This is a genomic window from Ruegeria sp. YKSF070 (assembly GCF_059612725.1).
The window spans coordinates 1-54318 of record NZ_JBXWRD010000032.1; the positions used below are offsets into that span (position 1 = coordinate 1).

The 54318-nt window shown below is 62.0% G+C and carries 56 protein-coding genes, 1 tRNA gene and 2 pseudogenes; 25 read left to right on the top strand and 34 right to left on the bottom strand.

All coding sequences use genetic code 11. The features are described from left to right. Window positions 1–125: 125 nt before the first annotated feature. Together AC2FL1_RS15470 and AC2FL1_RS15475 are read right to left on the bottom strand one after the other, a co-directional pair. Window positions 126–740 carry a hypothetical protein gene (locus AC2FL1_RS15470; RefSeq protein WP_496877589.1) on the bottom strand — a complete coding sequence of 205 codons (615 nt, stop codon included), beginning with the start codon at window positions 738–740 and terminating at the stop codon, window positions 126–128. 1931 nt (window positions 741–2671) lie between these two features. Next, window positions 2672–2814: pseudogene (locus AC2FL1_RS15475) on the bottom strand (permease); the annotation flags it as partial. A 171-nt stretch (window positions 2815–2985) separates the two neighbouring features. On the opposite strand from AC2FL1_RS15475, the gene AC2FL1_RS15480 reads away from it, so the two are divergent. After that, complete coding sequence (locus AC2FL1_RS15480) at window positions 2986–3858, top strand: recombinase family protein (RefSeq protein WP_496877553.1); 873 nt, start codon at window positions 2986–2988, stop codon at window positions 3856–3858. A gap of 742 nt (window positions 3859–4600) precedes the next feature. Here AC2FL1_RS15480 and AC2FL1_RS15485 read toward each other — a convergent pair. Genes AC2FL1_RS15485 through AC2FL1_RS15505 form a run of 5 tightly spaced genes read right to left on the bottom strand, consistent with a single transcriptional unit; the run spans window position 4601 to window position 9571 of the window. Beyond that, the gene (locus AC2FL1_RS15485) at window positions 4601–5887 is read right to left on the bottom strand and encodes a TRAP transporter large permease (protein WP_496877554.1); all 1287 of its coding nucleotides are present in this window, start codon (window positions 5885–5887) and stop codon (window positions 4601–4603) included. Beyond that, window positions 5884–6411: a TRAP transporter small permease gene (locus AC2FL1_RS15490; protein ID WP_496877555.1), complete on the bottom strand. Its 528-nt coding sequence runs from the start codon at window positions 6409–6411 to the stop codon at window positions 5884–5886. Before AC2FL1_RS15490 ends, AC2FL1_RS15485 begins: the two co-directional genes overlap by 4 nt. Window positions 6412–6423: 12 nt before the next feature. Further along, a complete protein-coding gene (gene dctP / locus AC2FL1_RS15495; RefSeq protein ID WP_496877556.1) occupies window positions 6424–7410 on the bottom strand; it encodes a TRAP transporter substrate-binding protein DctP in 987 nt (328 codons plus the stop codon). Between the two features lie 23 nt (window positions 7411–7433). Beyond that, entirely contained in the window at window positions 7434–8387 is a 954-nt protein-coding gene (locus AC2FL1_RS15500; protein ID WP_496877557.1) for a hydroxymethylglutaryl-CoA lyase, read from the bottom strand. Then, window positions 8384–9571, bottom strand: coding sequence for a CaiB/BaiF CoA transferase family protein (locus AC2FL1_RS15505; RefSeq protein WP_496877558.1), 1188 nt, complete (start codon window positions 9569–9571; stop codon window positions 8384–8386). Before AC2FL1_RS15505 ends, AC2FL1_RS15500 begins: the two co-directional genes overlap by 4 nt. 85 nt (window positions 9572–9656) lie before the next feature. Between AC2FL1_RS15505 and AC2FL1_RS15510 the strand changes: the two genes are divergently transcribed. The 6 genes and pseudogenes from AC2FL1_RS15510 to AC2FL1_RS15535 all read left to right on the top strand — a co-directional run bounded on the left by AC2FL1_RS15510 (window position 9657) and on the right by AC2FL1_RS15535 (window position 14456). Beyond that, window positions 9657–10592, top strand: a complete 936-nt coding sequence (locus tag AC2FL1_RS15510) for a LysR family transcriptional regulator (protein ID WP_496877559.1) — start codon at window positions 9657–9659, stop codon at window positions 10590–10592. A gap of 226 nt (window positions 10593–10818) precedes the next feature. Then, on the top strand, window positions 10819–11544 hold the full coding sequence (locus tag AC2FL1_RS15515) for a hypothetical protein (protein ID WP_496877560.1): 726 nt from the start codon (window positions 10819–10821) through the stop codon (window positions 11542–11544). A gap of 557 nt (window positions 11545–12101) precedes the next feature. Further along, the gene (locus AC2FL1_RS15520) at window positions 12102–12767 is read left to right on the top strand and encodes a hypothetical protein (protein WP_496877561.1); all 666 of its coding nucleotides are present in this window, start codon (window positions 12102–12104) and stop codon (window positions 12765–12767) included. A 21-nt stretch (window positions 12768–12788) separates the two neighbouring features. Beyond that, a complete protein-coding gene (locus tag AC2FL1_RS15525) occupies window positions 12789–13127 on the top strand; it encodes a type I restriction-modification system subunit M N-terminal domain-containing protein (RefSeq protein WP_496877562.1) in 339 nt (112 codons plus the stop codon). A gap of 136 nt (window positions 13128–13263) precedes the next feature. After that, window positions 13264–13422 (top strand): annotated as a pseudogene (locus AC2FL1_RS15530) (helix-turn-helix domain-containing protein); the annotation flags it as partial. A gap of 14 nt (window positions 13423–13436) precedes the next feature. Beyond that, window positions 13437–14456: a tyrosine-type recombinase/integrase gene (locus tag AC2FL1_RS15535; protein WP_496877563.1), complete on the top strand. Its 1020-nt coding sequence runs from the start codon at window positions 13437–13439 to the stop codon at window positions 14454–14456. Between the two features lie 131 nt (window positions 14457–14587). Here the strand turns inward: AC2FL1_RS15535 and AC2FL1_RS15540 are convergent. Next, window positions 14588–14664 (bottom strand) — tRNA-Pro (locus AC2FL1_RS15540). A 128-nt stretch (window positions 14665–14792) separates the two neighbouring features. Here AC2FL1_RS15540 and AC2FL1_RS15545 point away from each other — a divergent pair. After that, a complete protein-coding gene (locus tag AC2FL1_RS15545; RefSeq protein WP_496828418.1) occupies window positions 14793–16394 on the top strand; it encodes a Na/Pi cotransporter family protein in 1602 nt (533 codons plus the stop codon). On the opposite strand, the gene leuB is transcribed toward AC2FL1_RS15545, so the two are convergent. Both leuB and AC2FL1_RS15555 read right to left on the bottom strand, forming a co-directional pair. Further along, complete coding sequence (leuB, locus tag AC2FL1_RS15550) at window positions 16391–17494, bottom strand: 3-isopropylmalate dehydrogenase (protein WP_496828420.1); 1104 nt, start codon at window positions 17492–17494, stop codon at window positions 16391–16393. The genes AC2FL1_RS15545 and leuB overlap by 4 nt on opposite strands. Before the next feature lie 103 nt (window positions 17495–17597). Next, window positions 17598–18494, bottom strand: coding sequence for a LysR family transcriptional regulator (locus AC2FL1_RS15555; protein WP_496877564.1), 897 nt, complete (start codon window positions 18492–18494; stop codon window positions 17598–17600). 90 nt (window positions 18495–18584) lie between these two features. Here AC2FL1_RS15555 and AC2FL1_RS15560 point away from each other — a divergent pair, with 90 nt between their 5' ends. Beyond that, complete coding sequence (locus AC2FL1_RS15560; RefSeq protein WP_496877565.1) at window positions 18585–19493, top strand: Rossmann-fold NAD(P)-binding domain-containing protein; 909 nt, start codon at window positions 18585–18587, stop codon at window positions 19491–19493. Here AC2FL1_RS15560 and AC2FL1_RS15565 read toward each other — a convergent pair. The 6 genes from AC2FL1_RS15565 to AC2FL1_RS15590 all read right to left on the bottom strand — a co-directional run bounded on the left by AC2FL1_RS15565 (window position 19443) and on the right by AC2FL1_RS15590 (window position 24563). Continuing rightward, window positions 19443–20516 carry an endonuclease/exonuclease/phosphatase family protein gene (locus tag AC2FL1_RS15565; RefSeq protein WP_496877566.1) on the bottom strand — a complete coding sequence of 358 codons (1074 nt, stop codon included), beginning with the start codon at window positions 20514–20516 and terminating at the stop codon, window positions 19443–19445. The genes AC2FL1_RS15560 and AC2FL1_RS15565 overlap by 51 nt on opposite strands. After that, entirely contained in the window at window positions 20513–21346 is an 834-nt protein-coding gene (locus AC2FL1_RS15570; RefSeq protein ID WP_496828428.1) for a hypothetical protein, read from the bottom strand. Before AC2FL1_RS15570 ends, AC2FL1_RS15565 begins: the two co-directional genes overlap by 4 nt. 348 nt (window positions 21347–21694) lie before the next feature. After that, on the bottom strand, window positions 21695–22300 hold the full coding sequence (gene leuD, locus AC2FL1_RS15575) for a 3-isopropylmalate dehydratase small subunit (protein WP_496828430.1): 606 nt from the start codon (window positions 22298–22300) through the stop codon (window positions 21695–21697). Window positions 22301–22441: 141 nt separating this feature from the next. Beyond that, window positions 22442–22969, bottom strand: a complete 528-nt coding sequence (locus AC2FL1_RS15580) for an HdeD family acid-resistance protein (protein ID WP_496877567.1) — start codon at window positions 22967–22969, stop codon at window positions 22442–22444. A gap of 36 nt (window positions 22970–23005) precedes the next feature. Next, complete coding sequence (gene leuC / locus AC2FL1_RS15585; RefSeq protein WP_496877568.1) at window positions 23006–24412, bottom strand: 3-isopropylmalate dehydratase large subunit; 1407 nt, start codon at window positions 24410–24412, stop codon at window positions 23006–23008. A 52-nt stretch (window positions 24413–24464) separates the two neighbouring features. Next, window positions 24465–24563, bottom strand: coding sequence for an isopropylmalate isomerase (locus AC2FL1_RS15590; RefSeq protein WP_234140406.1), 99 nt, complete (start codon window positions 24561–24563; stop codon window positions 24465–24467). 86 nt (window positions 24564–24649) lie between these two features. On the opposite strand from AC2FL1_RS15590, the gene AC2FL1_RS15595 reads away from it, so the two are divergent. From AC2FL1_RS15595 to AC2FL1_RS15610, 4 genes are all read left to right on the top strand, one after another. Beyond that, complete coding sequence (locus AC2FL1_RS15595) at window positions 24650–26002, top strand: mechanosensitive ion channel family protein (RefSeq protein ID WP_496828436.1); 1353 nt, start codon at window positions 24650–24652, stop codon at window positions 26000–26002. Window positions 26003–26141: 139 nt separating this feature from the next. Then, on the top strand, window positions 26142–26528 hold the full coding sequence (rsfS, locus tag AC2FL1_RS15600) for a ribosome silencing factor (protein WP_496828438.1): 387 nt from the start codon (window positions 26142–26144) through the stop codon (window positions 26526–26528). Between the two features lie 46 nt (window positions 26529–26574). After that, on the top strand, window positions 26575–27045 hold the full coding sequence (gene rlmH / locus AC2FL1_RS15605; RefSeq protein ID WP_496877569.1) for a 23S rRNA (pseudouridine(1915)-N(3))-methyltransferase RlmH: 471 nt from the start codon (window positions 26575–26577) through the stop codon (window positions 27043–27045). Between the two features lie 3 nt (window positions 27046–27048). Then, window positions 27049–27534, top strand: coding sequence for a flavodoxin family protein (locus AC2FL1_RS15610; RefSeq protein WP_496828442.1), 486 nt, complete (start codon window positions 27049–27051; stop codon window positions 27532–27534). Window positions 27535–27611: 77 nt separating this feature from the next. Here AC2FL1_RS15610 and ald read toward each other — a convergent pair whose 3' ends face one another. After that, complete coding sequence (gene ald, locus AC2FL1_RS15615) at window positions 27612–28727, bottom strand: alanine dehydrogenase (protein ID WP_496828444.1); 1116 nt, start codon at window positions 28725–28727, stop codon at window positions 27612–27614. 139 nt (window positions 28728–28866) lie between these two features. Between ald and AC2FL1_RS15620 the strand changes: the two genes are divergently transcribed. From AC2FL1_RS15620 to AC2FL1_RS15635, 4 genes are all read left to right on the top strand, one after another. Beyond that, the gene (locus tag AC2FL1_RS15620) at window positions 28867–29325 is read left to right on the top strand and encodes an Lrp/AsnC family transcriptional regulator (RefSeq protein ID WP_234142369.1); all 459 of its coding nucleotides are present in this window, start codon (window positions 28867–28869) and stop codon (window positions 29323–29325) included. A 162-nt stretch (window positions 29326–29487) separates the two neighbouring features. Beyond that, entirely contained in the window at window positions 29488–30405 is a 918-nt protein-coding gene (gene ppk2, locus AC2FL1_RS15625; RefSeq protein ID WP_496828446.1) for a polyphosphate kinase 2, read from the top strand. Window positions 30406–30543: 138 nt separating this feature from the next. After that, entirely contained in the window at window positions 30544–31338 is a 795-nt protein-coding gene (locus tag AC2FL1_RS15630; protein WP_496877570.1) for a DUF302 domain-containing protein, read from the top strand. A gap of 131 nt (window positions 31339–31469) precedes the next feature. Then, window positions 31470–32648: a cytochrome P450 gene (locus AC2FL1_RS15635; RefSeq protein WP_496877571.1), complete on the top strand. Its 1179-nt coding sequence runs from the start codon at window positions 31470–31472 to the stop codon at window positions 32646–32648. Here AC2FL1_RS15635 and AC2FL1_RS15640 read toward each other — a convergent pair whose 3' ends face one another. Continuing rightward, window positions 32649–33809, bottom strand: a complete 1161-nt coding sequence (locus AC2FL1_RS15640; RefSeq protein ID WP_496877572.1) for a CAP domain-containing protein — start codon at window positions 33807–33809, stop codon at window positions 32649–32651. Between the two features lie 344 nt (window positions 33810–34153). Here AC2FL1_RS15640 and AC2FL1_RS15645 point away from each other — a divergent pair, with 344 nt between their 5' ends. Continuing rightward, window positions 34154–35155, top strand: coding sequence for a DMT family transporter (locus tag AC2FL1_RS15645; RefSeq protein ID WP_496877573.1), 1002 nt, complete (start codon window positions 34154–34156; stop codon window positions 35153–35155). Here the strand turns inward: AC2FL1_RS15645 and AC2FL1_RS15650 are convergent. Together AC2FL1_RS15650 and rpsU are read right to left on the bottom strand one after the other, a co-directional pair. Beyond that, window positions 35139–36497: an adenylate/guanylate cyclase domain-containing protein gene (locus AC2FL1_RS15650; RefSeq protein WP_496877574.1), complete on the bottom strand. Its 1359-nt coding sequence runs from the start codon at window positions 36495–36497 to the stop codon at window positions 35139–35141. The genes AC2FL1_RS15645 and AC2FL1_RS15650 overlap by 17 nt on opposite strands. Window positions 36498–36623: 126 nt before the next feature. After that, window positions 36624–36830 (bottom strand): 30S ribosomal protein S21, encoded by a 207-nt coding sequence (gene rpsU / locus AC2FL1_RS15655; RefSeq protein WP_008207378.1) that lies wholly within the window; start codon window positions 36828–36830, stop codon window positions 36624–36626. A gap of 109 nt (window positions 36831–36939) precedes the next feature. On the opposite strand from rpsU, the gene AC2FL1_RS15660 reads away from it, so the two are divergent. Next, the gene (locus AC2FL1_RS15660) at window positions 36940–37629 is read left to right on the top strand and encodes a COQ9 family protein (RefSeq protein WP_496877575.1); all 690 of its coding nucleotides are present in this window, start codon (window positions 36940–36942) and stop codon (window positions 37627–37629) included. A gap of 57 nt (window positions 37630–37686) precedes the next feature. On the opposite strand, the gene AC2FL1_RS15665 is transcribed toward AC2FL1_RS15660, so the two are convergent. The 4 genes from AC2FL1_RS15665 to AC2FL1_RS15680 are packed head-to-tail and all read right to left on the bottom strand — an operon-like array spanning window position 37687 to window position 40611. Further along, complete coding sequence (locus tag AC2FL1_RS15665) at window positions 37687–38601, bottom strand: OmpA family protein (RefSeq protein WP_496877576.1); 915 nt, start codon at window positions 38599–38601, stop codon at window positions 37687–37689. After that, on the bottom strand, window positions 38598–39170 hold the full coding sequence (locus AC2FL1_RS15670; protein WP_496828462.1) for a peroxidase-related enzyme: 573 nt from the start codon (window positions 39168–39170) through the stop codon (window positions 38598–38600). Before AC2FL1_RS15670 ends, AC2FL1_RS15665 begins: the two co-directional genes overlap by 4 nt. After that, the gene (locus AC2FL1_RS15675) at window positions 39167–39892 is read right to left on the bottom strand and encodes a GNAT family N-acetyltransferase (RefSeq protein WP_496877577.1); all 726 of its coding nucleotides are present in this window, start codon (window positions 39890–39892) and stop codon (window positions 39167–39169) included. The genes AC2FL1_RS15670 and AC2FL1_RS15675 overlap by 4 nt, the downstream gene beginning before the upstream one ends. Then, window positions 39889–40611: a competence/damage-inducible protein A gene (locus tag AC2FL1_RS15680; protein ID WP_496877578.1), complete on the bottom strand. Its 723-nt coding sequence runs from the start codon at window positions 40609–40611 to the stop codon at window positions 39889–39891. Before AC2FL1_RS15680 ends, AC2FL1_RS15675 begins: the two co-directional genes overlap by 4 nt. 49 nt (window positions 40612–40660) lie before the next feature. Here AC2FL1_RS15680 and sfsA point away from each other — a divergent pair, with 49 nt between their 5' ends. After that, on the top strand, window positions 40661–41353 hold the full coding sequence (sfsA, locus tag AC2FL1_RS15685; protein WP_496877579.1) for a DNA/RNA nuclease SfsA: 693 nt from the start codon (window positions 40661–40663) through the stop codon (window positions 41351–41353). An 85-nt stretch (window positions 41354–41438) separates the two neighbouring features. Further along, window positions 41439–42248, top strand: a complete 810-nt coding sequence (gene map, locus AC2FL1_RS15690; protein ID WP_496877580.1) for a type I methionyl aminopeptidase — start codon at window positions 41439–41441, stop codon at window positions 42246–42248. 103 nt (window positions 42249–42351) lie between these two features. Here the strand turns inward: map and AC2FL1_RS15695 are convergent, their stop codons facing one another. The 3 genes from AC2FL1_RS15695 to AC2FL1_RS15705 form a co-directional block, all read right to left on the bottom strand. Beyond that, a complete protein-coding gene (locus AC2FL1_RS15695; RefSeq protein ID WP_496828470.1) occupies window positions 42352–42999 on the bottom strand; it encodes an HAD family hydrolase in 648 nt (215 codons plus the stop codon). 87 nt (window positions 43000–43086) lie between these two features. Continuing rightward, window positions 43087–43647: a 16S rRNA (guanine(966)-N(2))-methyltransferase RsmD gene (gene rsmD / locus AC2FL1_RS15700; protein WP_496877581.1), complete on the bottom strand. Its 561-nt coding sequence runs from the start codon at window positions 43645–43647 to the stop codon at window positions 43087–43089. Beyond that, window positions 43644–44855 (bottom strand): NAD(P)/FAD-dependent oxidoreductase, encoded by a 1212-nt coding sequence (locus tag AC2FL1_RS15705; RefSeq protein ID WP_496877582.1) that lies wholly within the window; start codon window positions 44853–44855, stop codon window positions 43644–43646. The genes rsmD and AC2FL1_RS15705 overlap by 4 nt, the downstream gene beginning before the upstream one ends. A gap of 98 nt (window positions 44856–44953) precedes the next feature. Between AC2FL1_RS15705 and AC2FL1_RS15710 the strand changes: the two genes are divergently transcribed. Further along, window positions 44954–45439 carry a peroxiredoxin family protein gene (locus tag AC2FL1_RS15710; RefSeq protein WP_234184675.1) on the top strand — a complete coding sequence of 162 codons (486 nt, stop codon included), beginning with the start codon at window positions 44954–44956 and terminating at the stop codon, window positions 45437–45439. A 4-nt stretch (window positions 45440–45443) separates the two neighbouring features. On the opposite strand, the gene AC2FL1_RS15715 is transcribed toward AC2FL1_RS15710, so the two are convergent. Continuing rightward, window positions 45444–46664, bottom strand: coding sequence for an MFS transporter (locus tag AC2FL1_RS15715; RefSeq protein WP_496877583.1), 1221 nt, complete (start codon window positions 46662–46664; stop codon window positions 45444–45446). Between the two features lie 67 nt (window positions 46665–46731). On the opposite strand from AC2FL1_RS15715, the gene AC2FL1_RS15720 reads away from it, so the two are divergent. Next, window positions 46732–47154 (top strand): helix-turn-helix domain-containing protein, encoded by a 423-nt coding sequence (locus AC2FL1_RS15720; protein ID WP_496877584.1) that lies wholly within the window; start codon window positions 46732–46734, stop codon window positions 47152–47154. On the opposite strand, the gene AC2FL1_RS15725 is transcribed toward AC2FL1_RS15720, so the two are convergent. From AC2FL1_RS15725 to AC2FL1_RS15750, 6 genes are all read right to left on the bottom strand, one after another. Continuing rightward, window positions 47151–47444, bottom strand: coding sequence for a 4a-hydroxytetrahydrobiopterin dehydratase (locus AC2FL1_RS15725; RefSeq protein ID WP_011049411.1), 294 nt, complete (start codon window positions 47442–47444; stop codon window positions 47151–47153). The genes AC2FL1_RS15720 and AC2FL1_RS15725 overlap by 4 nt on opposite strands. Continuing rightward, on the bottom strand, window positions 47441–48628 hold the full coding sequence (locus AC2FL1_RS15730; protein ID WP_496877585.1) for a GNAT family N-acetyltransferase: 1188 nt from the start codon (window positions 48626–48628) through the stop codon (window positions 47441–47443). Before AC2FL1_RS15730 ends, AC2FL1_RS15725 begins: the two co-directional genes overlap by 4 nt. Before the next feature lie 43 nt (window positions 48629–48671). Beyond that, complete coding sequence (locus AC2FL1_RS15735; protein WP_496877586.1) at window positions 48672–49430, bottom strand: glycerophosphodiester phosphodiesterase family protein; 759 nt, start codon at window positions 49428–49430, stop codon at window positions 48672–48674. Beyond that, window positions 49427–49885, bottom strand: coding sequence for a RidA family protein (locus tag AC2FL1_RS15740; protein ID WP_496828484.1), 459 nt, complete (start codon window positions 49883–49885; stop codon window positions 49427–49429). Before AC2FL1_RS15740 ends, AC2FL1_RS15735 begins: the two co-directional genes overlap by 4 nt. 72 nt (window positions 49886–49957) lie before the next feature. Then, window positions 49958–51259, bottom strand: a complete 1302-nt coding sequence (locus AC2FL1_RS15745; protein ID WP_496877587.1) for an HlyD family type I secretion periplasmic adaptor subunit — start codon at window positions 51257–51259, stop codon at window positions 49958–49960. Continuing rightward, entirely contained in the window at window positions 51256–52989 is a 1734-nt protein-coding gene (locus tag AC2FL1_RS15750) for a type I secretion system permease/ATPase (protein WP_496828488.1), read from the bottom strand. Before AC2FL1_RS15750 ends, AC2FL1_RS15745 begins: the two co-directional genes overlap by 4 nt. Before the next feature lie 198 nt (window positions 52990–53187). Between AC2FL1_RS15750 and AC2FL1_RS15755 the strand changes: the two genes are divergently transcribed. Both AC2FL1_RS15755 and AC2FL1_RS15760 read left to right on the top strand, forming a co-directional pair. Beyond that, entirely contained in the window at window positions 53188–53994 is an 807-nt protein-coding gene (locus AC2FL1_RS15755) for an MlaA family lipoprotein (RefSeq protein WP_496828490.1), read from the top strand. Next, the coding region (locus AC2FL1_RS15760) for an ABC transporter substrate-binding protein (RefSeq protein ID WP_496877588.1) at window positions 53984–54318 on the top strand (335 nt) is incomplete at its 3' end. The genes AC2FL1_RS15755 and AC2FL1_RS15760, both read left to right, overlap by 11 nt.

Consider the following 54318-nt stretch of genomic DNA (forward strand, 5'->3'; position numbering starts at 1 on the left):
TCCGGCCCGCACCATGGGTGAATATGGGCCTGGGTCGTTCAAGGACGGCCGCCATCTGGAAACCTGTGCATTCGTGCCTGTCATCAGGCCAACGCCAAGACAGTCCCAGTGGCCAGAGGATCAGGCTAGAAGTTGACCACGAGATTGAGAAACCCACCCGTCCACGGATCTCCGCTCCGGCCAATTACACCGTCGATCCCGGCACCGGGAAAGGAGATTGAGACGCCTGCTGTCAGAAACGTGTTGCTATTGATGACGCGGCTGTATTCGAGGAACAGGTCATCGGCAAGATGGGCATCCGTGACCCCGGCGACCACGTTCCCGTTGATGTTGACGCGAGTCGCCTGACCGAACTGGATAGGGCTGTTCAGCTCGTTCGCCGGAATATACGCATATCGAAGCGTCCAGGTGTCCTGCCGGGTCGGCTGAATCCGAAGCGCCAGCGTCAGCGCATTCGCGTTCGCGTTCGCGTTCGCGTTCGAATTAATGAAGGTCGACGCGGATTTGGACCCAGTGGCCCAGGAGCTCGGGCTACCCTGGTAGTAAAGCGGATCGAAGCGCTCCAGTTTGGTCGTGTTCGGGTCGTCCCCCGAGAAGGTCTGGTAGCCCAATGTCAGCCTCGGGGTCCAAGGCAAGCTCGCTAAGGCATTGCTCGCCGTCACCCGACCGGCCCAGGCCTGAAGGTCGATCCTGTCGTTCCATTGGTAGGCAAACTCGCCCGTGAAGCTCCAGTTCTCCAGGGTGCCGGAAAACGGGTTTGTCTTTGCATATTAGGTTGAAAGTGCTGGTCCCCTCACGAGCGCCGGGGATCACGGTAGGCGGACCGACGCCGCCCGGCGCCGCCTGGGGATAGGGCGAGGTGGAGTTCAGCACATTCACGAATGTCGCCCCGACATAGCCGCCTTGTAGATTGTCAAGGCGAAGATCTATGCCGGCGAGTTCGTTGTCGCCGTCTGTTGAAGGTAACTCGTTGGGATTCAGGTAAAAGGCTGTCCCGGTCAATCCTCCGAAAGTCAGCCGTCCGATGGCAGCCATCTCCCATGCCTTGCGAGGCCCCAGCTTCAAAGCTCCACGTTCGAAACCGCTTGTTCCGCCATTCGCGATCAGCATGCCTGTCCCAAGGACCAATTCGCGCGCGCCTAGCGACAGGTCGTAGGACAGGCCGGCGCCGGAATCGCCGCGAATGGCGAGATAGGCTTCTTCGACTGTCGTGGCGCCGGTATTGCCAGTGTCGAAGGCATCTATGCCCCAGGTGTAGGACGCTACAGCCGAGAGCTTGCCGTAGAATACGGCACCGGTATCCAGTTCCTTCTCGAAGCTGATACCTGGCTTGAAGTAACCTTCCAGCCAGTTGGTATCCGGGTCGAACCCACTTCCCGGCGCGGTCACCGAGGCCAGATCCCAATACAGGTTACGCTCCACGACAGCGTTCAAACCGAACTGGAGGTGCCCCTTCACTGTCAGGCCGCCCTGATCGTGAAACCCCATCGGATCTCGGTCTTCCACCTGTGTCTGTGGCCGTGCCGAACCCGCCCAACATGCAAGAAGTGCTGCCCCCATAATCAAATTGCGCAACCGACCACTGCGAATGGATGGGATGCTTCGCAAGTTCTTTCCAGGAGATGGAGAGGTTGCACGTGATGGAAACATCTGCGCCATGGAAGTCTGCATTGGTCCCTTTTTCGGAGGGGCAAAGGTTCTGGATATAGAGAAACTGTCATCAAACGGTGTGAAAGCAAGGAAATGCGGTGAACATTGATTTCCCTTGTCGCATCACAGCGGTCCGATCTCGCAGTGTCAATTCACAAGCAACTGGCAGGCTTGTGTATACACCCTGCGCCGGGTGCAGCTCTTGCGGCGCCTCTGTGCGCCCAGGAGAGCCTGACCGGAGCAGGCCGCGGATGACCGGTGAGGAATGGCGCAACCGCGGAACCTCGCCGGATCCCGCACGGTCGCTGGCGGGTTGCATCCGGGTTGACAGAGGGTTGCATCCGGGTTGACAGGCACCCCGAGAGGGTCGCCTTGATTAGAAAAAACAGACATATAATGTGCAATAAGCGACACGACCGCGGGCCTAGGGTTGACAAAGGTTTACATGAAGTTGACAGAAATCGACCCGAAAACGGTTTTTTCCCCAGAGATGTAAACCCTGTGCAGCCCTGCGACCCAGGAAAACAAGGGCTTTGCTGACGCGACGGTTCACAACAGCCGGTCAGCACCGTGCACGGATGGCCGGATGTGGGCTCGACGACCATGCAGGCGTCGGCGAAACGGGGTCGTGTCAACTGCTGAGAACAGCCTCTCCCAGAGCATCCGACATGCACAAGGACAAGGTAGAGCGCGCTGAAACTGGCTTTCAAGAAGACGCCTTGCGGTATCCGGGCGGTGGGCCTGCGACGAGGTGATGTTGGTTGCAGTCAGATGACGAAGATCGCCATACGAGAAAATCGTCTTGCGGAGCGCAGGAAGGTGGCGCCGGGCAGACACCCTCTCTGGCCGGCGATTTCTATCCTCCTGGCGTCCGCCGAGGGGGCGGACTGGAAATAGCGAAGCCCCCCTACCCAACTCCATAGCCATCCAGCCATATACGGATGGAGCTACAGCAAGAGGATGATACAGACGGGCAGGATGAGAGGCGCCAGCACGGACGGGGAACAGAACTTCGGCGGCTGAGCGCCATCGCCGCCGGGATCGAGGTAACGCCCCCCCCACGAGAAAGGTCAGCCCGGCTCCTGGCGCCGTGCCCTGCTCGATCAACCCGCCGATTAGTAGCCGAGTGGCATAGCCGTTGAGATAGGCCGGAATCCCGGCCAGCATCCCGTTGGCGATCGGCAATACACGGGCCTTTACAAAAAAATAAGATTGAGCAAACAAGTGTGTTCATCACTAAGCTACTTACTTTAGTCATGAACATATGCTATGCTCAACAATCACAGGCACTTACGCCAATTCAGAAACACAAACATCATAGTTAAAGGTGTCACAGTGAAGGTAGTCGGCTACATACGCGTCTCTACATCCAAGCAAGGAGAAGAAGGGATCAGTCTGGATGAGCAGGCGCACATGCTGCGTGGTTATGCTAACGACAGGAAACTCGAGCTTCTCACCATAGAGGAAGATGACCGGTCGGCCGCCGGCACACGCGGTCATCTCAGTCGCCCGGGCCTGCAGCAGGCTATCAGGATCGCGAAACTTAACGATGCAGCGATCCTTGTGCCCAGTGTGGATCGCTTGGCACGCCATCCCGGTCTCTTGCCTGATCTATTTGAAGCCGGTGTGCCGGTGATTTCCGTCGCTGAGGGTCGCCGTTTGGGGCGGAAAGCGCTGGAGCGCCTTATTGACCGGGCTCAGCGTGAGCGCGATCTGATCTCGCAGAGGGCGCATCAGGGAGCTGTCCGGGCGCGGAAGAGAGGCATCAAGCTGGGTAACTTGACAAATCTCGATACCGCTCAGCGCAACGGCGCAATCTCGAATGTCGCCAGGGCGGATCGGAAGGTGCAGGAACTTGCCGACTTCATCGAACGCACGCCCGGGTGGGACGAGATGACCCTCCGGGAGAAGGTGGAACTGGTGAACCGTTCCGGTCCTCTCAATCTCGTCAGTGAGACACGCAACGAGCGCCGTCCGTGGACGATGAGCAGCATCCGAAAGCCGCTCAAGAAGGCAGAGGCAGAGCTGGACCTGCGCAGGGACATGGCGAACGAGGAGGTCATTCTGGCGCCGAGCTGGTCCTGGGTGGACGATACGGAAGAGGAGGCTGGGTCTGCTGCAGTCGAAAGTGTTAGCCAGTCCTCGCGTGACGACGACCAGCCCGAGGTGGACGCATACCAAGACCACCCGGGCTTTGGTCGCTTCTGATCTCCGGCGAGGAATGGCTCTGCATGCAAGCAGGGATGCTCCGACCCTCCGACGTGGGAACGAAGTCCTAGAGAAACCCGTCGATAGCGTTGGGGATACATTCCGGCGCCAGCTACATCCGGGGTCGAAACCTCCCATCTGTCAGCTTGTTGGAGCACGGCCTAATTCGGCGTCGAAAAGACGAACTCCAACGACCTTCCTCGATAGGAGCGGCCTAACTGGAGTAGGTCTGCAATCGTCCGAAGCCGGGCAGACGACAAGGCATTCACCAGCTACCCGGCGAGATCTCGGATGTTTCCTGCCGCAGAAGATGGGCCGAGCTCCGGCAACCGAACATCCGACGTTGGAGATCGAAGATCGCCACACCGGCAGGTCGTCTTTCGGAGTTTTGGAACGCGGTGCCGTGCAGATAATGTCCCGGTTCGGTAGTTGCTATCCTCCTGTTGCTACCAGTTCTTTGTTCGCCACCTGTCGAACGGCATGTTTGCCCGCGAGCTAACATCCGACGGGTCGACCAGCGATGCTCATTCTTCAGGGGCGAGTGACAGGAAACAGCCTGCACCGAACCCGATAGCCGTCCAGCCGTATTCTTGGATAGCGCCATGAAGAAGAGAACACAGCTGAACGGAATCGGCAGCACCAATCTGGATGGCTGGCGGTCAGTCTGCCCGGGATCCTCAGCACTTACAAAAGTGAGCGCGAGATTTGCACGCTCTCGGCCAACAACAATGTTAGTCTCAAATCAGCGACCGAAACCTGCGGCCGTGGGCAGCCAGGTTGCAAGGTCCGGCACCAGGATCAAGAGTCCCATTCCGCACAACATGATCAGGACGAAAGGCGCAGCCCCGCGCACGATGGTTGCCAGCGGCGCATCGGTGATGCCCTTGATCACGAACAGGTTCATGCCCACCGGCGGTGTGATCATCGCGAGCTCAAGGTTGATCATCAGCAGGACGCCATACCAGATCGGATCGACGCCAAGGCTTATCATCGTTGGGAGCAGGATGGGTGTCGTGATCAGGATGATCGCGATGGACTCGAGGAACATGCCCAGAATGAAGATCAGCGCCATGACTACCAGAATGAAACCCATCTGCCCGAGGCCCAGACCCGCGACGGTCTCGGTCACCCCGACCGGCAGGCGTATCAGCGTAATGGCATGGGCGAACATGGCGGCACCGGCTATGATCATAAAGACCATCATCGAGGTGCGCATGGTGCCATAGGCACATGCCCACAGATCGCGCAGGCCGAAGTTGCGATAGACCAGAACCGCGACCAGAACGGCATAGAGCGACCCGGCCGCCGCGGCCTCGGATGCGGTGAAGATGCCGAAATAGATGCCTCCCATCACGACCGGCGGCGCCATCAGGGCCCACACGGACCGTCGGAAAGCGGAAACGGCCTTGTTCCAACCCGCCCAATCCGGCGCGTTGATGCCCTGTTGCCCGCGCGCCTTGATCATGCAGAAGGCCGAGAACATCAAGGCCAGCATCAGGCCCGGCACGATCCCGGCCAGGAACAGCGCGCCGATCGAGGCTTCGGACACGATGGCATAAAGGATCATCGGCCCCGATGGCGGGATCAGGATGCCAAGCGTGCCCCCTGCTGCGACGACCCCCAGCGCATCGCGCTCGGCATAGCCAAAGCGCTTCATCTGCGGGATCGCGCTGGACCCGATCGAGAGTGCAGTGGCGACGGACGAGCCGGAAATCGCCGCGAATATCGTGCAGGCAAGGACGGTGGCGACGCCAAGCCCCCCTTTCACATGGCCGATCACCGTGTGGGCGAAGTCGTAGAGATCGTCGATCACCCTGGATCGGATCATCACCTGGGCCATGAACACGAACAGGGGAATCGTGCTCAGGATCGGCTTGTTGAGATGGGTATAGACCGCATCCCCGAGCCCGTCGATATCGCCTTCGGCCAGCAACATGATGGCGCTGGCGATCAGGCCGAGTGCCGCGAAAATGGGTATGCCGCTGAGCAGCAGAAGGATCAGACCGGCGAAAACCAGCAGTAGTGTCATCGCTCGAGCCTCCAGACCGTTCGAAACAGGCCGAGTGCTGCGGTCAAGAACAGAAGGGCTGTGCCAAGAACGACCGGAACCTGTGGAATCCAGGTTTCGATTTCGATGTAACCGACCGAATAGGACCCGAAGCTCCGGGCAAAGGCGATGGAGTCCCAGATCGAGATCCCGAGGATCGCAGAAAAGGCCATCACCGAAAGATGTGCAAAACCCGCCTGCAGGCGTGCGAAACCTGGCCCAAGTTTTGCCGTGACGAGGTCGATCGCTATGTGATCTTTGCGGCGCAGGGCCTCGGCGGCGCCCAGCATGACCAGTGTCACCAACAGGTATCCGATCATCTCGTCATTCCATTGCAGGGGCCGGTTGAACACGTATCGCCGCGTCACGGCCACCACGATCTGGACAAAGACCACCAGGATAAGTGCCGCGCTCAGTGCCCCGCACAGGCGCACCAAGCCCGTCAGGAGCCGATCAGGAAAGAAGGGGGCGTTCGCCACCCCCTCCTCGGGTTGGTTCTCTAACATGGATGCGCCGGGTCACATCTTGCTCAGAAGGTCGAGCAGCTTTGCGCTGTCCGCGTCCCCCTCGCCAAAGGCCTTGTCAAAAGCCGGACGCATGACCGCCTCAAGCGCCGCGTTTTCCTCGGGCGTTGCGATATGCACCTTCACACCTTTTTCACGCAGTTGATCGGGACCGGCATTGCCTGCCTCGACGGATGCCTCGATTGCCCATTCCGACGCTTTCAGACCGGCTTCAGCCAGGGCGGCCTTCGACGTGTCGGACAACCCGTCGTAAAAAGCCGGGTTCAAGTAGCCGTGCATATAGGCCGAAAGCACCGGCACCACGGTAAAGGCATCCTGAACCTCGTAATACTTGCGCGAGACCGCCGCCGCGACATCGGTGATTGCACCGTCAATGACGCCGGTCGCCAGCGCCTGGTAGACCTCGGACCCGGGCATGGCCGTCGGCGTTGCCCCGAGCGCGACAAAGGCGGCATCGAAAGGCGGCGTCAGGCCGCGAAACTTCAAGCCCTTGAAATCTTCCGGCTGGACCAGCGGTTCGCCCTTGGTGGTGAACACCGAGGTATTGGTCTGGAACATCCAGACCACGTTCTTGACGCCCTTTTCGAGCAGCTTTTTCTCGAGGAAAGAAGCGGCATCCGAGGTCGGCCATTTCTTCCAGATCTCGATGTCCCCGAACGCATAGGGGGCCACGGTGACATTCATGATCGGCAAGGTCTTGCCCCACTGGAAGTTCAGTGAAAAGGCGCATTCGATGTCACCTTTCGCGGTTGCGACGATGTTCTCGCGCGCACCCACCAGGCTGTCTGCGCCAAAGATCTGAACATCAAGCTCGCCTCCCGAAAGCGTCTCGACCTCCTCGGCCCAGCGGTCGATCACCTTTGCGATGTGATGGGCCGGCGGCAGTTGATGGCTACAGCGCATCTCGGTCGCGGCCAGCGCCGTTGAAGCGGTGGATGCAAGAAATGCAGCCCCGATTGTGGCAGTTGTCAGATGTTTCATGGTCAGGTCTCCTCCCTTTCAGTTCAGGCCGCGGAAACGGCCCTCCAGTTTGTATTATTCGGTGGGCCGGCGCGGTGCAGGGCGCCATGGAATAGCTCTCCCGGCATGGCCGCCTCGGCGATGTCCCGCGCCTGGCGCAAGGCAACCAGATCTATTCCTGTTTCGAATCCCATAGTCTCGACTAGGAAAACGATGTCCTCAAACACCACGTTGCCGGTGGCACCTGGTGCAAAGGGGCAACCGCCCAGTCCGCCCAGCGAGGCATCGACGACGCGCGCGCCATTGTCGATGGCAGCCGCCGCGTTGGCCACGCCCATCCCGCGGGTGTCGTGCAGGTGAATGATGAAGGGATGCCCGCCACAGAGTTTGTCCATAGCGGCGCAAAGCTCTCCGACGGCCTTGGGTCCGGCATAGCCGACCGTGTCGGCAAGCCCAACTATATCGGCGCCTGCGGCAAGGCAGTCCTCGGCCAGGCGCAGCACGTCTTCGGTGTTCACGAAACCGGAAATCGAGCAACCGAAGGCCATTGCGATCCCGGCATTCACGATCTTCCCGGGTGCGGCCTGATCGCGCATCGCAACGATCCTGCGCACAAGGGCGACGGCCTCTGCACGTGACCGGCGCATGTTGGCCTGACTGTGTTCCTCTGTCGCCGACACGACACAGACCATCTCGCGGATCACGGACTGCATTGCGGTTTCCGCGCCGCGTTCGTTCAGGGTGAGGGCGGCTGAGTGCAGGTTGAGCCTTTCGGCCGTGTCGATCATCGGCCCGATGTCCGCGAATTGCTGGAAACGGGCGGCGGGCAGGAACGAGCCGATCTCGAAATGCCGCACCCCTGCGGCGGCTTCCTGTTCCAGCCACGCGATCTTGGCATTGGTCGAGGGGAGCGCCTTGGCAAGCTGCAATCCGTCCCGCAACCCGACCTCGCGCAGCGTGAGTTTCTCGGGTGGATAAACGCTGTCGATCCTACTCATGCCGAAACCCTCGCCCTGCCCCTGGCGGCCCGGATCTCTGCCTCGTTCAGCCCGGCCGCGCGCAACACCTCTTCGGTGTTCTCGCCGATACCCGCGATATCCAACGTGTCCCCGTGCATTGGCCTACCGTCGATCTCGAAGGGCATGATCGGCGCGCGATATGTTCCACCTTCGGGCAGTTTCGACGGGAACAAGCCACCGGGCCGCAGGACATGCGGGTCGTCATACATCTCTGCCGGCCGGTGGATTGGCGAGAACGGAATGCCGGTCGCTTCAAAGCTTTCGATAAGGTCAGGGAAGGAACGCGCGCGCACCGCCTCGGCCACGATGGGCAGAGTCCAGTCACGGGCATTGATCTGATCCATCCGCGACTGAAGCCGGGGATCGTCGCGCAACTGGCCTAGGTCCAGCAAATTGCACAGGGTCTCCCACTGGCCTTCGGTCACCGCCCCGACAAAGATCTGCCGACCCTCGGAGGTCTCGAAGATGTCATAGACCGGCCACGAGAATTCGCGCTCGGGCATCGGCGGCGCCTCGCGGCCCTCAATGTCGAACTGAACCATGTGTTGCGCGACCAACAACAAGCAGTTTTCGAACAAGCCGGTGCGCAGCACATGCCCCTTGCCGTCCTTGCCCCGTTCCAGCAGCGCCGCCAGAACCGCGAATGCCCCGAACAGCCCTCCCATGATGTCGTTTGCCGAAGATCCGATCCGCAGCGGCCGCCCGGTCGGTCCGGTCATATAGGCCATGCCGGTCATCATCTGCACGACCTCGTCCATCGCCGTTCGGTTCTCGTATGGGCCTTTCAGAAACCCCTTCAGCGAGGAGACGATCAACTGCGGATAACGTGCCCGCAAGACCTCGGGCGCAAATCCCATCCTTGCCAGCGAGTGGTCCCGGAAGTTCTCGATGAAAACGTCCGCACCCTCCAGCAGCCTGTGCAACGCGGCGCGGCCTGCGTCCTGTTTCAGGTCAAGTGTGATGCTCTTCTTGCCGCGGTTGAAGGTCGGATAGAACCCACGGCCCATGCCGGTCAAGTGACGTGTCTTGTCGCCCTCTGGCGGCTCAACCTTGATCACCTCGGCGCCCAGCAGGGCTAGGAACATCCCGCAGGATGGACCCATGATCATGTGGGTCATTTCGACAACGCGGATACCCGCCAGCGGCCTGATGTCTTCGGTCATTCGATTTCCTCTCGACTCCGACCATAGCCAAACCTTTGCAAACGCAATATTATAATGTTTTGATGCTTCCGTTCTGGTTTTTAGAATGCTGGATACAAGACAACTCCTCTATTTCGCGACGATCTATGAAACCGGATCGCTCGCGCAGGCGTCTGCCAATCTTCGGGTTGCGGCCTCTGCGCTCAGCCACCACCTCTCGCAGTTGGAAGCGAGGCTCGGCACGCCGCTCTTTCTGCGGAAACCCCGAGGGATGGAGCCGACCGCCGCCGGACACAGGCTGCATGAACACGCTCGTTCGATCCTCAAGGCGATCGAAGCCGCGGAAACTGATATGCAAGACCGCGAGGGAAAGGTCTCGGGGCCCGTGTCTGTCGGTATGTCTTATTCGGCAGTCAAGGCAATCGGTGTCGCGTTCGTTTCCCAGGTCGTGCGGGATTACCCGGCAGTGCAACTCGCCCTGACAGAAAGCCTTTCCGGTGCCGCGCTGTCCCATCTGCTTGCCGCAGACATCGACACCGCACTGGTCTACAATCCACCGTCTGATCCGATGATCCGCGCTGAGCCTGTGCTCGAGGAAAAGATGGTGTGTATCGGCAGGCCCGACATTATTGGCGATACCGGCTCACCGATCACGTTCTCCGAACTGCTTGAACTGCCCATCATCCTGCTCCGTCAGGGCATTTCGGCGCGCGCCATCATGGATGACGTCACACTTCTGAAAAAGATCGAAACGCGCGCAGTCTTGCAGATGAACTCAGTTCAAGCCATAGCCGGTGCGATCGAGGCTGGCCTTGGCTGCGTCATCGGCACCTCGCTGTTCATGCGCGATCAGCTTCAGCGCGGCACCGTTCGCACGAGAGCGATTGCCAGCCCGGAACTCTCGCGCACGCTTTATTTGTGCCATCTGTCCTCGCGCCCCCATACATATGCATCCGAGACAATTCGCGCGCTGCTGCTTGCACATGTTCGCGAGGCTGTCCGGTCCGGCGTGTGGGAGGCGCAGTTGGTGTCGGCCGAGTAGGGGTAGCAACCGACAGAAGTCACGTTCTATGCGAGCAGCACTATTTGGAACCCTTCAACCTTGAATTGGTGACTAATGCCACGAACTACCCAGCACTGCCCCGGTCACCATGGGGATGCATTCCGGCACCGCAATATCCACTGCTCGAAAGCTCCCATAGGCGGTATGGCGATTGTGAACCAACCGTCTGGCGCTAATGTCCAAGGGACCAGAAAGGGAGGTCAACATGTCCCTGCGCAGTGATGCAGCGATGGTGCTGTTCTATGACATCGACGGCGATACGGCGGACCACGATGACTGGCACAGTTACGAGCATTTCCACGAACGGCTGTCAGTGCTTGGGTTCCTGCGCGCGACAAGATGGATCACGAAAGAAGGCGGTCCGCATTACATGATAATCTACGAGGTCAGTGGCACCGATGTCGCCACCTCACAATCCTATCTCGACCGGCTCAACGACCCGACCGAGTGGACCCGTGCGATGATGCCGAGGTTCCGCGGCATGACGCGCGGATTCTGCACGGTCGTGGCCAGTTCCGGCTTCGGTATTGGCGCCGCGGCAGTGGCTTTGCGGTTCCGACCAGCGGATGGCACCGAGCAAGCCCTGACCAACTGGTTCGCCACAGAGGTGTTGCCGCCGATGGTGAACCTGCGCGGTATCACCGGGGCGCACCTGCTGCGGCCGGCCGCACCACCGCCGATGACGCGCGAACAGGCCCTGCGCGGCGTTGACCGGCCGATGCAGTGGCTAGCAATCGTTACCGGCTATGATGCCGCCGCTCTGGACCGGGCCGTCGCGGATTTCCTCACTCCCGATGCACTGGACACGCGGGACGCCACAGACCTCACCTACAGCCGCTATTCCATGCACTACACCGCCGACCGCGACGAGGTGAAACGCACTGCGAAGCCGCCAGTGCTGACGCCGCAAGGACGCAGGTTGAGCAGGTAGGTCTGTTCCGGCCGCAGAGAATGACCCGAGCACCGGCAACCAAACACCAGGAGCCTTCAGTGTTGGTTTTTCGTGCATCCAGTGGGCGGCATATGATTGCTCCCGGATAGCGCTGGGAGCGCCCAGGGTGCGCGTTTCAACTTCAATGATGTCGCGCATCGAAAACACGCTTGACGCTGCCAGCGCGCGCCCCAGCCAGCCTGGTGACGCACTCAGCTTCATTCGAGAGTATTGAACTCGAAAAGTCATGCTGCTGCTGCGGCAAGCCGCAGAACACCGGCTTTGGCCAAATCGCCACAACACACCACCCGAACCCGGTGACTGCGTTGTAGCCTTGGCAACAGATACTGCATTTGGTCCGGATAAGGTTCCCTCGACCGGAAAGAGGAGCCTTTCCAACCCTATGATAAGTATTCTTAAAAGATGTGTCTTACATAGAAGGAGCACGGCTCCGGAAAGAGGAGCTTCCGGACCTGACCAGAAGCAGCTACACCGAGACTGAAGACGTTTTTCACGTTTGTGTATGCATACACAAACGTGAAATTTGCAGGGCTGACATGATCTTCTACGTTATCTTGACTTATGGACCCCGACCATCTGGGTCGATCTACACGCACCCGGCTGCCAGAACGCAATTGGCAATGATCCGGCAATTGGCTGATCAGCGACCCGGAATGAAGTTGGACATCAAATATGACTACGCCCGACGCATTAGCGGTCTTGGCTCACTGCCGACCCTCGAACAGATTCTGAGATATTTGGAAGAAGTCGATGGAGTCAGAGTGCGCATTGATGATCTCTCCCGCTTGTTCCGGAAAACGAAACTGATTGACCGCACACAGCTCCTGACAAATCTTCAGATGTTTGGCTCCAACCTTTTCTCCTTGAGGCACAATAAGACCCTCTCTGAGTTTTCCGCCGCTCAGCTTCAAGACCTGATTTTGCATGCTGAGAAAACCAAACCTCGAACACGGAAGGGTAGCGGTGGTGACACGACAAAGGCACGTGCGGTGTCGTCGAAGTCCCGGACATGCAATTCGATCCAAAAGGCCCGAAAGCTCAAGGAGATCAAGGACGATCTGATGGACAGAGAAGGTCGGGCGACTCTACAAATGGTTGCAGACCGTGCGAATGCGCAAGGTCTGCTGACAACGAGAGGGGGCAAGTGGACGGCGCAGAACGTGCACCGTGCACTCAAGCTGCTAGAGCGCGAAATACAATAAGATTGAATCGAGGTAACGACAGTGGCGATCAAGAAAAGCGACATCTACAGATCTCTCTGGGAGAGCTGTGACCAGCTCCGCGGCGGCATGGATGCGTCGCTCTACAAGGATTACATCCTCACCCTTCTGTTCGTGAAATACGTGTCGGACCGCGCCGGTCAGGCCGACGCGCTGATCGAGGTGCCAGACGGTTGCTCCTTCACCGACATGAAGAAGCTATCCGTTCTTAGTTCTCAGGCTATCGAGGCCGCTATGAGGATTACGGATCGAGGTTCCTCCTTTAGATTCTTTTTAATTTTATCAATGAGTTGCGATTTTCTTGTGGTCTTCGGAACGTATCCCACAACGAAATTGCTATAGAGTAGTCAGTTGAACGAAAAAAGAGGTCTCTCAGAAATGCGCACGCAGCTCAGGATTTTGCCCACGAAGACGGGGCGTCAGTCTATGAAGACCAAACCTACCTCTGCGGGAAGAGCACACTCCTTCTGGTGGATACATGGTGAACAGTGAAGAAGCGCTCCTAACAGTCGAAGAATTCGCCGCCGCCTTGCACAGCACGGTCACACCCAAGACCGTTCGGACCCTGATCCATCAGGGTAAGATCAACGCCACCCGTCTTGGCAAACGTTACTACATGACCCGTGACGAGCTGAAGAGGTTCATTTCGACATGCCCCGCAAACGCAAACCGGCCCGGCTCTTCCAGCGCAACGATGATGGAGCCTGGATCATCCTCGACGGAGGTCAGCAGATCCGGACAGGTTTTGGTGACGGATTTCATAAGGAGGCAGAAGAAGCCCTGAGCGACTACATCGCCCAGAAGAAGCGCAAAGACGATCGTGTCTACGACCCGAGTGAGATCACTGTCGGTGAGCTCTTGGTGCACTATGGCGAGGCCAAGGTGAAGACGGTCCGCGACAAGGGCCGACTACTTTACACGATACAGGCGCTGTCGCCTTACTGGGGCGATCTCAAGGTTTCCCAGATCGACATCGACAGGTGCCGGGGCTTCACGGCCTGGAGACGGTGCGCAGCATGGACTGTTCGACGTGAGATGAACACGCTGAACGCCGCAGTCAAATACGCCCTGGCGACGCGCAGGATCAGCCATGCGCCGATTGTGACCCTGCCTGAGAAGGGCGTCGCCAATGATCGTTGGCTGACGGTGGAGGAGGTGCAGCGTCTCCTGGAGGCCGCCGCTCCCCACGTCCAGAGGTTCATCAAGATCGCGCTCTACACCGGGCGCAGGAAGACCGCGATAACGCGGCTGAAGTGGATGCCTTCCCTCGATAGCGGCTGGGTTGATCTCGAAAGGGGCGTGATTCATTTCCTTGGCAAGGCCGAGGCCGAAACCAAGAAGCGCAAGGGCATGGTGAGGATGCCTGCCACTCTCCACGAGGAGATGAGGGCTTGGCAGCAGGAAGGGAGCCATGTGGTTTCGTTCAAGGGTATGCCGATAGACCGGATCGACAAGGCATTTCGTGCTGCTGTCGAGCGGGCCGGGCTTGAGGACGTGACGCCGCACACGCTGAAGCACACGGCGGTCACCTGGGCGTTCATGCGCGGCATGACGTTGGAGGACGCCACGGCCTATTTCGCGACCTCGCGCGAGACCCTGGAGAATGTCTACCGCTCCTATAGTCCTGATGCACTGAAGAATGCCGTCGGGATCATGGATTGGAAGATATGAGGGGCTGCAATATCCGTCCAGGACCGAGCAGCAGGAACGAAAAGTGCACAGCCGCTGTCCGAAACGTTGCGAATATCGTTGCGGCAGATCGAACCAAAACAACAAAGGCGCCCTCGGGCGCCTTGTTTCATTGGTCGGAGTGAGAGGATTCGAACCTCCGGCCCCTGCCTCCCGAAGACAGTGCTCTACCAGGCTGAGCTACACTCCGACCGTGGCGGGTGATCTATACCCGCCCTCTGCGACATGCAAGAGGGATTCCACCGCAGCAGTTTGAAAAACATCGACTTGTCCCGGCGCCAATCATTGGCAAGACTGCGGGTCCGGAGAGCTCAGGAAATGGTCGGAAATCTCTTCTACCTGATTGGTGGCATCGGCATGTTCCTGCTGGGAATGGAGTTGATGACAACTGCCTTGCGCGATGCGGCGGGCAGTCAGTTGCGCGGCGTGCTGACGCGGTTCACCACCACCCCGCTACGCGGTGTGATGACCGGCGCCGCCGCGACGGCCGTGGTGCAATCCTCCAGTGCCACGACAGTCATGACGGTGGGATTTGTCGGGGCAGGGCTGATGACGATGCCGCAGGCGTTGGGCATTCTTTACGGGGCCAACATCGGCACGACCGCAACCGGCTGGTTGGTGTCGCTGCTGGGCTTCAAGCTCAAGCTTGGCAATCTGGCGCTACTGCTGTTGTTTCCGGCAGCACTTGCCGATCTCCTGGCGCGTGGACCGCTGGCACGGGCCGGACGCACGGTCGCGGGATTGTGCTTGTTACTGATCGGGCTCGACCTGATGCAATCGGGGGCAAGCGACCTGACTTCGTTTCTGACGCCCGAGAGCCTGCCGGGAAGCGGACCCGGAGGATTGCTCCTGCTCGTGGGATTGGGGGCAGCGGTGACCATCGTCATGCAATCGTCCAGCGCGGCGATGGCGTTGGCGCTGGTGATGCTGTCGGGGGGCGCGATCACGCTGTTGCAGGCAGCCGCAATCGTGATCGGCATGAATATCGGCACCACCTTTACCGCTGTTCTGGCCTCGACCGGTGGCTCGGTGCCGATGCGACAGACCGCGTTGGCCAACCTGATCTTCAACATCGTTACCTCGGTTCTGGCCTTTCCCACATTGCTTCTGCTGCGCCCGGTCTTCGATGGCGCAACGCAGCTGGGTGACGATCTGAGTGTTCTGCTGATTTTTCACACCGGGTTCAATCTGGTTGGAACCGCGCTGTTTCTGCCGCTGACCGAGCGCTTTGCCGGGCTGGTGGCGCAGCTCTTGCCCGAACGCGAGACCGAACAGCTGTTCGTTGCCGACCGCAGCCTGCTCAAAGACGCAAACGCCGCGTTGCTGGCAGCGCAGTCCGGCGCGCGGACAATTGCCGAGCGGTTGTTTCTCGCTCTGGGTGCCGGGTTATCCCCCGCACCCGATTACCGGCCCATCGCGGCACTGACGCCGTGCGCGCGCGCGCTCGAGGATCTGCGCGCCTTTCTGTCCGAGATCCGGCTGCCACCCGATCGCGCTCAGGATATCGAAACCTTTTCGGACATCCTGCACCAGATCGACCATCTGACCCGGTTGCTGGATCGGGCGCGGCAGACCGGCAATATCGACACCCTGCTGCATGACAGGTTATTGCGGCGCTCTGCCCTTGGGGCCGGGTCGGCGCTGCGGCGATCTGGCGGGGCGGTGGGCGGGGTGCCCGAAGGAAAGCGGCTGGAGCGGTTGCGTCTCTTGATCGCCGCGCGACGCAAGCGCCATCGCCGGGCGATGATGCTGGGCGAACATGCGGGGCTGTTTGCGCTGGATCAGGTCTTTGCCCATACCGACGCGATGCGCTGGCTGGACCGGGTATTGCACCATGCCGAACGGGTGGCGCATTACCACCGCGCAGCGGCGGCACGATTGCCCGCGGCAGACGCGCCGCCGCGGGCAGAAACGGATTAAAGGCTGGCGTCCAACTTCGCCAGGATCGCGGCACCCATTTCGGTGGTCGAAACCGGGGTCACGCCCTCTTCGCCCAGCAGGTCGGCGGTGCGCACACCGTCGGCCAGAACCTGTTCGACCGCGGCTTCCAGCCGGTCGGCCTCGGCGCCCTGGTCAAAGCTGTAGCGCAGCGCCATCGCAAAGCTGAGGATACAGGCGATCGGGTTGGCCTTGCCCTGGCCCGCGATATCGGGGGCCGAGCCATGCACGGGTTCATACAGCGCCTTGGGACGCCCATTGGCCATCGGTGCGCCCAGCGAGGCCGAGGGCAGCATGCCCAGGCTGCCGGTCAGCATCGCAGCACAGTCCGACAGGATGTCGCCAAACAGGTTGTCGGTCAGGATCACGTCAAACTGTTTCGGCGCGCGGACCAGCTGCATGGCACCATTGTCGGCATACATGTGGCTGAGTTCGACCTCGGGATACTCCTTGGCCACGCGGGTCACCACCTCGCGCCACAGGATGCCCGATTCCATCACGTTGGCTTTTTCCATCGAGCACAGCTTCTTGCTGCGGCGCATCGCCAACTCAAAAGCCGAGCGTGCGACCCGTTCGATCTCGCTTTCGGTATAGCGCTGGGTGTTGATGCCCACCCGCTCGTTGCCCTCTTCGAAGATGCCGCGCGGCTCGCCAAAATAGACACCCGAGGTCAGCTCGCGCACGATCATGATATCCAGACCGGCAACGATGTCCTTTTTCAGCGACGAGAAATCGGCCAGCGCGTCGAAACACTGGGCCGGACGCAGGTTGGAGAACAGGTCCATCTCCTTGCGCAGGCGCAGCAGGCCGCGTTCGGGTTTGACGCTGAAATCGAGATCGTCGTATTTCGGGCCGCCCACGGCGCCCAGCAGCACGGCATCGACCTCTTGCGCCTTGGCCATGGTCTCGTCCGCCAGCGGCACACCATGGACGTCATAGGCGGCACCGCCGACCAAGTCCTCGCTGACGTCGAAATTCAGGCCGCGCTTGTCGCCGAACCAGCCGATGATCTTGCGCACTTCGGCCATGACTTCGGGGCCAATTCCGTCACCGGGCAGGATGAGGAGCGAGGGATTGGACATGGAACTCTCCTTGCGTTTCGTCGCAATGGCCCTAGCGCGCCAGAGGCGGGCGGTCAATGTGGCGCGGGTGGTCTGCGCTGTCCTGACATGGGAAAACCGGGGATCAAAGGGGCGCGGCCAGCAAGCCTTCGGCCAAGAGGTCCCATACCCGGCGGATCCGGGGCGTCAGCCGCATCGCCTGCGGCGCGGCGAGCCACATCTCGAGCGGTGGCACCGGCAGGTCAAAGGGCAGCACTTCGACCAGCGGATCGGCGGCGACGATGCTGCGCTGGCCAAAACCGATGCCGCACCCGGCCCGGATCAACTGCCAATAGGCGCTCTGATTGTCGCAGCGGATAGCAAAGCTGTGCCGCGTCGCAGGCCAGCCCAGCGCCTGCATCGTCTTGACGATGATCGGGTCGGCGTCATAGCCCACCAGATCGAAATCGAGAAGGTCCTCGGCCCGCGCGGGACGACCCTTGCGCTCCAGATAGCTGGCGGCGGCGCAGGCGCAGAGCGGTATGTCGCCGATATGGCGGGCAACGATATCCACCTGCCGGGGCCGGTACATGCGCACGGCGATATCGGCGGCGCGAAACAGCAGGTTCTCGGTGGTGTCGCTGGGCACCAGCTCCAGCTCGATCGCCGGTTCAGCGGACCGGATATCCGCAAGGATCGGCGGCAGGATGTGATGCGAGGCAAAGACAGAGGCGGTGATGCGCACTGTGCCCGCCAGCGACTGCGATTGCCCGGCGGCGGTGACCGAGATCGCCGTCATCGCCCGATGCGCCTGCTGCGCCAGCGGCAGGATGCGGGCGCCGTCCGCGCTCAGCTTCAGGCCGCGCGCGTGCCGATCGAACAGCGACAGGCCCAGCGCCTGCTCCAGCGCCTGTACGTGTCGGCCCAATGTGGGCTGACTGCGGTCGAGCTGCCGCGCCGCCGCTGACAAAGTGCCGGTCTCGGCCACGGCGAGAAAGCTCTGGATCAGGGACCAGTCACCAATATCTGAAAGCTCATCCATTCATTGATGAATACATGATCTACGTTTTTGGGCAATTCTCTCGATACATTTGAATGATTATTTGAATAGGAACAGTGATGGAGAGCCAGCATGACACAGACAGTTCTTGTTCTCGGGGCCTCGGGCCGGTTCGGGCGCAACGCGGCCGAGGCGTTTGGACGAGCGGGTTGGACAGTGCGCCCGTTCGACCGAAAGCGCGACGATCTGGACGCTGCCGCGCGCGGTGCGGATGTGATCGTGAACGCCTGGAACCCGCCCTATCCCGACTGGGCCGCTACGGTCCCCGGCCTGCACGCGCGGGTGATCAAGGCAGCGCGGGCAACGGGCGCCACGGTGATCATTCCCGGAAATGTCTATGTCTTCGGCCCCAACACACCTGCACCCTGGGGGCCCGACAGCCCGCATGCCGCGACCAACCCGCTGGGCCGCATTCGTATCGACATGGAGGCCGCCTATCGCGACTCGGGCGTTCGCACCATCCTGCTACGCGCGGGCGATTTTCTGGATACCTGCGCCTCGGGCAACTGGTTCGATCAGGTGATGATCAAGCGGCTCGACAAGGGGCGGCTCACCTATCCGGGCAATCCCGATATTCCGCATGCTTGGGCATATCTTCCCGATCTTGCCCGCGCCACCGTTACCCTGTCCCAGCAGCGCGAGACGCTGCCGGTGTTCTGCGATCTTACCTATCCCGGCTACACGCTGACAGGTCGGCAGATAGCGGCGGAACTGGAACAGGTGACGGGCCGGCGCATCACGCTCAAGCGCATGAACTGGCTGCCCTTGCATCTCGCCCGGCCCGTCTGGCCGATGGCGCGTTCGCTGCTGGAAATGCGCTATCTCTGGAACACACCGCACAGTCTGGACGGGGCGGCGTTTGCAAAGGTTCTGACAGCGTTTGTGCCAACACCGTTCGAGCAAGCGCTTGCTTCTGCGATCCCCGCCGAGCTACTCGCGGATCAGGTCTACCCAGACCAGGCGGTGGCGGCTCGCCTGTGACACCAGGCCTGCGCTCGGATCCTCCCGCGTCGGCCAGACCACACCCGATCCCGTCACGCGCCAATGGATCGAAGGCAGCACGTAATCGACCCGGAACCTGCCTATAGCCGGCCAATCGACCGTGTCCTGTGCATCCGGACCCCTGTGGCCCTGAGAACCCGCCTTGGCGGCGCCGGGACTTACTGGCGCCGGGTCCTGTAGCCGGGGGTCGGTCAGAAGTGTTTCGATGGCACCATGGTGGCCCTCGCCATCCTGCGGGTCCAGATTGGCGCCCCCGGCAAGGACAAAGGGATGGGCGGGCATTTCACCGATTGCCCCATCCAGCAACAGCTGCCAGAACCGGGTTTCGTCCCGGTTGCGCAGCCCGTTGCGGTCTTCGGGCCCGTCAAAGACCGGCGGCCCGGCCTGATAGGTCAAGAGCGTTATCCGTCCCTGCCCCGTGTCGATCGGGACCAGCCAGTGCCCGGTGGAGGACAGGCGCTGCGCGGCCTGCGCCTCGGATGAGGGGAAGGGACGTCCTGCGACCGCTGGCAAGGTAGCACCGGGCAGATCCCGCCACAAAAAGGCCCCGAAATCCTGTATCTCGTTGCGTGCGATCGGGTGACGGGACAGCACCGCAATACCACCCTGACCGGTGAACCAGCCATAGCCTTGCGCGTCTCCTGGGCCGCCCTTGCGCCCGTCACCATCCAGATCAAGCGTGCTGGCACGCCCGCTATTGGGTTGTGCAGCAAAGCTGTAGGGCATATCCCACCCAGCTGCCGCCAGCCGCGCGCTCAGCGCATCCAGCGCCCGGCCTTCGTGATCCCAATCAACCCCTTGGAGTGCCAGAATGTCGGGGCGGGCAGAAGCGATCACCGAGACCACCGCCGCGGCCTGCTTGTCACGGCTACCGGCAATATCGCGCAGCATCAGGCCCGGGCCCTTGCGGCTGAGTTCCGTGTTGAATGTCGCCACCCGCAGCGTCTCGGCCGCCGCCACCTCCGGCAACAGGCACAAGACCAGGGCGGCCAGCCGGATCATGCGGTCTGCATCGCCTCGGCGTTGGAATAGACGCGGCGGCGCTTTTCCTCGATCAGTTCAGCGATACGCATCATAGCCAGCCCGCGCATGATCATCGAGGCAGGCAGAAACGCCCAGGCACTCATGGTCCAGATCAGCGTTTGCGGACTGTAGAGGCTGATCGGGTCGAAAAGGTCCGAGGCCATCTTGACCAAGGCAGGGATGAAGAATGGCAACAGCACGCCCAGGATCATGTTGATCCGGCCGTCACGTTGCAGGCGCGCGACGACATCGCCGCCCGTAGTCGGGTCGAACAGCGGCAGGTTGATCCAGACGTTGAAGGCGCCGTTTCCGGTAGGCCATCCACGTATCCGCACCGCAAACCAGAAGGCCAGAACCGTCAGCAGCGCGATCGCATAGGCCACGGCAGCGGCTACGCGCACGTCATAGATCAGTTCTGGGGCGGCCCCCGCCGGCAGCATCAATACCACCAGCCGCACCGGCGAGTAGGGAAAATCGGCCATATTCGCGATGATCAGTCCAAAGCCAGAGAACAGCGCAGTAACATTGCTGGGCTCGACCCTCTCTTTGCAGATCAGGGTCAGAAAGGTGATCATCGTCATCAGCGCGATGAAACGCATCCGGTTCAGCGGTGGCGCGTCCCTGAACTCGATGAAGCTGGGAAAGGTCGAGTTGTACTCGGCAAAGGTCAGCACAAAACCGAGGATCGCCAGAAGGACGACGATCTCGGTCGATGTCGTGGCGGCGCTGGGCAAATAGAGCGCCGGAATCACGACGACAAGCGCCACCAAGATTCCGCGCAGAGCCGCGCCTGTGATGCGTGCAATCACTGTCCGATCCCTTCAAACTGGACAGGCCGATGCGTTGCCGAGCCTTTGTTCCAACTTGAGTCCACCCGGTTGGGCGGAGTGCCTCATTTTGGCCCCATTTGTGCCGTTATTCGGCCATTCACTCAAGTCACCGAGTCACGAGACCCCCGATTTAAGGCAAAAACATGGCTTAACTGGTGCCTTCTTGCATCAGAGATGGTGTAATTTTTTGGCAAGTTATCCGAGGTGACCACATTTTGTGGTTGTGCGATCCGCGATCACTAATGAGCGATGCAAAACTGGTTCTAGAACTGAAAACGGAGCTGTATCAACCGGATACAGCCCCGCGGTTAAGCGATCGAAAAGGGATCAGACCCAGGGACGCGACTGTGCCGCCTGCGCTTCGAACGCATCAATTGCCGTCGCCTTCTCCATGGTCAGACCGATATCGTCGAGGCCATTGAGCAGGCAGTGCTTTTTGAAGGCGTCGACTTCGAACGGGATCACCTCTCCATCCGAGGTGGTGATCTCTTGCGCTTCCAGGTCCACGGTCATGCGGGCATTGGCGCCCTTCTCGGCATCCTTCATCAGCATATCGACCTGCTCCTGCGGCAGGACGATGGGCAGGATGCCGTTCTTGAAACAGTTGTTGAAGAAGATGTCGGCGAACGAAGTCGAGATCACGCATTTGATGCCGAAATCCTTGATCGCCCAAGGGGCATGTTCACGCGACGAACCGCAGCCGAAATTGTCGCCGGCGACGAGGATCTCGGCGTCGCGGTATTGAGGCTTGTTCAGCACGAAATCGGGGTTCTCGGACCCGTCGGCATTATAGCGCATCTCGTCGAACAGGTTCACGCCGAGGCCAGACCGCTTGATGGTCTTGAGAAACACCTTGGGGATGATCATGTCGGTGTCGATGTTGATAAGCGGCATCGGCGCGGCGATGCCCTGAAGTTTTTCGAACTTGTCCATATCCAGTCTCCTGGTTCGAGCCCGGGTTTGATGCGGGCGCTATATCTTTGATTGAGGATCGGGTCTGCGCGTGTGCGCAGCCCGATCCAGTTTCAAAGAGTCACAGGCTTGGACGGACAGTCCTCGGTCCTGTGACCCCGGTTACGCGTGTTTCCCCGCGCCGCGCACGAAGAGCGCGGCGAAGATCAGGCCGAAGCCGTTGAAGAGCATCTCGATACCCATCAGGATACCAAGGAGGCTGAGCGCCAGACCGACCCCCGCATTCGCCATGACATAGGCGGCAAGGCCCAGCGACAGGATGCCGGAAATGAGTGTCGGCAAGAACAGGCCGGTGCCGCGCATCTGGAACGACAAGATGATCCGGGCGATGCCACCAGCGGCAAACAGGATCATCACAACCGAGGCCAGCGTCAGCGTGCCTTCGAGCGGGTTCGACAGGAACGACCAGCCGAGGAACACCATGATGATACCCATGATGATCGACAGGATCTTGTTGCCCGCCCCTTCGACGGTGAACCCGCCCACGACCTGAAGCCCGCCACCGATCATCAGCATGATCCCGGTCAGGGTGGTGATTGCCACCGAAGCCATCACCGGCGCGCCCAGGATGATAATCCCGAACACGACCGACAACAGGCCCAGCAACATCAGTTTCAGCCAGTCACTCATTTCATTCTCTCCCTAGAAATGAAGTATGAGCGAAGCCTACATCATTTCCCGCACATCCGTCAGCTTTCCCGTGATTGCCGCAGCGGCGGCCATCGCGGGGCTGAGCAGGTGGGTGCGTCCGCCCCGGCCCTGACGACCCTCGAAGTTGCGGTTCGAGGTCGCGGCGCAACGCTCGCCCGGTGCTAGCTGGTCGGGGTTCATCGCCAGGCACATCGAACAACCCGCAAGGCGCCATTCGAAACCGGCCTCCTTGAAGATGTCGGCGATACCTTCTTGCTCGGCCTGGGCGCGGACAAGGCCCGAGCCGGGTACGACCATGGCGCGGATACCGTCCTTGATCTTCTTGCCTTTCAGGATCGCGGCAGCAGCGCGCAGATCCTCGATCCGGCCATTGGTGCAGGATCCGATAAAGACGGTGTCGATCTCGATATCCGACAGTTTCTGGCCGGGGGTCAGACCCATGTATTCGATCGAGCGGCGCGCGGCCTCGACCTTGCCGCCTTTGAAATCCTCGGGGTTGGGGACGGTCGCGGTGATCGGCAGCACGTCCTCGGGCGAAGTGCCCCAGGTCACGACGGGCGCGATATCCTCGCCCTTGATCGTCACCACCTTGTCCCAATGGGCGTCGTCATCGGAATAGAGTGTCTTCCACCAGGCAAGCGCGGCTTCCCACTGGGCACCCTTGGGCGCGTGCGGGCGGCCCTGGACGTAATCGAACGTCTTCTGGTCGGGCGCGATCAGGCCAGCGCGGGCGCCGCCTTCGATGGCCATGTTGCAGACGGTCATGCGGCCTTCCATCGAGAGATCGCGGATCGCTTCGCCGCAATATTCGATGACATAGCCGGTGCCACCGGCAGTGCCGGTCTTGCCGATCACGGCCAGCGTGATGTCCTTGGCGGTGACGCCCGGGTTCAGCTTCCCGGTGATCTCCACCTTCATGTTCTTGGATTTCTTCTGGATCAGCGTCTGGGTGGCCAGAACATGCTCGACCTCGGAGGTGCCTATGCCGTGCGCCAGCGCGCCGAATGCGCCGTGGGTGGCGGTGTGGCTGTCGCCGCAAACGACGGTCATGCCCGGCAGGGTCCAGCCCTGTTCCGGACCGACGATATGCACGATGCCCTGACGGATGTCCGAGACCGGGTAATAGTGGATGCCGAAATCACGCGCGTTCTTGTCGAGCGCCTGCACCTGGATGCGGCTTTCCTCGGTCATTTGCGCGGGGTCTTCGCGACCCTCGGTGGTGGGCACGTTGTGATCGGGCACCGCGATGGTCTTCTCCGGGGCGCGCACCTTGCGGCCCGCCATGCGCAGACCTTCGAAGGCCTGCGGGCTGGTCACCTCGTGCACGAGGTGGCGGTCGATATAGAGAAGGCAGGTGCCGTCCTCGGCCTCGTGGGCCAAATGGGCATCCCAGATCTTGTCATAGAGTGTCTTGGGGGACATGTGTCCTCTCCCGTTTTAGAGAAATGGCTGTAAAGACGTGGCTGCACCCGGCCTATAGGCGGGCGAGGACCGAACGGGTCGCGCCAAAGAACCGCTCGCGCAGGCGGGCGCGGTCTTGCAGGTCCATGGTTGGGGCGTCGTGGGGTGTCATGCTGTCCAGATACATGGCCGCCCCGAGTCTCGCAAGGTCTTGCGTTTCCCGCGACAAGCCTGCCAAGCTGGCGGCGGAGCCTATATATGAACGAAGACATTCTCCCGGCCACGCTGGACGAACTGATCGCGACCCTGCTGACCGAGGGGCACAGGCTGGTTGGTCTTTTCCTGACGCCCGGCTGGCGCCAGTATCAGTTGCTGATCATCGCGCTGCTGATCGGCGCAGCGCTGCTGCTTTCGCTGCTGACGCGCACCCACTGGGATGCCTGGGCCCGCTCGCGCGAGGGCTGGCCGAAGTGGCGGCTCAGAACGCTGGTGCTGCTGATGCGGCGGCTGTCGCTGCTTTATTTCGTGGCTTTGAGCTGGCTGACCTATTTGGTCATGCAACAGATGACCTGGCCTTCGCGCAGCTATGTGATCGGGGTGGTGGCGACTCTGGCCACGGCGCTGCTGGTGATCGCGCTGGTGGCGCGGGCGGTGCGCAATCGCACCATCCGGCTGGTGTTCCGCTGGTCGATGTGGGTCTATGCCACGCTGGTGGCACTGAACCTGACCGACGATGTAGCCCGCTTCCTCGATGGCATATCGATCGAGATCGGAGCGCTGCATATCTCGGTACTGGGAGTGATGAAGGCGGTGCTGCTGGTCGGCGCGTTGCTGGTACTGGTGCGGCTGGCGTCGCAGGGGGCGTCTAATGCGCTGGCCCGCAACGACGATATCTCGCCCTCGATGCAGGTGCTGTTGGCCAAGGCGGTGCAGGTGCTGCTGTATGGCTGGGTCTTTATCGTGGCGATCCGCACGTTGGGGTTCGACCTGACCGGGCTGGCCTTTCTGTCCGGTGCGATCGGTGTCGGCATCGGCTTTGGCCTGCAAAAGGTAGTGTCAAACCTAATCTCGGGCATCATCATCCTGATGGACCGCTCGATCAAACCGGGGGACGTGATCTCGCTGGGCGAGACCTTTGGCTGGATCAACGCGTTGGGCGCGCGCTATGTCTCGGTGGTCACGCGGGACGGGCGCGAATACCTGATCCCGAACGAGGATCTGATCACCAGCCAGGTGGTGAACTGGTCGCATTCGGACCAGTATGTCCGGCTCGACCTGAATTTTGGTACCAGCTATGGCGACGACCCGCACAAGGTGCGCGCGGTCGCCATTGCCGCCGCGCGGTCCGTCGGGCGGGTCCTGGCCGGAAGCGGGCGCGACCCGGTCTGCCATATCGTTGGGTTCGGCGACAGCAGCGTCGACTACGTTCTGCGCTTCTGGATCACCGATCCGACCGCCGGCCTGACCAATATTCGCGGCAATGTCTTCCTGGCGCTCTGGGATGCGTTCCAGGCCGAGGGCATTTCGATTCCCTTCCCACAACGCGAGGTGCGAATGCTGGAGGATGCGGTCGGGCCTGCCCTGGCAGCCGGACAGGGTGGTGCCGATTGACCCCAGTACCATGCATACCGTATGGCGGTTCATTGAAAAGTCACAGATGGGTTGCTAAATTCTACCTGACCCAGCGCCGGGGATCGGTCGGCGCGCCCTATAGGAGGACGATGTCCTGTTACCTCATACAGAGGCGGCCATGCCCGCCCATGCAGGCGCCGCGATGATGGCCCAAGGCAGTTACACCAGCGAACAGCTGCTGGAGCGTATTCTCACATCCCTCAACGATGACAAGGCCGAGGACCTCGTGCAGATCGATCTGCGGGGCAAGACCTCGATGGGCGATTACATGGTCATCGCCTCGGGCCGGTCGACCCGTCAGGTTTCGGCCATGGCCGAGAAGCTGGTGCAGCGTCTGAAGGAAGATTTCGGCCTCAACTCCAAGATCGAGGGCAAGGATGCCGGCGACTGGGTGCTGATCGATACCGGCGATGTGATCGTGCATATCTTCCGCCCGGAAGTGCGCGAATTCTATCAGCTGGAAAAGATGTGGGTGCCGCAGGGCGCCAAGACATCGGCCAACTAAAGGCGTCTGATCGGCCCCGTTTTCGGGGCCGCTGGGCGAATGACCCATGCGCGTCAGCATCCTTGCGGTCGGCCGTTTGCGGGCCGGACCGGAAAAATCCCTGATCGACGACTACCTGTCCCGGTTCGACAGAACCGGTCGCGCGCTGGGTCTGGGACCCGCGCGGGTGGTCGAGGTCGAAGATAAGAAGAATGCCGGCATGGGCGCCGAGGCGGCGCTGTTGCGCAAGGCGCTGCCGGCGGGTGCGGTTCTGTGTACCCTGGACGAGCGTGGCAAACAGCTCTCTTCGCCCGATTTCGCTGACAGGCTGGCCAACTGGCGCGACACGGGCCGTCAGGATCTGGCGCTGGTGATCGGCGGCGCCGATGGGATCGACCCCAGCCTGCGGGCCGAGGCGGATTTCTCGATTTCTTTCGGCGCGATGGTCTGGCCGCATATGCTGGTTCGGGTGATGCTGGCCGAACAGCTTTACCGAGCCGCGACCATCCTGGTCGGCAGCCCCTATCATCGGGTGTGAGCTATGGCAGAGCTGTTGATCGTCTATCACTCGCGCACCGGCGGCAGCCGCCAGATGGCCGAAGCCTGCGCCGCAGGCGCGCAGGGCGAGTTGGCCACAACGCTGCTGACAGCCCAGGCGGCAGGCCCTGAGGACCTGCTGCGCGCCAGTGGTTACGTGTTCTGCTGCCCCGAGAACCTGGCGGCGATCTCGGGCGCGATGAAGGAATTCCTTGACCGCTGTTACTACCCCGTTCTGGGCCGGATCGAGGGGCGCGCCTATGCGCAGATGATCTGCGCCGGATCGGACGGGCAGAACGCCGCCCGGCAGGTGGCGCGCATCGCCACCGGCTGGCGCCTGAAAGAGGTACAGCCGCCGCTGATCCTGTGCACCCATGCGCAGACGCCCGAGGCTATCCTGGCGCCCAAGCACATTCCCGAAACAGAACTTAACCAATGCCGCGAGCTGGGTCAGGCGATGGGCGCAGGCCTGGCGATGGGCATGTTCTGATCGAAACGAAAACCCCGCCGACCATGGCAGGTCGACGGGGTGAGTAGGACCACCGGGCCCTCAGTTTGTCAGGCGTGTTACTGAACCAGCTGGCTGGCCGAGACCACATCCAGGCCCAGCGCCTCGCCGACCGCCGCATAGGTCAGCTTGCCGGCATGTACGTTCAGGCCGTTCAGCAGGTGCACGTCATCGGCGCATGCCTGTTTCCAGCCCTTGTCGGCCAAGGCCAGCATGAACGGCATGGTGGCGTTGCCCAGCGCGATGGTCGAGGTGCGCGCAACCGCGCCCGGCATGTTGGCCACGCAGTAATGCATGATGCCGTCGACTTCATAGATCGGGTCCTGATGGGTGGTCGCCTTCGAGGTTTCGAAACAGCCGCCCTGGTCGATCGCAACGTCAACCAGCGCCGCGCCCGGCTTCAGTTCGCTCAGCTGAGCACGGCTGATCAGCTTGGGCGCGGCAGCACCCGGGATCAGCACGGCGCCGATGATCATGTCGGCCTGACGGGCCAGTTCGATCGTGTTGCCTGCGCTGGCAAAGCTGTTCTTGAAGGTGCCGCCAAAGACGTCGTCGAGGTAACGCAAGCGCGGGATCGAGCGGTCGAGCACGGTCACATCCGCGCCCATGCCAGCGGCGATCTTTGCCGCGTGAGTGCCGACGACGCCGCCACCGATCACCAGAACCTTGGCCGGGCCCACACCGGGAACGCCGCCCATCAGAACGCCGCGACCGCCATTGGCCTTTTGCAGGGTCCAGGCGCCAACCTGCGGTGCCAAACGACCGGCAACCTCGGACATCGGTGCCAAGAGCGGCAGGCCGCCGTTGCGGTCAGTCACAGTCTCATACGCGATGCAGGTCGCGCCCGAGGCCAGCAGGTCATGGGTCTGATCCGGATCGGGTGCTAGGTGCAGATAGGTGAACAGCAGCTGGCCCTCGCGCAGCATCTTGCGCTCGATGGCCTGCGGCTCCTTGACCTTGACGATCATGTCGGCGGTGGCGAATACCTCTTCCGCGGTGTCGACGATCCGTGCGCCGGCATCGACATAGGCGGCGTTGTCGAACCCGGCACCGGCACCGGCATTGGTTTCGATGATGACCTCATGCCCGTGCGAGACGGCCTCGCGCGCTGCATTCGGGGTCATGCCGACACGGAACTCCTGAGGTTTGATTTCCTTGGGGCATCCGATTTTCATTTCTGCGTCCTCCGTTCGCAATCTGCCCAATTATGTGGCAGAGACGGGAAACAATTTCTGTGAAAGTCCACTCGCCTTTCGGAGATTTTTCAGGATAATATTCGAAGCTTGAGCCAGATGTTGCAAAGGATGTGCGCCGATGAGCCTCGACGCGACGGATCGCAAGATTCTCACCGCCCTTCAGGCAAAGGGCCGGATGTCCAATGCGGAACTGTCCGACAAGGCCAACCTGTCGCCATCGGCCTGTCACCGGCGGGTCCAGCGGCTGGAATCCGAGGGCTATATCCGCAACTACGTGGCCCTGCTGGATGCCCGCAAGATGGGCCTGCCCACCACGGTTTTCGTCGAGATCACCCTTCAAGGTCAGGCCGACGAGGTGCTGGACGCCTTTGAGAAGGCAGTGGCCCGCATTCCCGATGTGCTTGAATGCCACCTGATGGCGGGGACGGCGGATTACATCTTGAAAGTGGTGGCCGAAAACACCGAGGATTTCGCCCGCATCCACCGCCAGCACCTGTCCCGCCTGCCCGGGGTGGCGCAGATGCAAAGCTCGTTCGCACTTCGTACCGTGTTCAAGACAACGGCGCTACCGGTCTGAGCATTGCAGCACCCTTGCATCCGCAAGGAGCAGGCGCATACTTGCACCAGCAGTGGCCGGTTTTTGATTTCCCGCAACGAAATTGCCATCTGTCTGTGACATCCAAGGGTCATACGCGCCCAGCAAGGGCAGACGGATCAACTGTATTGAAAGGAGCGCATTTTGACCCATGAATCCGACGACCCCAGCTTGGATTGGCTCGAGGCCGAATTGGAGGATTCGCTGGACGAGGATTTCGAGATCGAATTCAGCGAGCCGATGCTGTCGATGGAAATCCGCCGGATCTACAAGGATCAGCGCCCCGACCTGCTTGACCGGCAGGTCTATTTTCGCAACCTGCTGCGGCTTCAGGCCGAACTGATAAAGTTGCAGGATTGGGTCCAGCACACGAATGCCAAGGTGCTGATCATCATGGAAGGCCGCGACGCGGCCGGCAAGGGCGGGGTGATCAAGCGGATTACCCAGCGGCTGAACCCCCGTGTTGCACGGGTGGTCGCCCTGCCCGCCCCGTCGCGCCGGGAGCAAAGCCAGTGGTATTTCCAGCGCTACGTACCCTATCTGCCCTCGGGCGGGGAAATGGTTCTGTTTGACCGGTCCTGGTACAACCGTGCCGGGGTTGAGCGGGTGATGGGCTTTGCCACCGAGGATCAGGTGGAGCAGTTCTTTCAGGACGTTCCCGAATTCGAGCGCATGCTGGTGCGGTCCGGGATCATCCTGCTGAAATACTGGTTCTCGATCACCGACGAGGAACAGCAACTGCGATTCCTCATGCGGGTGCATGACCCGATGAAACAGTGGAAACTGTCGCCCATGGACCTGGAGAGCCGGATCCGCTGGGAACAGTACACCAAGGCAAAAGAAGAGATGTTCGCGCGCACCAACATCCCCGAGGCGCCTTGGTACATTGTCGAGGGTAACGACAAGAAGCGCGAGCGGCTGAACTGTATCGAGCATCTGTTGTCCAAGATCCCCTACGAGGACATCCCGCACGAAAAGGTCACGCTGCCCGACCGCCGTTACAATCCCGACTACGAGCGCCAGGTGCTGCCGGACGAGCTTTACGTTCCAAAGGTCTATTGACCCAGAGCGTTTCATTGCCTCGAATGTCCTTGTCGTCGCGCGCCATCGCGACAGGCAGATCGGAGCGATCAAACCGGGAGAACGAGCAAGTTTCAGGCAAGCGCAGTGGCCACCGTTGGATTGGCATTTGGGGCATTTGTGACGCCGGCATTTGCAGCGCCGGCACAAGAGGCAGCGGACCGGACATTCGAACAGATTGCAGCCGGTGTGACCCGAGCTGGGCTTGAACCGGTTGTCGACATCGACCACGCCCGCCTCGCTGCCGAAGCGGGGGTCGAGATGCCGCCCTCTCGAGTCCATCTGTTCTCGGACGCCGCAGTCAACTCGGCCCTGTTGGCGCAGAAACTCAGCGCCGGGCTTGATCTGCCGTTCCGGGCGCTGACCTATGCCGAGGCGGACGCGGTGCAGGTGATCTATACATCCAAACGTCGGTATGGCGTTGGCGATTCCGAGGCGCTGGCCGCCTTTGATGCTGCGTTGGTCCCCGCGCTTGACGGGCCGGACGGGGTCGAGCCGGTGCCGACTGAAGGTCTGGCCTCCGGTTACGGCATTCTCACCCTGCAAAGCTCCCATGACGTACCCGAAACCGTTGCCCGCCTGCGCGCCATCGTCGCGGCGCAATCCGATACGGTCTGGTTCGGCGAGGTCGATTTCACCGCCGAGGCGACAGCGCTTGGCGTCAATCTGCCTCCCGCTGTGCTGCTGCTCTTTGGCGGACCGGCACCGGGTGGCGTAGCGATGGCCAAGTTCCCGTCGATCGGCGTCGACGCCTTTTGCCAGAAGCTCTTTGTTCATGCCGCGCCCGAAGGCGGTTCGGTGGTGCTGTTCAACAGTATCGTGGCGCTGGCCGAGCTGCACTACGGCGCGTCGGCGCCGCCGCATGCGATGCTGGACGAACGGTTGACCGCGACCTTTGCCAAGGCGCTGGAATAGGCCGGGCAGGGGGCGCTGCCCCCCGCGCCTGCGGCGCTCCCCCCGGAGTATTTCGAACCAGAAAGAAGCGGGATGCGGGACGCAGTTGACGAAGGCGCGGCGCGCAGGTCACTCTAACCGGCGGAGGAACCATGTCCGACGCACCCATCTATGAAATCGACCCGGGCGCCTTTTGGGCCGATCCCTATCCCGACTTGAAACGGATGCGGGCCGAGACACCCATCGCCTATGTGCCGCAACTGGGCGCGACGCTGATCACCCGACGCGACGACATATTCGAACAGGAGAAGCGGATCGAGGTATTCTCGTCCGACCAGCCGCAGGGACTGATGACCGTGCTGATGGGTCAGAACATGATGCGCAAGGATGGCGAGGCCCATATGGCCGAGCGCAAGGCGATCTTTCCCACCGTCTCGCCCAAGACGGTGAAACAGGTCTGGACCGCACAGTTCCGCGCCGCCACTGAACGGGTGCTCGACGATCTGGCGCCGCGCGGCGCCTGCGATCTTGTGCGCGACTATGCCATGCCGGTCTCGGCCGAGGCGCTCAAGGCGATCACCGGGCTGACCAACATGACCGCCGCCGAGATGGACCGGGTGAGTCAGGGCATGATCGACGGTTGCGCCAATTACGCGGGCGATCCAGCGGTCGAGGCGCGCTGTCATGACTGCACCGCCTCGATCGACGCTCATATCGACGCGATGATCCCGGTTCTGGATGCCAGACCCGACCATTCGCTGCTCTCGGTTCAGCGCCGCGCGGGTCTAAGCGATGCGCAGACCCGCGCCAATATCAAGCTGGCCATATCCGGCGGCCAGAACGAGCCGCGCGATGCCATTGCCGGCACCGCCTGGGCAGTGCTCAGCCACCCGGATGCGCTGGCGCGGCTGCGGTCGGGCGCGGTGCCCTGGCTGCGCGCGTTCGAGGAATATGCCCGCTGGATCTCGCCCATCGGCATGTCGCCGCGCCGGGTGGCGCAGCGCGCCACGGTGAAGGGCGTCACACTGGAGCCCGAGGACCGGGTGTTTCTGATGTTCGGATCGGGCAATCGCGACGAAAGCGTTTTCACCAATCCGGACCGCTTCGATCTGGATCAGGATATCGCACCGGCGATCTCCTTCGGCGCTGGGCCACATTTCTGCGCCGGGGCCTGGGCATCAAAAGCGCTGATCGGAGAGGTGGCGCTGCCGCTCCTCTTCAAGCGGTTACCGGGCCTCGCACTGGATGGCGAGGCCCGGTTCGGCGGCTGGGCCTTCCGTGGTCCGATCACGGTGCCGGCCCGTTGGGAGCCGGCACCGCGGGAGGATTGATCAGAACAGGAAGTCCTGCGCGTCCAGCATGTCCATCTGGACACCGCACAAGGTCAGGCTGTTACCCGCCGCATCGGTGATCACCGCCTCACCATCCACCTCGGTCAGGTGGTTGGCCTTGAGGTCATCGAAATCGACGATGTCATCGGCCTTGACCAGATCGATCTGATCGGCTTGCCCCCTTGCACCGAAATCGCGTGCAACATCCTTGCCGATCGAGAAGCGGAAGGTATCCGCCCCTGCGCCGCCCAGCATCAGGTCGTCGCCATCGCCGCCATCGATCACGTCCTTGCCGCGGCCACCGGCTATGAAGTCATCTCCCTTGCCACCGGCGAGCATGTCCTTGCCCCGGCCGCCAAAGAGCATGTCATCGCCGTCACCTCCAGCAAGCTTGTCCTTGCCTTGGCCACCGATCAGGATGTCGTCGCCTGCATCACCCCAGAAGATGTCCATGCCGCGACCACCGATCATGATATCGTTGCCGCCATTACCACGGGCATGTCCACCGGCCTTGTCGGCAATGATCAGATCCGGCCCATCGCCCCCGTCGCAAACGTTTTCGGGTTCCGGCGTCGGCTCGGGTTCAGGCGTCGGTTCGGGTTCGGGTGTCGGCGTCGGTTCGGGCTCGGGCGTCGGCTCGGGCTCGGGTGTCGGCTCGGGCTCGGGCGTCGGCTCGGGCTCGGGCGTCGGCTCGGGCTCGGGCGTCGGCTCGGGCTCGGGCGTCGGCGCACCTGTATCCAGTTCCACCTCGGCGTCGGTGCGCGCAAAGTTCTGGGTCACCATGACGGCGTCATAGCCTTCGAAGTTGCCGCGTTCGATCCCGATCCCCACCAGGGTCACATCGGGGTTGAGGATGTTGGCCCGGTGGCCGGGACTGTTCATCAGCGTTTCATGCAGGTTCTGCACATCGTCCGACAGGCCCGGCGCACCGCGTTCGCTCTGCCAGGCGATATTCTCGGCCCAGATCGAATTGCCCTCGAACTTGAACCCCGTCTTTTCGATACGATCCCCGGGCGAGCTGCCATTGATGCCGGTATGCGAGAATACATCACGGTCCAGCATCCACTGGCTGTGATCTTCGGAAGCGTCGTTAAGCTTGAGTTCGAGCTGGACGGGGTTCAATCCCCGCGATGTCCGCTCGTCATTGATAAGTTCCAGCATTTCTCTTTCGAGAGTACTTGCCTGTGACATGGTCAAAAGTCCTGTTGCTGTGTTGAGTGGCTACGTCTTGGAGCAGGCGCGCGCGGCGGCATAGACGGACAGCTGCAAAGGGGGATTCGCGGCGCCGCCTTGCCAGAGGATGCCGATCCGCTGCGCGGGAAGGCGCACGGCCAACACCCCGTATCCGGACCCGGCGGAGCGTCGCGCGCGCATGGCCCTGTGTTCGGCAGAAAACCGGCTCCGGCGGCCAGGACAGGGCCGGTTCGCGACCCTCCTGTCGCCCCGCGACAAGACCGGCGATTCGATCTGGGGCGTTATGCCGGTAGCCTCAGGAGACATGCACAATGACCGCGGCCGATCCGAATCTCTCCGCGGGGGCGGACCAGCCCGAGGGCGCAACCACGCTGAGAGGTATCCTGTTCCTGCTGCTCGCCACCACGATCTTTCCGATCCAGGACGTGATCATCAAAAGCCTCAGCAGCGATTTTGCAGTGCATCAGATCGTGTTCTGGCGCTCGGTCTTTGCCCTGCCGGTCGCACTTGCCATGGCCCGCTACGAAGGTTCGCTCTGGCCGCTCAAGATCGGTTCATGGCCGTTGCAACTGACCCGTGCAGTGGCGGCGTTTTCCTCCTATCTCGTCTATTACATGGCGCTGGCCGCCATCGGTCTGGCCGAGACCGCCGCCATCACCTTCTCCACCCCCATCTTTGTCACCCTGCTGGCGGCGCTGTTTTTGGGCGAGCGGATCGGCATCTGGCGCTGGCTGGCGGTGCTTCTCGGCATGGCCGGGGTGCTGGTGATCGTGCAACCGGGGGCGGCGGTATTCGAACCGGCGGCCCTGCTGGCGCTGGCGGCGGCGTTGTTCTATGCCGTCTCGATCATCGCCACCCGGCGTCTGGGCAACCGCACCAATGGCGGCACCATGACGCTGATGACACTGTTGGTCTATATCTTCGGCGGCACCGTGCTGGGGCTGGTGTTCTCGGGGTTGGAAACGGCCTCGCCGCACCCCAGCCTTGCGTTTCTCTACCGCGACTGGATCGCGCCCGCGCCGATGGACTGGCTGGCGCTGGCAGCGCTGGGGGTAACCTCGGGCATCGGCTTCTTCGCGCTCAGCCAGGCGTATCGCATGGCCGAGGCCAGCGTCGTCACCCCGTTCGAATACACCTATCTGCCCTGGGCGGTGCTATGGGGCTATGTGGTGTTCGGGGTGCTGCCGGTGATGTCCACCTGGATCGGGCTCTCGCTGATCGTTGGCTCAGGACTTCTGATCCTGTTCCGCGAGACGATGCGCGGTCGCCGCATCGTCCGCCGGCGCGGCCTCGGCGTCATGCGTCAGCGATAGTCGCCCCGCGCGCGGTCAGCCACCATGTCTCCAGCGTTCCGATCCCCTTGATCTCGACCGCCCCGCGCGGCTCGAAGTCATAGGCGTCCTGCAACGCCGCGCGGGCGGCGGCGGTGACCTGGATGCGGCCCGCCGCGCCGTGGCTTTCCATCCGGCTGGCGGTGTTCACGGTGTCGCCCCAGACATCGTAGAACAGTTTCTGGTGGCCGATGACGCCCGCGACCACGGGGCCTGCGTGCAGGCCGATGCGGATGTCGATGGGGTCGTTCAGTTCGGCGGAGAGATCGCGCAGGGCATCCAGCATGTCGAAGGCCATCTCGGCGACGCGGTGCACGGGGCGGTCGACGGGCTGAGGCAGACCGGCGGCGACCATATAGGCATCGCCGATGGTCTTGATCTTTTCCAGCCCGTGTTTCGCGGCCAGTTGGTCGAAGGTCGAGAAGATACGGTTGAGAAAGCTCACCAGTTCCTCGGGCGTCATCCGGGCTGAACGCGGGGTAAAATCGACGATATCGGCAAACAGGATCGCGGTGTGGTCGAGACTGTCGGCGATGGTGTGGTCGGGGGCGTCCTTGAGCCGCGCCGCGATCTCGGTGGGGAGCAGGTTGTAGAGCAGGGCTTCGGAGCGGGCGTGCTCGGCTTCGAGGGCGTCTTCGGCGCGTTCGGCGCGCTGAAACGCGACATATCCGAACGCCAGAATGAGCAGGCCCACCCAAATGACTGAAGTTGACATCAGCAGCGCCTGCAGTATCGGCTGCTGTGCCGCTTGTAGAGCCGGTGTGCCGAAACAAAACACACTGAACAGGATGGTTACGATCCCGGTCAATGTTGTCGAGACAAGATGGATCGGTTTGCTGGGTCCCAGAACCGCAAGCCAGATTGCAGGTATCAGCAGAAGGTAGAGATAAAGCCCTGTTTCAGTCCCGACTAGGTAAGTCTGGAACGAAAAGGCGGCGCAGGAAAACAATGTACTGAGCGCAATTGTTGCATTTGGGTAGCGATCGAAGGCAAACGGCAGAATGAAGAACTGCACTCCCAAGGCGACCGCTACCGCACAAGTTGGCCATAGTTCCGCATCATAAAGGAAAAAGCCGCCAGAATAGAGAACCGACGTGAGAACCGACAAAGCCATTATCACATTGCCCGTGAATAGCCGTCGCTGATCACGCTTTGTTTTTCCTTCAACCCCATACTCAAGATACCACGCCAGCCAGCGTGGCAATCGGGATGTGAACTCGGGCTGAACCTCCGCCAAATCCGGCGCCTCCTTGATCGAATGCGCCCAGCCTAGCCCAATCTCGCGCGGCGAGTCAGGTCCTTTGCGCCAGCGGCGACGCAGCAAGAGCGGGTGAAATGCGAAGCCGGGGCCCGTACAAAACGGTCAAATCCCAAAAAACGACAAACCCCCGAGGCCGGGCCACGGGGGTCGTCAAATAGTGTCATCCAAAGCCGGACGAGAGCGAATGCCTTAGAGCATGCCTTCGCGCTGTGCTTTCTTGCGTGCCAGTTTACGGGCACGACGGATCGCTTCAGCTTTCTCGCGCGCTTTTTTCTCGGACGGCTTCTCGAAATGTTGCTTGAGCTTCATCTCGCGGAAGACACCCTCACGCTGCAGCTTTTTCTTCAGGGCACGAAGCGCCTGATCGACGTTGTTGTCGCGAACACTAACCTGCATGTGGTTTTCACCACCTTTCTAAGTTGAGTTGCAAGGATTTGCAGGAGCCCGCCGTATAGCAAAGCGGGACCAAGTTGTCTAGATAGGGATCAGAACAAGGAGATCGCCCATGTCCCTGACCTATGAAGAGGCCCGCAATCGCCTGCTGGATGCGGCGCTGGCCCATGTCGCCTTTGACGGCTGGACCGAGCAAACCTTTGGTGCGGCGGTCGCCGATGCCGGGCTGGACATGGATTTCGCCCGCGCCATCTGCCCGCGTGGGGCGGTCGATCTGGCGCTGGCCTATCATGCGCGGGGCGATGCGGCGATGCTGGAGCGGTTGGCCTCCGAAGATCTTTCGGACCTCCGATTCCGCGACCGGATTGCGGCGGCGGTGCGATTCCGGCTTGAGGCGGTCGAGGACAAAGAAGCGGTGCGCCGTGGTGTGACCCTCTTTGCCCTGCCCGCCCATGCGGGCGAAGGGGCAAAGGCGATCTGGCAGACCTGCGATGCGATCTGGACCGCCTTGGGCGATACCTCGGACGACGTGAACTGGTATACCAAGCGGGCGACGCTCTCTGCCGTGTATTCCGCGACAGTGCTCTATTGGCTGGGGGACGAGACCCCCGGGCATGAGGCAACTTGGGAATTCCTCGACCGGCGGATCGACAACGTGATGCAGTTCGAGAAATTCAAGGCGGATGTGCAGAAGAACCCGCTGCTGAAGCCGTTTCTGGCCGGTCCTAACTGGCTTGCCGCCCAGATGAGGGCGCCTCGGGGTAAGGATGATCTGCCCGGTTCGCTGCATCCACGGCACTGATATCGCTCCGGGCGCAAGCGAGCCCGATCGGACGATGGGTTGGCGTCCCGAGATAGCCTATCGCGACAGCAGTACCGCCTCGACCCGGCGGTTGGCCTCGCGGCCCTCGGGCGTGAGGTTGCTGGCAATCGGGGCGAGATAGCCCACCCCGTCAGCGGCAAGCTGTTCGGCAGGGATGCCATATTCCTCAATGAGTCGCGCGCGCACTGCCACAGCACGTTTTCGGCTCAACTCGATATTGGGCTCCAACCCGCCGACCGTATCGGTGTGCCCGACCAGAACCAACCGCAGATCACCGTTCCGCAGAAGCAACTGTGCCAATTCGGCCAGCGTATCGAAAGGTCCGGCGCCCAGCGCATCCGACCCGGTGGCAAAGTCGAGCCCCGACAGGATCACCCTGCCCCGAGTCTGCAACCGCCCGGCAAGGTCGAGCGGAACCGCCGCCGCAGCGGGTTTCTCGACCGTGACCGGATCGGTCGCCACCGACCCGGCAGGAAACACCTGGATCAGTTGTACATAGGCATCGGGCGGGTTGCGGCTTACCAAAAGGCTCAGCGCCTCGTCCCCGCGCATCGCAGACAGGAACCGATAGTCACGCACCGCCACATACATGTCAGGGCTGGGCACCACCTCGGTCGCAAAGCGGAAATCGAAGCCGCCGCAGTTCTCGGCGGGGCAATCAAGGAGGATCTCGTACCCAGCCTCAAGGATCTGGTCACGCAGTGGGGCAAAAACCTGCAAGGTAGTCTTGGAGCCGATGCTGATCCGCCAGGTGCGTTTTTCGATCCGCCCCTCGAGCTGGACCGAAGGCACCCCCTCGGCCCCGTTTACACCCGTCGGCAGGGCATAGCTGTCAAGCGCGCGAATACGCTCGGTCAGTTGCCGGCTGCCTTGCGGCAGGGTCAGGCTCAACTCCTGCGCCAGCGCGGGCGTTGCCGCCAACGCGGCGCAGAGGGCAAGCCTGAAGATCATCGGAATTGCGAATGATACTCGTCGTTGGGCACCATCGCCGTGGCGCTGGCGACGCGGTTCGACATGTTGTAGAACCCGGCAACATTGGCGATGTCCCAGATGTCGCGGTCGGTGAAGCCGACATCGCGCAGGGCCTGACGATGCGATTCCTCGATCTCGGCGCTGGCAGTCGTCATTTTGGCAGCGAAATCCAGCATCGCGCGCTGACGCGCATCCAGCGGCGCTACGCGATAGTTCATTACAAGCATTTCACCCAGTTTCGGATCACCCGACAATTGCCGCACGGCAGCACCATGCGCGACCAGGCAATAGAAACACTTGTTGATCGACGAGACCACGACCGCGATCATCTCGCGTTCCAGCTTGGACAGGCCGCTGGGTGCCAGCATCAGGTCATTGTACATCGCGGTAAAAGCGTTGAGCTTGGCAATGTCAAAGGCGTTCGCCTTGAGGACATTGGGCACCATGCCCAGCTTCTCGACACAGATATCGAAGTATTTCTGCGTTTCCGGCGGTAACGGGTCCACCATGGGCAGGTCCAGCGCGGTGGGGCGGGTCTGGTCGGTCATGCGGTTTCTTTCTCCTCCAGCAGGCGATAGTGATACTCTCCGACGATCTCCATGCCGAGAGAGCGGTAGAGCGCGTTGGCGCCTTCGTTCGCCTTGGTGCAGACCACGCTAAGAGTATGCGCGCCGTTGTCCATCGCCCAAAAGGCCGCGCCACGCATCGCCCATTGGCCCAGACCCTGCCGGCGCTGATGGGGTGGAATCTCCAGCGCATGCAGCATGGCGACCCCTTCATGGATGGCGACAAAGGCCACCCCGCCAGGCTTGTCCCGATGCCGCATCAGCAGGCCGGTTTTGGGCCCGGTGACCCGGTCCATCACCGCCAGCCGTCCGGGTCCGATGCCGCCCTCGGCCCACAACTCGCGCATGATGGCCAGCGGCTCCCACAGGGCAAAGACGGTCACACGCGGGATCGGGGTATCGGTCAGCTGGGTGACGGGACAGGCATAGATATTGACCGGATCGACGATGGAGTAGCCGCGTCCTGCCAGTGACGCATCCAGTGCCTCGTCACCGGGGCGCAGTTGGAAAAGCGGCGGTTGACCCATTTGCCGCATCGCGGCCTCGGCGGCATCGATCTGAACCTCGGAAACCGCACCCGAGGCAGAGGCGGCAGAGACCCGCTTGCCGCCGCCACGCCCCTCGCGCAGGGTCAGGGTGCCGTCTGTCCGGCTGTCGGCGGCGGGCCAAGTCGCATCGACCACCGCGAACCAGTCAGGCGTCATTGCGCGGTCTCCCGCGCAAGCCGGGTCACTGCCGCGTCGATCCGGGCACCATTCGTGCCCCGCACCACAACATTGGCACCGAACGCGCCGTTGATCTGGAACGGATAGCAGCCGATGGTCAGGTCGGGAAAATCCTCGGCAAGCTGCGTCAGGGTGGCGGCGATATCGCCCTCGCCCCGGTCGATGCGCAGGGTCTGCGACAACAACGGCTCACCGCCGGTCAGTGTCGGCAGGATACTGGCGACCATCGCCTGAAACACGCTGGGGACACCGGCCAAGACATGCACATTTCGAATGGTGAAACCGGGCGCCGTGCTGACCGGATTGTCGATCAACGTGGCACTATCAGGGATACGGGCCATGCGCAGGCGGGCCGCGTTCAACTCCAGCCCGGTCTTGGCATAATGCGCCTCGAGCAGGGCGCGCGCATCGGCGCGGATGTCGATATGGTCGCCAAAGGCGCGAGCGATGCAGTCGGCGGTGATGTCATCATGAGTGGGACCGATGCCGCCGCTGGTGAACACATGGTCGAACCCGTCGGACAGAGCCTTGACCGCCGCTTCGATGGCGGGGGCATCGTCGCTGACGACCCGCACCTCTTTCAGGTCGATCCCGTGCTTGGTCAGTTCCCCGGCCAGGTGATACATGTTGGCGTCGCGGGTGCGCCCCGACAGGATCTCGTCTCCGATGACCAGCATGGCGGCGGTTGGGTTTGGCATGGCGCCCTCTCTCTTGATCGACCCCTGCCGCAGGTATAGGCCCGGGATCATGCGCTTTCAAACAACTCTTGTCCCCGCCCGCCTGATCCGCCGCTATAAACGCTTTCTGGCCGACTGCCAGCTGGACGACGGGCGCGAGGTGACCGCCCATTGCGCCAATCCCGGGTCGATGATGGGGCTGGCCGAACCGGGTATGAAAATCTGGCTGGAGCCCAACGACGACCCCAAGAAGAAGCTGAAATTCGGCTGGCGTCTGGTCGATCACGAAAACGGGCATTTCACCGGAGTTGATACCTCGATTCCAAACCGCGCGCTAAAGGCGGCGTTGGAACGTCGTGCGATTCCGGCGCTTGCCGCCTATGAAACGGTCCGGCCCGAGGTTAAATACGGCCAGAACAGCCGCATCGACTTTCTGCTCAGCCAGCCGGGCCTGCCGGATGCCTATGTCGAAGTAAAAAGCGTGACACTCAGCCGACAGCCCGGCCTGGCCGAGTTTCCCGACAGCGTGACCGCACGCGGCGCCAAACATCTGGCGGAACTGGCCAGAATGGCAGAGCAAGGACACCGCGCGATCATGCTTTATCTGGTGCAACGAACCGATTGCGAAAGGTTCGCGCTGGCCACCGATATCGACCCGACCTATGCGCGTGCCTTTGATACGGCCCATGCGCGGGGTGTGGAAAAACTGATCCTTACCACCCATATCTCGCCCGAAGGGGTCGAAATCGCCGATATGCTTTGACATATTGCGACCCTGCGACCTCTGGCACTTTCTGCGCAAGCAGCGTAAACAAGGGTCCGCGCGCAACAAATGGAGCCCCGCACCGATGAAGGAACATCGTGGCCGCCTGACCAAGGATGGCATCCGCATCTACGAACCCGCGGACTTTGCCGGCATGCATGCCGCAGGGGCGGTTGCGGCGCGCATCCTGGACGATATCGCGGAACATGTCTTTCCGGGGCAGACCACCGGCGAGATCGACCGGATCATTACCGAGATGGTCGAGGCCGCCGGCGCGAAATCGGCAACCATCGGGTACAAGGGCTATCAGCACGCCAGCTGCATCTCTGTCAACCACGTGGTCTGCCACGGGATTCCCGGCGACAAGCGGTTAAACGATGGCGACATCCTGAACATCGACGTGACCGTGATCGTCGATGGCTGGTTCGGCGATACCAGCCGGATGTATGTGGCGGGCAAGCTGCCACGCAAGGCCGAGCGTTTGATCCAGGTGACCCATGACGCCCTGTTCAAAGGCATCGAGATGGTCAAGCCGGGCAACACGTTCGGCGATATCGGCCACGCGATCCAGGCCTATGTCGAGGCGCATCGCATGTCAGTGGTCCGCGATTTCTGTGGGCATGGACTGGGTCAGGTATTCCATGCGCCGCCCAACGTGCTGCACTATGGCCGCCCCGGCACCGGCGCGGTGTTGGAAGAGGGCATGTTCTTCACCATCGAACCGATGGTGAACCTGGGCCGTCCCGAGACCAAGACGCTGGCCGATGACTGGACTGCGGTCACTCGTGACAAGTCGCTTTCGGCACAGTTCGAGCATTCGGTGGGCGTGACGGCAGACGGGGTCGAGATCTTTACCCTTTCGCCGGTCGGCAAGTTCCATCCGACCTACGCCTGAACAGGGGGGAACCGGGGGCCAGCCCCCGGACCCCCGGAATATTTTTTAGCAAGAGGAAAGACAAGGCGCGAAACCGCTGGAAGGTTGCGCGCGAACGGACAGGTCAGAGTCCCAGCAGCGCCGGAACCTCGGCCATCTCGTGAAACACTTCGGCCCCGAGTTCGCGCAGCCGCGCGCCATCATCATGGGCGGCAAAACCAAGGCAGCGCATTCCGGCCCGAATGGCGGCGGTCACACCGCTGGTGCTGTCCTCGATCACCACGCAATCCCTTGCCTGCACCTGGAATTGTCTGGCAGCGGTCTGGAACAGACCCGGATCCGGCTTGGAAACACCTAGTTCATGCGCTGAAAACATGGCGTTGGGATGGAATCTCTCCCACAACCCGTTTTGGCCCAGAGTGATGCGCATCTTGTCTTCGCTGCCGTTAGAGGCCACGCAACACCTGATTCCAGCGGTATCCAACCTTTTCAGCAATTCCGGGATACCAGTCACCAGAGGCACTCCCTTTCGCAGACGTGCGTATTCCTCGGAATAGACCTGCTCAACCCAGTCGTCTGGCAGATCTGCACCCAGGCTGATCGCCTTTTCCCGTACCCCGATCATGGAACAGCCAACGAACAGTTCCATCGACTGTTCCGCAGTCAGCGGCAGCCCATGCCGCGTCAGGTTTTCCGCCATGATCCGGTTCGACGCTGGCTCGCTGTCTACCAGAACCCCGTCGCAATCGAATATCACCAGTTCTAGTCGCATGGAGTTCTCCGGGTTATTCGGTCGAGGCTTAACGCGGACGGAAGACAGAGGCAAACCAGCGGCAAGCGGCGGCATGCCGATCCTGTTTCACCCTGAAACATCCCTCCACATCAAGGAGATGTGGGTATCACCATATTTGCGCGCATCATGGAGGGTGAACCCCTCGGGCGCGGGCATGGCGGCGCTTTCCTCCCACACGATCAGGGCGTCATCGGCCACCCAGTCGCCTGCAAGCGCCGCCGCAAGGGCGCGCGCGCCCATCCCCTTGCCATAAGGCGGGTCGAGAAAGATCAGACCGCAGGGCGCGCCGGGATTAGGGCCAAGGCGCGTGGCATCGCGCCGGATCAACGTGGTGCGGTCGCGGCTGCCGGTCAGGGAGATATTCTTGGTGATCAGCCCCTGCGCCACCCGGCCGTCATCGACGAATGTGACATGCGCGGCCCCGCGCGACAGCGCCTCGAGCCCTAGAGCGCCGGTACCGGCAAAGAGGTCGAGCACCTGGGCGCCCTCGATCACATCCAGGTGGGTCAGCACGCTGAAAAGGCTTTCGCGGACGCGGTCGGTGGTGGGGCGCAGATGTGCGCCCGCATCGCCCTTGCCGACCGAGGCCAGCGCCCGGCCTCGGAATGCGCCCGCGATGATCCTCACGCCTTGAGCAGCGGTTTCAGGTCCGCCGCAGGCTCGGCCACGACGGCCGGATCGGCGGTCTTGCCGCTGTCGATCAGTCGCTTGCCGACCATATAGGCGCGCGGGTCATTCATGGCGTCGACCGCCACCAACTGGTCACCGGTGTAATACCAGAAAGACACGGTCTGCCCTTCGCCTGGACGTGTCACCACACGGCTATACCCGGTGTTCAGCCCGGCGATCTGCAATTTGACGTCATATTGGTCGGACCAGAACCAGGGTTGCGCCACATAATCCTTGCCCGCGCCCAGCATGTTCTGTGCCACGGTTTCGGCCTGGTCGATGGCGTTGGGCACGCTTTCCAGCCGGATGCGTCCGCCCTTGTAGGGGAACGAGGCGCAATCGCCCGCCGCCCAGATCGACGGGTCCGATGTGCGGCCCTGCGCATCGGTGCGGATGCCGTTTTCCAGCGCCAGACCCGCGGCCTCGGCCAGCGCGGTGGCGGGCGCGATGCCGACGCCGACCACCACGAAATCGACCGGCAATTCGCTTCCGTCCGTCAGCACCGCGCTGCTCACGCGGCCTTGCGCGCCGGTCAGTCGGGTCAGGCCCACACCCTCGCGGATATCGACCCCGTGGCCGGTATGAAGCGCGCGGAAGTAGGCGCTGGTCTCAGGCGCCGCGACCCGTTGCAGGATACGGTCGGCCATTTCGACCAGCGTCACCTTGACCCCGCGCTTGGCACAGACGGCAGCAGCCTCAAGCCCGATATACCCGCCCCCAACGATCAGCGCGCGGGCGCCTTCGGTCACCGCAGGGGCCATTGCGTCGATATCGGCCAGATCGCGCACCACATGCACGCCGGCCAGATCGCCCCCGATGGCGGCGGGCAGGCGGCGCGGTTCGGACCCGGTGGTCAGTGCGAGCTGGTCGTAAGAGATGACCTCATCCCCCAGCGAAACGGTCTTGGCCGCCGGGTCGATGGCGCTCACCCGCGCGTTCAGACGCAGGGTGATGTTCTGCTCGGCATAGAAACTCTCGGGCCTCAGGAACAGGCGCTCTTTCTCCATATCACCCAGCAGATAGGCCTTGCTGAGCGGTGGGCGCTGATAGGGCGGCACCGGTTCGGCGCCGATCAGGGTGATCTCGCCCTCAAACCCGTCCTTGCGCAGCCGCGCCACCAGAGACGCCCCGGCCTGTCCAGCACCGATCACAACGATATGGCTCATCTCTCTGCCTGCCCCGCTTTTTCCAATGGCCTTGTCATATCTGACAGCTATATGCCGGAGGGACGAGTTCCGCAAATCCAACAACGAGGTTCACAAGGATGATTTCAGTCGGAGATACGCTGCCGGACGCCACATTCATGGTCTTCAGTGACAAGGGCCCCGAGACGGTCGATCTTGGGTCCAAGCTGAAAGGCCGCAAGGTGGTGATGTTCGGCCTGCCGGGCGCCTTTACCCGTGGCTGTTCCATGACCCATCTGCCCAGCTTCATCCGCACCCGCCAGGCCTTGGCCGACAAGGGCGTGGACGAGGTGATCTGCGTCTCGGTGAACGACCCGTTCGTGATGACGGCCTGGGGCCAGCAAAGCGGCGCGGCCGAGGCCGGGATCACCATGCTGGCCGACCCGACCGCCGAGTTCACCAAGGCAATTGGGTTGGCGTTCAGCGCACCGGTGGTGGGCCTCTACGACCGCTGCCAGCGCTTTGCCCTGATGGCCGAGGATGGGGTGGTGAAGGTTCTGAACCTTGAGGAAGAGGCGGGCGCCTGCAAGCTGACCGTTGGCGAAGAACTGCTGGAGCAGATCTGACACCTCAGACGGTGCGGGCGCGAATGCGCCTGCGCTGCAAAACACCCGCGATCAGCGCCAGCGCGCTGATCGTCGCCAGCAGGCCACCGGCCCCCAGATAGAGCCCGTCAAAGCCGATGGAGGCGATGATCGGCAGGCTCAGGAAGGGCGACAGGACCTGGCCCAGGAAGATGGACGTGGTCAGCAGGCCACCAGCCGTGCCCCGGCGCCGCGCCGGGGCCACTGCGAGCATCACGGTCACAAATGCAGGCAGCACCCAGGCAAAGCCGATCCCGATGCACACCGCCCCGGCCAGCATCGCGGGCAGCCCCGCCTGGGCCCCGATGGCGACCATGCCCATCGCCATGGCGCCATATCCCAGCGCCCAGACCCCGGTCACGCCCAGCCGGGCGGCAAGTCGCCCGTAAACCAACGCGGCCAGCCCTCCGGCCAGGGTCAACAGACCCAGCACGGTGCCGGTCATCACCGCGCCGTCATGGCCCAGCGCATCCAGATAAAAGGGGATCTGCGTCGGCATAATGAAAAAGGTCATGTTGGTGATCATCTGGAACAGCAACAGGCCCATCAGGATCAGGCGCCACTGCGGGTGCCCGTCTGTCACCAACGTCTCTGCGCCCTGCCTCGCGGCCCGTGGGGCCGGGCGCGGCAAGGACCGCAATATGAAGGGGAGGACCAGCAAGGGCAGGGCATAGATGAGAAAGGGCAGCCGCGGCGACAGACCTGCAAGCAACCCGGCGGATGAGATGAAGGCAAAACCACCGAAATTGCGCGCCGAAGTCTGCAATCCGGTCAGCGCCGCCCGCGCCGCACCGCTGAAATAGTCGCCGATCAGTGCGGTCTGGGTGGTCATGATCGCGGCCACCGCAACCCCCAGGATCAGGCGGCTGGCAAGGATGCTCTCCAACCCCGGCAGCAGCAGACCGGCACTGCCCGCCAGCGTAAACAGCGCGATCCCCCAAAGCAGCAGACCACGCCGCCCGATGCGGTCCGAGAGGACACCGACCAGCGGCGCCACAAGCACCACCGCAAGCGAGGGTGCAGGTACCAAGAGCCGGGTGAGCAAAGCCACCTGCGGATGATCGGCGAATTCGCGCGCCAACCCGGGCAGGGCCGGGCTGATCGTGGCGTTTGCCATGATGGTCAGCGTTGCCGCCAGCAGCAGGGCCTGCGCACGACGGTCACGCCAGATTGCGCCGGCAGGTGTGGTTTCGACGGGGGATTTCATGATCGGCCTCTTGAGTCATTCGCAACAGACGCGCACTGTGCGAATTCAAGTCAACTTGAGGTCAAGCATGAAAATTCTCGATATCGGCGAGATCGCCGCGCAGTCGGGCGTGCCGCCCTCGACGTTGCGCTATTACGAGGAACAGGGGCTGATCGCGCCGATCGGGCGCAAGGGGCTGCGGCGGCAATACGGGCCACAGACCCTGTTGCGGCTGACCCTGATCTCGATGGGCAAGGCGGCCGGGTTCAGCCTGCCTGAAATCGCTCAGATGCTGGGCGCGGACGGGCACCCCGACCTGCCGCGCGACGAGTTGCACGCGCGCGCCGATGATCTGGGCCGCCAGATCCGGCGCCTGCAACTGCTACAGGAGACACTCAGGCATGTCGCCGACTGCCCGGCGCCGTCACATCTGGACTGTCCCAGTTTTCAGAAACTGATGCGCCAGGCCGAGCGGACAGCGGCGCTGGGCGGGAAACAGGCGACGCGCTAGCAGAGGCTGTCCATCTTGCGGGCCAGCTTGGCGTCAAGCGCGCTTAGCCCGTCGACGTCATGGGTGGTCAGCACAACCGCGACCTTGCCATAGACATTGGACCATTCGGGGTGGTGGTTCCATTTCTCGGCCCAGATCGCCACCCGCATCATCCAGCCCATGGCCTCGACGAAATTGTCAAAGGCAAAGGTCTTGGCAATCGCATCGCGGCCATCGACCATGGCCCAGCCATTGGCAAAGAGCGGCCCCAGCAGCGGCCCCCGGGTTTCCTCGGACAATCGTTCGCTCATTCCTGTTCCTCTACTTGCGCCCGTCTGAACGGGCCGTAATCGGTCAAGATCTCGATCTCTTCGTCGACCGCCGCGCGTTCCGCCTCCAGATACCGGGCCACCGCATCGGCGAACCCCGGATCGCCAATCCAGTGCAGGCTGTGCGTCACCGCTGGCAGATAGCCGCGCGCCAGCTTGTGCTCGCCCTGTGCGCCCGCCTCGACCCGGGCAAGACCATGGGCGATGGCCCAGTCGATGGCGCGATAGTAACACAGTTCGAAATGCAAGCAGGGGTGATGTTCGACACAGCCCCAATAGCGGCCAAAAAGCGCCTCGCGCCCGATGAAGTTCAGCGCCCCCGCCACCGGAACCCCATCGCGTTCGGCCAGCACCAGCACCATGTCATCGGCCATGGTCTGATGGGCGATGTCGAAGAACGCACGTGTCAGATAGGGCGAGCCCCATTTGCGCGCGCCCGTGTCCTGGTAGAAGCGCCAGAACGCATCCCAATGTTCGGGTCTGAGATCACCGCCGGTCAATTCTCGGATCTGGCCACCAAAGCCCTGCGCCTGGGCGCGCTCCTTTCGGATTGCCTTGCGCTTGCGCGAGGACAGCGCCGCCAGAAAACCGTCGAAATCGGCATAACCGTCATTGATCCAGTGAAACTGTTGCGAGACCCGGTGCATCAGCCCCATTTCGGCGCCCGCCTCGGCCTCTGCCTCGGTGCAAAAGGTGACATGCAGGCTGGAGACATTGTTGTTGGCCGCCAGTTGAACCGCGCCCTGGATCAGCGCCGATTGGCCGATGCCCTCATATCCCGGACACACCAGCAGGCGCCGCCCGGTCGCAGGTGTGAACGGAACGGTGATCTGGAGCTTAGGGTAATAATGCCCGCCCGCCCGTTCATAGGCATGGGCCCAGCTGTGGTCGAAAATGTACTCTCCCTGGCTGTGGGATTTCACATACATCGGCGCGACGGCGATCATCATGCCGTCCAGATGGGCGGTCAGATATTGCGGCTGCCATCCGGTGCCGCGCCCGACCGATCCGCTCTCCTCCAGCGCGCTCAGGAAGCGGTGAGTCGTGAACGGGTCACGCGGCGGGCCGCCATCGGCACTTTCAGGACAGGCGCAGGCATCCCACTCCTCCGCCGCGATCCCTGTCAGCGACGGCACTATCTGAACCTCGATCTGCGCCTGATCCATGCCGGCCTCCTTGCCGGTTAATCTGTGGTCCCGCGCGGAGGGATCAAGCCGCGTAGCCTTCGAAGGTGATATTGTCGGCAATCCGGCGTGCCTCGGCCTCTTGCTCTGCCGAGCGTACCGTCCAGCACAGAACCGGCACACCACGAGACTTCAACTCGGCCACGCGCGGGCGGGCAAGGTCCTCGACCTCGTGGCTGATGAAGCTGGCGCCAACCCGGTCGTAATCGGGGATGTCGCGCAGCCGCTCGCAGGTCGCCAGCGAAAGCGGCCATTCGGCGGGATCGTAGGCGCTGGTTACCAACCCACGCGGCAGATCGGGGGCAAACCGCGCCATTGCCGCAATACTGTGCGGGTTGAAGGACATGACGGCAGCCGGACCCTGATAGCCCCTCAACGCCTCGGCGGTGGCTTGTTCCAGCAGCCCCACATCCGGGCCCATGCTGCCATCCTGATCCTTGAGTTCGATCAGCAGCGACACCCGACCAGCCACCAAGTCGAGGATTTCGGTCAACGTCGGGATGCCCTCGCCATCGCCATGCAACAGCGCAATTCCAGCGGCCTCGGCAGCGGAGATCTGGCGGATCGGGCCGGACCGGCCTGTGAGCCGGTCCATGTCATAATCGTGGAACACCATCGCCTGCCCGTCGCGTGTCAGCTGAAGGTCGATCTCGATCCCATAGCCAACCCCGATTGCCGCGCGGATGGCCGCGCGGCTGTTCTCGGGCCGTCCGGCGGCGATGTCGTGATATCCGCGATGCGCGATGGGCCGCCCCAGCAGGGCGGCGGGCAGTGCTGGCGTCATTTGACCTCGAAGATACCTTCGATTTCGACCGCAACGCCCAGCGGCAGCGCAGCCGCGCTAACGGCGGAACGCGAATGCCGCCCGGCTTCGCCCAGCGCCTCAACCAGGAAATCGGAGGCGCCGTTGATCACCTGCGGCTGCGCGGTGAAATCGGCGGTCGAGTTAACGAAACCGGTCAGTTTGATCACCCGCACCAGTTGGTCGAGATCTCCACCACAGGCCGCCTTGACCTGCGCCAGCAGATTGATCGCACAGCGCTTGGCGGCGGCGGCACCGGCATCGACCTCCATGTCATCGCCCAGCTTGCCGGTGATCAGGCCATTCTCGTCATTCGATATCTGACCCGAGACATAGACGGTATTGCCGATCTTGACGAAAGGCACGTAGTTGGCCGCCGGTGCCGGCGCATTGGGCAGGGTCACCCCCAGGCTGGCCAGCTTGTCCTCATATCCCATGGCGTGCGTCCTCCTGTTCGCATTGACGGGCGGACGCTAGCCGGGAACGTCCGCCACGAAAAGGGCCAAAGATCAGGTTTCCCTGAACGCCTTGGTGAAATAATCCGCCAGCGGCTTGACCAGATAGTAGATCGGCGATTGATCCGCAGTGCGGATAAAGGCCTCGACCGGCATGCCGGGGATAAGCACGGCCCCCTCGGGCAGCTTGTCGGCCTCACCTTCGTTAAGCTGGATCTCGGTGCGATAGTAAGAGGCCTGGCTGGCCTCGTCGACAAAGGCGTCTGCCGAAACCTGCGTCACGGTCCCGATCAGTTCGGGTGTCAGGCGCTGATCCAGCGCAGAAAACCGCAAGGTCACCGGCTGGCCCAGATGGATCTGGTCGATATGGATGGTTTCGACCCGTGCCGCGATGACCAGAGGTCGGTCCTGCGGCACCAGAAAAAGAACCGGATCGGCAGGGCGGATGACCGAGCGCGGCGTATGCACCTGCAAGCCATAGACGATGCCCGAGACCGGGGCCTTGATATCCAGCCGCGACAGCTGTTCCCGCATCGAGCGGCGCTGCTCGGCCACTTCCAGCTCGCGATATTGCAAATCGCGTAGCTGTGTGATCGCCTCCTCGCGCTGGGTCGTGCCCAGCTTCAGAATCTCGATGTCGATCTCGGTGATGCGCCCCTCTTGCTGCGCCTGCGAGGCAATCAACTCGCCCAGCTCCCCTTCAAGCTCGGCCTTGGTCCGTTCGAGACTCAGAACCCTCCCTGCCTGTGCCAGACCCTTGTCCAGCAGCGATTGCTGGCTGATCAACTCCTGCTCGATCAGTTCCAGCTGCGACCGGCGCGAGCGTTGTTGCGCCACGATCCCCTCGATCTGATTGCCGATCTGGCCGCGCCGCTTTTCAAGCTGTTCGGTTTCCTTGGTGACCGATTCATGCCGCGCCCGGAACAGACGTTCCTGACCATCGATCAGTTCGGCCACTTCGGCGCGACCGCGCGCCGCCTCCAGCAGTTCCTCGTCGAACACGATCTGTGTGTTGCCATCGCGCTCGGCCTCGAGCCGGCCACGCCGGGCCATCAGTTCGAACAGCTGGCCCTCGGTGATCAGCAATTGCGAGGTCAGCAGATTGGCGTCGAGCCGAATCAGCGTTTGCCCCTCGGCGACGGTGTCGCCCTCGTCCACAAGAATCTCGGCCACCACACCGCCATCGAGGTGCTGCACTACCTGTCGGTTACGATCCACTTCGATACGGCCACTTGCAACCACCGCGCCCGCGATCTGGCTGAGCACCGCCCAAGTACCGAACCCGCCGACCAACACCAGAAGTCCGATCAGGCCCAGAATGATGGGTTTGCGGGCCGAGAAGTCTTGCGCGCTCATCGGACGCCCCCCATGGTCTTGTTCTGCTGAATAACCTGATGGTTGGTCACCATCTCACGCAGCACCTTGTCCTTCGGACCAAAGGCCACGCGCGTCCCATGATCGAGAACCAAAAGCATGTCGCATTCCGCAATAGCGGCGGGACGGTGGGCCATGATCAGCACGGACTTGCCAGCCTCCTTGAGAGATTTGATCGCCTTGTTCAGCGCAACCGAACCTTCGTTGTCGAGGTTCGAATTCGGCTCGTCCAGTATGACGATCACCGGATCATCATAGAGCGCACGAGCCAGGCCGACCCGTTGCATCTGGCCGCCCGACAGACGCCCGCCTCCGGCGGTGATATGCGTGTCATAGCCATTCGGCAGTTGCAGGATCATTTCATGCACGGCAGCTTTGGTCGCGGCGGCGACCACCTTTTCGGGGTCCGGCGTGCCACTGAGCCGCGCTATGTTCTCGGCGATCGTTCCCTCGAACAGTTGCACCCGTTGCGGCAGATATCCGATATGCTGGCCCAGAACATCGGCGTCGTACTGGTCGAGCGCGGCACCATCGAGCCGCACCGTACCACCCGCGGGCCGCCAAACGCCGGTCAGCGCACGCGCAAGCGTCGACTTGCCCGAGCCCGATGGGCCGATCACCCCGACCGCCTGTCCTGGCTGTACCGTGAAACTGACCGTCTTCAACTGCGCCCGCGTGTCCCCCGGCGGCACCACGGTCAGCGACTGCACGTCCAGTTTCGCCTTGGGCTTCGGCAGGTCCATGCGCTTGTTCTCTGGCGGAACCTTCTCAAGCAACTCGCTCAGGCCCGACCAACCCTTGAGCGCGCGCTGAACCACCTGCCACTGGTTCACCATCATCTCGACCGGTGCCAGCGCTCGCCCCATCAGGATCGAGGCGGCGATCATCGCACCCGGTGTCACCTCTCCCTGCAACACGAGATAGGCCCCAAGACCCAGCATCGCGGATTGCAGAAACAGGCGCAGCGTCTTGGTCAGGGTCGAAAACCGCCCCATGACATCGCCAGCAGTGAGCCCGTCGTTCAGCGATGCCAAGCGGGCCTTGCGCCACCTGCCAAACGCCGCACCGCGCATGCCCATGGATTGGATCGTCTCGGCCTCGGTGCGAATCTCATCGCCCATCTTGCTGGCACGGTTGCTCGCAATGGCGGCGTGCAGGGCAGGTTTGCGCGAGAACAGCTGGTTGAATCCCGTAATCGCGATCAGCAACGCTCCGCCGACGACGGCCAACAGGCCAAGCCAGGGATGAAAAATCGCGATCGCGAACAAAAAGATCGGTGTCCATGGCATGTCGAATATCGCCATCGCGACCGGCGAGGCGATGAAGCGCTGCACCGATTCGAGATCGGCCAGTCCGGTTTGCGCCACCGGATCCTGTGCCACCGCTGACCGCCGCACCATGGCATCGAACACGCGCTGGTCCAGCGCCTCCTGAAACCGGGCGCCGGCGCGCGACATCACCCGGCCCCGCGTGTAATCCAGTATGCCCATGACGCCATAGAGAAATACCACCAGCAGCGACAGCGCCACCAGTGTCTGTTCCGACCGACTGCCCAGCACGCGGTCGTAGACCTGCAACATGTAGAGCGGCCCAGTCAGCATCAGAAGGTTGGCAAAGAAGCTGAACAAGGCAACGAACCAATAGAGTCCTCGGCTTTGCCGGCGCGCGGCGCGCAGCTCCTCGGCACCGTGCAGATATGATTTTGGTTTCATGTCACCCTGGTTCCAACTTTGCGCATCCTAGACTGGGACACATTTACGATATCCACAGGGCGGGATAGAACCGACCCTGTTTCAAATCCCGGGAAGATAAACTATGTGTCTCCAATGCATCCGTAGAAACACATCCTAGCCACGCTCATTTCAAGCCCGAATCGAATATCAGCTCGCAGGTTACGCACTGAGACCGCCATGCCCAAACTCTCAATCTCCATCTTTCGGTTCAGCCTTGTCCCTTTGCTTGCGGTCCTGACTGCCTGTGCCGGGCCGGCCCCGGATTCGAACGGCGGCGGGCGGGTCCATGACCCTTATGAAAACACAAACCGAGCGATACACAACTTCAACCGGGGGGTCGACAAGGCGTTTTTCCGCCCAGCGGCCAAAGGCTATGTGACGGTAGTGCCCCGTCCGATGGTGAATTCATTCAACATGTTCGCGGAAAACCTGTCGCTGCCCGGACAGGCGGTGGACTATCTGTTGCAGGGAAAGCCCAAGGAAATGGGCACCACGCTGTTCCGCTTCGCGGTGAACTCGACGGTCGGCTTTGCCGGACTGGCCGATCCGGCCAGCGATTTCGAGATCCCGCGCGCCGATACCGATTTCGGCGAAACCCTGCATGCCTGGGGCTTTGCCGAAGGCCCCTATCTGGAACTGCCGCTCTATGGCCCGTCCACCACACGCGATGCAGTCGGCGTTTTTGTCAATCTGTTCACCAATCCCGTGGACTTTGCCCCGACACGCCCGATCAACAACCTTGGTCTTTATGCGGAAATCGTCCGGCGGCTGGGTGATCGCGGTCTCTACTCCGATACAGTCGATTCGATTCTCTATGGCAGCTCCGACAGTTACGCCCAGCTTCGGTTGATCTATCTGCAAAACCGCCGATTTGAACTGGCAGGCGATGACGAGGATGCCTATCTGGGTCTCTACACCGACCCCTATGCGGATCCCGGCTCTACCGAAGTGACCGACCCCTACGAGGACCCTTATGCCGAGTAAGCTCTTTTCCCGCCGCTCTTTCGTTTCCACCGTCTGTGTCGGCCTTACCACGCTGGCGCTGCCGCTGCCGGCCTTGGCCCTTACCGAGGCACGCGCGGCCTCGCTGGTCAACGAAGTGGTGAAAGAGATCAACCGTGTCATCGCCTCGGGAAAGTCCGAAAGCGCGATGATCCGCGATTTCGAGAAACTGTTTGTGCGCTACGGCGATGTGCCGATCATGGCGCGCTATGCGTTGGGGCCAGACGCACGCACCGCCTCTCCTGCGCAGCTGCGGTCCTTTACCCAAGCGTTTCAGGGTTACATCTCGCGCAAATATGGCAAACG

Excerpts from the sequence above, each read along its gene's own strand:
- AC2FL1_RS15485 (WP_496877554.1), bottom strand. The coding sequence starts at position 5,887 with ATGACACTACTGCTGGTTTTCGCCGGTCTGATCCTTCTGCTGCTCAGC.
- AC2FL1_RS15490 (WP_496877555.1), bottom strand. The coding sequence starts at position 6,411 with ATGTTAGAGAACCAACCCGAGGAGGGGGTGGCGAACGCCCCCTTCTTT.
- dctP (WP_496877556.1), bottom strand. The coding sequence starts at position 7,410 with ATGAAACATCTGACAACTGCCACAATCGGGGCTGCATTTCTTGCATCC.
- AC2FL1_RS15500 (WP_496877557.1), bottom strand. The coding sequence starts at position 8,387 with ATGAGTAGGATCGACAGCGTTTATCCACCCGAGAAACTCACGCTGCGC.
- AC2FL1_RS15505 (WP_496877558.1), bottom strand. The coding sequence starts at position 9,571 with ATGACCGAAGACATCAGGCCGCTGGCGGGTATCCGCGTTGTCGAAATG.
- AC2FL1_RS15510 (WP_496877559.1), top strand. The coding sequence starts at position 9,657 with ATGCTGGATACAAGACAACTCCTCTATTTCGCGACGATCTATGAAACC.
- AC2FL1_RS15515 (WP_496877560.1), top strand. The coding sequence starts at position 10,819 with ATGTCCCTGCGCAGTGATGCAGCGATGGTGCTGTTCTATGACATCGAC.
- AC2FL1_RS15520 (WP_496877561.1), top strand. The coding sequence starts at position 12,102 with ATGATCTTCTACGTTATCTTGACTTATGGACCCCGACCATCTGGGTCG.
- AC2FL1_RS15535 (WP_496877563.1), top strand. The coding sequence starts at position 13,437 with ATGCCCCGCAAACGCAAACCGGCCCGGCTCTTCCAGCGCAACGATGAT.
- AC2FL1_RS15545 (WP_496828418.1), top strand. The coding sequence starts at position 14,793 with ATGGTCGGAAATCTCTTCTACCTGATTGGTGGCATCGGCATGTTCCTG.
- leuB (WP_496828420.1), bottom strand. The coding sequence starts at position 17,494 with ATGTCCAATCCCTCGCTCCTCATCCTGCCCGGTGACGGAATTGGCCCC.
- AC2FL1_RS15555 (WP_496877564.1), bottom strand. The coding sequence starts at position 18,494 with ATGGATGAGCTTTCAGATATTGGTGACTGGTCCCTGATCCAGAGCTTT.
- AC2FL1_RS15560 (WP_496877565.1), top strand. The coding sequence starts at position 18,585 with ATGACACAGACAGTTCTTGTTCTCGGGGCCTCGGGCCGGTTCGGGCGC.
- AC2FL1_RS15565 (WP_496877566.1), bottom strand. The coding sequence starts at position 20,516 with ATGATCCGGCTGGCCGCCCTGGTCTTGTGCCTGTTGCCGGAGGTGGCG.
- leuD (WP_496828430.1), bottom strand. The coding sequence starts at position 22,300 with ATGGACAAGTTCGAAAAACTTCAGGGCATCGCCGCGCCGATGCCGCTT.
- AC2FL1_RS15580 (WP_496877567.1), bottom strand. The coding sequence starts at position 22,969 with ATGAGTGACTGGCTGAAACTGATGTTGCTGGGCCTGTTGTCGGTCGTG.
- leuC (WP_496877568.1), bottom strand. The coding sequence starts at position 24,412 with ATGTCCCCCAAGACACTCTATGACAAGATCTGGGATGCCCATTTGGCC.
- AC2FL1_RS15590 (WP_234140406.1), bottom strand. The coding sequence starts at position 24,563 with ATGACACCCCACGACGCCCCAACCATGGACCTGCAAGACCGCGCCCGC.
- AC2FL1_RS15595 (WP_496828436.1), top strand. The coding sequence starts at position 24,650 with ATGAACGAAGACATTCTCCCGGCCACGCTGGACGAACTGATCGCGACC.
- rsfS (WP_496828438.1), top strand. The coding sequence starts at position 26,142 with ATGCCCGCCCATGCAGGCGCCGCGATGATGGCCCAAGGCAGTTACACC.
- rlmH (WP_496877569.1), top strand. The coding sequence starts at position 26,575 with ATGCGCGTCAGCATCCTTGCGGTCGGCCGTTTGCGGGCCGGACCGGAA.
- AC2FL1_RS15610 (WP_496828442.1), top strand. The coding sequence starts at position 27,049 with ATGGCAGAGCTGTTGATCGTCTATCACTCGCGCACCGGCGGCAGCCGC.
- ald (WP_496828444.1), bottom strand. The coding sequence starts at position 28,727 with ATGAAAATCGGATGCCCCAAGGAAATCAAACCTCAGGAGTTCCGTGTC.
- AC2FL1_RS15620 (WP_234142369.1), top strand. The coding sequence starts at position 28,867 with ATGAGCCTCGACGCGACGGATCGCAAGATTCTCACCGCCCTTCAGGCA.
- AC2FL1_RS15635 (WP_496877571.1), top strand. The coding sequence starts at position 31,470 with ATGTCCGACGCACCCATCTATGAAATCGACCCGGGCGCCTTTTGGGCC.
- AC2FL1_RS15640 (WP_496877572.1), bottom strand. The coding sequence starts at position 33,809 with ATGCTGGAACTTATCAATGACGAGCGGACATCGCGGGGATTGAACCCC.
- AC2FL1_RS15645 (WP_496877573.1), top strand. The coding sequence starts at position 34,154 with ATGACCGCGGCCGATCCGAATCTCTCCGCGGGGGCGGACCAGCCCGAG.
- rpsU (WP_008207378.1), bottom strand. The coding sequence starts at position 36,830 with ATGCAGGTTAGTGTTCGCGACAACAACGTCGATCAGGCGCTTCGTGCC.
- AC2FL1_RS15660 (WP_496877575.1), top strand. The coding sequence starts at position 36,940 with ATGTCCCTGACCTATGAAGAGGCCCGCAATCGCCTGCTGGATGCGGCG.
- AC2FL1_RS15665 (WP_496877576.1), bottom strand. The coding sequence starts at position 38,601 with ATGATCTTCAGGCTTGCCCTCTGCGCCGCGTTGGCGGCAACGCCCGCG.
- AC2FL1_RS15670 (WP_496828462.1), bottom strand. The coding sequence starts at position 39,170 with ATGACCGACCAGACCCGCCCCACCGCGCTGGACCTGCCCATGGTGGAC.
- AC2FL1_RS15675 (WP_496877577.1), bottom strand. The coding sequence starts at position 39,892 with ATGACGCCTGACTGGTTCGCGGTGGTCGATGCGACTTGGCCCGCCGCC.
- AC2FL1_RS15680 (WP_496877578.1), bottom strand. The coding sequence starts at position 40,611 with ATGCCAAACCCAACCGCCGCCATGCTGGTCATCGGAGACGAGATCCTG.
- sfsA (WP_496877579.1), top strand. The coding sequence starts at position 40,661 with ATGCGCTTTCAAACAACTCTTGTCCCCGCCCGCCTGATCCGCCGCTAT.
- map (WP_496877580.1), top strand. The coding sequence starts at position 41,439 with ATGAAGGAACATCGTGGCCGCCTGACCAAGGATGGCATCCGCATCTAC.
- AC2FL1_RS15695 (WP_496828470.1), bottom strand. The coding sequence starts at position 42,999 with ATGCGACTAGAACTGGTGATATTCGATTGCGACGGGGTTCTGGTAGAC.
- AC2FL1_RS15705 (WP_496877582.1), bottom strand. The coding sequence starts at position 44,855 with ATGAGCCATATCGTTGTGATCGGTGCTGGACAGGCCGGGGCGTCTCTG.
- AC2FL1_RS15710 (WP_234184675.1), top strand. The coding sequence starts at position 44,954 with ATGATTTCAGTCGGAGATACGCTGCCGGACGCCACATTCATGGTCTTC.
- AC2FL1_RS15715 (WP_496877583.1), bottom strand. The coding sequence starts at position 46,664 with ATGAAATCCCCCGTCGAAACCACACCTGCCGGCGCAATCTGGCGTGAC.
- AC2FL1_RS15720 (WP_496877584.1), top strand. The coding sequence starts at position 46,732 with ATGAAAATTCTCGATATCGGCGAGATCGCCGCGCAGTCGGGCGTGCCG.
- AC2FL1_RS15725 (WP_011049411.1), bottom strand. The coding sequence starts at position 47,444 with ATGAGCGAACGATTGTCCGAGGAAACCCGGGGGCCGCTGCTGGGGCCG.
- AC2FL1_RS15730 (WP_496877585.1), bottom strand. The coding sequence starts at position 48,628 with ATGGATCAGGCGCAGATCGAGGTTCAGATAGTGCCGTCGCTGACAGGG.
- AC2FL1_RS15735 (WP_496877586.1), bottom strand. The coding sequence starts at position 49,430 with ATGACGCCAGCACTGCCCGCCGCCCTGCTGGGGCGGCCCATCGCGCAT.
- AC2FL1_RS15740 (WP_496828484.1), bottom strand. The coding sequence starts at position 49,885 with ATGGGATATGAGGACAAGCTGGCCAGCCTGGGGGTGACCCTGCCCAAT.
- AC2FL1_RS15745 (WP_496877587.1), bottom strand. The coding sequence starts at position 51,259 with ATGAGCGCGCAAGACTTCTCGGCCCGCAAACCCATCATTCTGGGCCTG.
- AC2FL1_RS15750 (WP_496828488.1), bottom strand. The coding sequence starts at position 52,989 with ATGAAACCAAAATCATATCTGCACGGTGCCGAGGAGCTGCGCGCCGCG.
- AC2FL1_RS15755 (WP_496828490.1), top strand. The coding sequence starts at position 53,188 with ATGCCCAAACTCTCAATCTCCATCTTTCGGTTCAGCCTTGTCCCTTTG.